The organism is Streptomyces sp. NPDC048496, from assembly GCF_043200055.1.
Taxonomy (GTDB): Bacteria; Actinomycetota; Actinomycetes; order Streptomycetales; family Streptomycetaceae; genus Streptomyces.
The window spans coordinates 223,478-269,067 of record NZ_JBICXB010000004.1; the positions used below are offsets into that span (position 1 = coordinate 223,478).

31 protein-coding genes and 6 pseudogenes (1 of these 37 cut by a window edge) are annotated in these 45,590 nt (G+C 70.2%); 17 read left to right on the forward strand and 20 right to left on the reverse strand.

Translation table 11 applies throughout. The features are described 5' to 3' along the window. Positions 1-763, reverse strand: partial view of a Zn-dependent alcohol dehydrogenase gene (locus ACGFSA_RS07145; protein WP_393300813.1) — the 5' portion only. The gene continues 317 nt to the left of window position 1, outside the view; only the first 763 of its 1,080 coding nucleotides appear in the window; it begins with the start codon at positions 761-763; the stop codon falls past the left edge of the window. A gap of 40 nt (positions 764-803) precedes the next feature. Next, positions 804-2,198, reverse strand: a complete 1,395-nt coding sequence (locus ACGFSA_RS07150; RefSeq protein ID WP_393300816.1) for an aldehyde dehydrogenase family protein — start codon at positions 2,196-2,198, stop codon at positions 804-806. 320 nt (positions 2,199-2,518) lie between these two features. Here ACGFSA_RS07150 and ACGFSA_RS07155 point away from each other — a divergent pair, with 320 nt between their 5' ends. The 3 genes from ACGFSA_RS07155 (at position 2,519) to ACGFSA_RS07165 (ending at position 11,423) form a co-directional block, all read left to right on the forward strand. Continuing rightward, positions 2,519-5,074 carry a S8 family serine peptidase gene (locus tag ACGFSA_RS07155; RefSeq protein WP_393300819.1) on the forward strand — a complete coding sequence of 852 codons (2,556 nt, stop codon included), beginning with the start codon at positions 2,519-2,521 and terminating at the stop codon, positions 5,072-5,074. Then, on the forward strand, positions 5,071-7,953 hold the full coding sequence (locus ACGFSA_RS07160; RefSeq protein WP_393300821.1) for a VCBS repeat-containing protein: 2,883 nt from the start codon (positions 5,071-5,073) through the stop codon (positions 7,951-7,953). Before ACGFSA_RS07155 ends, ACGFSA_RS07160 begins: the two co-directional genes overlap by 4 nt. A gap of 98 nt (positions 7,954-8,051) precedes the next feature. Then, positions 8,052-11,423 carry an ATP-binding protein gene (locus ACGFSA_RS07165; protein ID WP_393300824.1) on the forward strand — a complete coding sequence of 1,124 codons (3,372 nt, stop codon included), beginning with the start codon at positions 8,052-8,054 and terminating at the stop codon, positions 11,421-11,423. A 27-nt stretch (positions 11,424-11,450) separates the two neighbouring features. Here ACGFSA_RS07165 and ACGFSA_RS07170 read toward each other — a convergent pair whose 3' ends face one another. From ACGFSA_RS07170 to ACGFSA_RS07195, 6 genes and pseudogenes are all read right to left on the reverse strand, one after another. Further along, on the reverse strand, positions 11,451-13,337 hold the full coding sequence (locus tag ACGFSA_RS07170; protein ID WP_393300827.1) for an ABC transporter ATP-binding protein: 1,887 nt from the start codon (positions 13,335-13,337) through the stop codon (positions 11,451-11,453). Between the two features lie 176 nt (positions 13,338-13,513). Beyond that, a pseudogene (locus tag ACGFSA_RS07175) lies at positions 13,514-13,713 on the reverse strand (MFS transporter); the annotation flags it as partial. Positions 13,714-13,834: 121 nt separating this feature from the next. Then, positions 13,835-14,455, reverse strand: coding sequence for a TetR family transcriptional regulator (locus ACGFSA_RS07180; RefSeq protein ID WP_393300830.1), 621 nt, complete (start codon positions 14,453-14,455; stop codon positions 13,835-13,837). 46 nt (positions 14,456-14,501) lie between these two features. Continuing rightward, entirely contained in the window at positions 14,502-15,785 is a 1,284-nt protein-coding gene (locus ACGFSA_RS07185; protein ID WP_393300833.1) for a hypothetical protein, read from the reverse strand. Continuing rightward, a complete protein-coding gene (locus ACGFSA_RS07190) occupies positions 15,782-16,648 on the reverse strand; it encodes a hypothetical protein (protein WP_393300836.1) in 867 nt (288 codons plus the stop codon). Before ACGFSA_RS07190 ends, ACGFSA_RS07185 begins: the two co-directional genes overlap by 4 nt. A gap of 2 nt (positions 16,649-16,650) precedes the next feature. After that, on the reverse strand, positions 16,651-18,873 hold the full coding sequence (locus ACGFSA_RS07195; RefSeq protein ID WP_393300839.1) for a right-handed parallel beta-helix repeat-containing protein: 2,223 nt from the start codon (positions 18,871-18,873) through the stop codon (positions 16,651-16,653). Positions 18,874-19,050: 177 nt separating this feature from the next. On the opposite strand from ACGFSA_RS07195, the gene hmgA reads away from it, so the two are divergent. From hmgA to ACGFSA_RS07210, 3 genes are all read left to right on the forward strand, one after another. Then, positions 19,051-20,388 (forward strand): homogentisate 1,2-dioxygenase, encoded by a 1,338-nt coding sequence (gene hmgA, locus ACGFSA_RS07200; protein ID WP_393300842.1) that lies wholly within the window; start codon positions 19,051-19,053, stop codon positions 20,386-20,388. 64 nt (positions 20,389-20,452) lie between these two features. Then, the gene (locus ACGFSA_RS07205) at positions 20,453-21,238 is read left to right on the forward strand and encodes a GntR family transcriptional regulator (RefSeq protein WP_393300845.1); all 786 of its coding nucleotides are present in this window, start codon (positions 20,453-20,455) and stop codon (positions 21,236-21,238) included. A 63-nt stretch (positions 21,239-21,301) separates the two neighbouring features. Next, positions 21,302-22,528: a type ISP restriction/modification enzyme gene (locus ACGFSA_RS07210; RefSeq protein ID WP_393300848.1), complete on the forward strand. Its 1,227-nt coding sequence runs from the start codon at positions 21,302-21,304 to the stop codon at positions 22,526-22,528. 81 nt (positions 22,529-22,609) lie between these two features. Here the strand turns inward: ACGFSA_RS07210 and ACGFSA_RS07215 are convergent, their stop codons facing one another. Continuing rightward, entirely contained in the window at positions 22,610-23,317 is a 708-nt protein-coding gene (locus ACGFSA_RS07215; protein ID WP_393300851.1) for a TetR/AcrR family transcriptional regulator, read from the reverse strand. 63 nt (positions 23,318-23,380) lie between these two features. Between ACGFSA_RS07215 and ACGFSA_RS07220 the strand changes: the two are divergent. The 3 genes and pseudogenes from ACGFSA_RS07220 to ACGFSA_RS07230 all read left to right on the forward strand — a co-directional run. Further along, positions 23,381-23,953 (forward strand): annotated as a pseudogene (locus ACGFSA_RS07220) (ABC transporter ATP-binding protein); the annotation flags it as partial. A gap of 1 nt (position 23,954) precedes the next feature. Then, positions 23,955-24,527, forward strand: a pseudogene (locus tag ACGFSA_RS07225) (ABC transporter permease); the annotation flags it as partial. A 207-nt stretch (positions 24,528-24,734) separates the two neighbouring features. Then, a complete protein-coding gene (locus ACGFSA_RS07230; RefSeq protein ID WP_393300854.1) occupies positions 24,735-25,931 on the forward strand; it encodes a CaiB/BaiF CoA transferase family protein in 1,197 nt (398 codons plus the stop codon). A gap of 83 nt (positions 25,932-26,014) precedes the next feature. Here the strand turns inward: ACGFSA_RS07230 and ACGFSA_RS07235 are convergent, their stop codons facing one another. Further along, on the reverse strand, positions 26,015-26,278 hold the full coding sequence (locus tag ACGFSA_RS07235) for a hypothetical protein (protein ID WP_393300857.1): 264 nt from the start codon (positions 26,276-26,278) through the stop codon (positions 26,015-26,017). 278 nt (positions 26,279-26,556) lie between these two features. Between ACGFSA_RS07235 and ACGFSA_RS07240 the strand changes: the two genes are divergently transcribed. Further along, positions 26,557-28,230 carry a serine/threonine-protein kinase gene (locus ACGFSA_RS07240; protein ID WP_393300860.1) on the forward strand — a complete coding sequence of 558 codons (1,674 nt, stop codon included), beginning with the start codon at positions 26,557-26,559 and terminating at the stop codon, positions 28,228-28,230. A 32-nt stretch (positions 28,231-28,262) separates the two neighbouring features. Here the strand turns inward: ACGFSA_RS07240 and ACGFSA_RS07245 are convergent, their stop codons facing one another. Continuing rightward, positions 28,263-29,045: an SGNH/GDSL hydrolase family protein gene (locus ACGFSA_RS07245; protein WP_393300939.1), complete on the reverse strand. Its 783-nt coding sequence runs from the start codon at positions 29,043-29,045 to the stop codon at positions 28,263-28,265. Between the two features lie 518 nt (positions 29,046-29,563). Here ACGFSA_RS07245 and ACGFSA_RS07250 point away from each other — a divergent pair. Next, positions 29,564-30,653, forward strand: a pseudogene (locus ACGFSA_RS07250) (DUF5925 domain-containing protein). Between the two features lie 146 nt (positions 30,654-30,799). On the opposite strand, the gene ACGFSA_RS07255 reads toward ACGFSA_RS07250, so the two are convergent. Continuing rightward, the gene (locus ACGFSA_RS07255) at positions 30,800-31,174 is read right to left on the reverse strand and encodes a GntR family transcriptional regulator (protein ID WP_393300862.1); all 375 of its coding nucleotides are present in this window, start codon (positions 31,172-31,174) and stop codon (positions 30,800-30,802) included. Between the two features lie 69 nt (positions 31,175-31,243). Between ACGFSA_RS07255 and ACGFSA_RS07260 the strand changes: the two genes are divergently transcribed. Next, positions 31,244-32,164: a GNAT family N-acetyltransferase gene (locus ACGFSA_RS07260; RefSeq protein WP_393300865.1), complete on the forward strand. Its 921-nt coding sequence runs from the start codon at positions 31,244-31,246 to the stop codon at positions 32,162-32,164. Beyond that, the gene (locus ACGFSA_RS07265; protein ID WP_393300868.1) at positions 32,145-32,654 is read left to right on the forward strand and encodes a DUF402 domain-containing protein; all 510 of its coding nucleotides are present in this window, start codon (positions 32,145-32,147) and stop codon (positions 32,652-32,654) included. The genes ACGFSA_RS07260 and ACGFSA_RS07265 overlap by 20 nt, the downstream gene beginning before the upstream one ends. On the opposite strand, the gene ACGFSA_RS07270 is transcribed toward ACGFSA_RS07265, so the two are convergent. From ACGFSA_RS07270 to ACGFSA_RS07285, 4 genes and pseudogenes are all read right to left on the reverse strand, one after another. Next, positions 32,651-34,129, reverse strand: coding sequence for a trifunctional class I SAM-dependent methyltransferase/NUDIX hydrolase/VOC family protein (locus tag ACGFSA_RS07270; RefSeq protein ID WP_393300871.1), 1,479 nt, complete (start codon positions 34,127-34,129; stop codon positions 32,651-32,653). The genes ACGFSA_RS07265 and ACGFSA_RS07270 overlap by 4 nt on opposite strands. Before the next feature lie 51 nt (positions 34,130-34,180). Beyond that, entirely contained in the window at positions 34,181-34,645 is a 465-nt protein-coding gene (locus ACGFSA_RS07275) for a GNAT family N-acetyltransferase (protein ID WP_393300874.1), read from the reverse strand. Positions 34,646-34,757: 112 nt separating this feature from the next. Next, positions 34,758-35,741, reverse strand: a complete 984-nt coding sequence (locus tag ACGFSA_RS07280; protein WP_393300877.1) for an ImpB/MucB/SamB family protein — start codon at positions 35,739-35,741, stop codon at positions 34,758-34,760. Beyond that, positions 35,738-36,142: pseudogene (locus ACGFSA_RS07285) on the reverse strand (DNA polymerase III subunit alpha); the annotation flags it as partial. The pseudogene ACGFSA_RS07285 and the gene ACGFSA_RS07280, both read right to left, overlap by 4 nt. Before the next feature lie 412 nt (positions 36,143-36,554). On the opposite strand from ACGFSA_RS07285, the gene ACGFSA_RS07290 reads away from it, so the two are divergent. Continuing rightward, entirely contained in the window at positions 36,555-37,403 is an 849-nt protein-coding gene (locus tag ACGFSA_RS07290; RefSeq protein WP_393300880.1) for a tyrosine-type recombinase/integrase, read from the forward strand. Then, positions 37,396-39,834 carry a tyrosine-type recombinase/integrase gene (locus ACGFSA_RS07295; protein WP_393300883.1) on the forward strand — a complete coding sequence of 813 codons (2,439 nt, stop codon included), beginning with the start codon at positions 37,396-37,398 and terminating at the stop codon, positions 39,832-39,834. Before ACGFSA_RS07290 ends, ACGFSA_RS07295 begins: the two co-directional genes overlap by 8 nt. On the opposite strand, the gene ACGFSA_RS07300 is transcribed toward ACGFSA_RS07295, so the two are convergent. From ACGFSA_RS07300 to ACGFSA_RS07310, 3 genes and pseudogenes are all read right to left on the reverse strand, one after another. Beyond that, entirely contained in the window at positions 39,835-40,020 is a 186-nt protein-coding gene (locus tag ACGFSA_RS07300) for a hypothetical protein (RefSeq protein ID WP_393300948.1), read from the reverse strand. It abuts the gene before it with no gap. A gap of 62 nt (positions 40,021-40,082) precedes the next feature. Further along, positions 40,083-40,265, reverse strand: a pseudogene (locus tag ACGFSA_RS07305) (nuclear transport factor 2 family protein); the annotation flags it as partial. A 118-nt stretch (positions 40,266-40,383) separates the two neighbouring features. Continuing rightward, complete coding sequence (locus ACGFSA_RS07310; protein ID WP_393300886.1) at positions 40,384-41,808, reverse strand: MFS transporter; 1,425 nt, start codon at positions 41,806-41,808, stop codon at positions 40,384-40,386. Positions 41,809-42,012: 204 nt separating this feature from the next. On the opposite strand from ACGFSA_RS07310, the gene ACGFSA_RS07315 reads away from it, so the two are divergent. Continuing rightward, positions 42,013-42,912 (forward strand): helix-turn-helix transcriptional regulator, encoded by a 900-nt coding sequence (locus ACGFSA_RS07315; RefSeq protein WP_393300889.1) that lies wholly within the window; start codon positions 42,013-42,015, stop codon positions 42,910-42,912. A gap of 67 nt (positions 42,913-42,979) precedes the next feature. Here ACGFSA_RS07315 and ACGFSA_RS07320 read toward each other — a convergent pair whose 3' ends face one another. Then, on the reverse strand, positions 42,980-43,591 hold the full coding sequence (locus ACGFSA_RS07320; protein ID WP_393300892.1) for a hypothetical protein: 612 nt from the start codon (positions 43,589-43,591) through the stop codon (positions 42,980-42,982). Between the two features lie 154 nt (positions 43,592-43,745). On the opposite strand from ACGFSA_RS07320, the gene ACGFSA_RS07325 reads away from it, so the two are divergent. Next, positions 43,746-45,134, forward strand: coding sequence for an IS1380 family transposase (locus tag ACGFSA_RS07325; RefSeq protein ID WP_393300895.1), 1,389 nt, complete (start codon positions 43,746-43,748; stop codon positions 45,132-45,134). The last annotated feature ends 456 nt before the right edge of the window (positions 45,135-45,590 follow it).

Sequence of the window (45,590 nt, forward strand, 5' to 3'; positions counted from 1 at the left end):
CGACGCACTCGACGGCGACGTCCGCGCCCTGTCCGCCGGTGAGTTTACGGATCTCGCGCGGAGTGGTGTCGGAGGCGATGACGTAGTCGGTGGCGCCCGCCGCGCGGGCGAGCTCCTCCTTCTCCGGGGAGACATCCACGGCGATGATCTTCGAGGCTCCGGCGATCCGGGCGGACTGGAGCACGGCGAGACCGACGCCGCCGATTCCGAACACGACGACCGTCTCGCCGGCCCGGACCCGGGCGGAGTGGTGGACGGCGCCGTATCCGGTGAGGACCGCGCAGCCGAGCAGGGCGGCGTCGGTCAGCGGGATGCCGTCCGGGGCGGGAAGCACACAGTTCGCGGCGACGACCGTCTCCTGGGCGAACGCCGCGACGTTCAGGCCGGGGTGGAGCTCGGTGCCGTCGGCGGTACGGGCGTGGATGTTGCCCGCACCCGTCAGGGCGCTGGCGCAGAGCCAGACCTCACCGATTCCGCAGTGGTGGCAGCTGCCGCAGGACGGAGCCCAGTTGAGCACGACGCCGTCGCCGGGCGCGACATGTGTGACGCCCTCGCCGACGGAGAGAACGGTGCCCGCTCCCTCATGGCCGAGGACGGCCGGGACGGGCACCCGCATGGTGCCGTTGGACAGGGACAGATCGGAGTGGCAGACCCCGGCCGCGGCGAGACGGATCCTCACCTGACCGGGGCCGGGCTCCGGGAGTTCGATGCCGGTGACCTCCAGGGGAGCTCCGACGGCGGGCAGTACGGCGGCGCGGACCACGGACCGGCTCCTTGCTGATCGGGGGTGCTTCGGGGGGTGTTCAGAACTGGAGGGACTTGGTCTGGAGGTACTCGGCGAGGCCGTGCGAACCGAGCTCACGGCCGACGCCGGACTGCTTGTAGCCGCCGAACGGCGCGAGCGGGTTGAACCGGCCGCCGTTGATGTCGACCTGCCCGGTGTCCATCCGGCGGGCGAAGGCAACGGCCTCCGCGTCGTCGGCGGCCCAGACGGCGCCCGCGAGCCCGTACACCGTGCCGTTGGCGATCCGGAGGGCGTCGTCCTCGTCCTCGTACTTCAGGATCGAGATGACCGGGCCGAAGATTTCCTCCTGGGCGATGGTCATCTCCGGGGTGACATCGGCGAACACGGTGGGGCTGACGTAGTACCCCGTCGCGAGCGGCGCCTCCGGGCCGCCGGCGACGACGCGGGCGCCCTCCTCGATGCCCTTCTCGATGTAACCGCGCACCCGGGCCTGCTGCTTCGCGTTGACGACGGGACCGACCCGCTCCCCCGGCACGTACTTGGCGACGGCCGCGGCGGCGAGGGCGACGGCCTCCTCGTACCGCTCGCCGTCGACAAGCATCCGGGTCCAGGCGCTGCACGTCTGGCCGGAGTTGGACATCACGTTGGCGACGCCGACATTGACGGCCTTGGCAAGATCGGCGGAGGGCAGGATGACATTGGCGGACTTGCCGCCGAGCTCCAGTGCGACCCGCTTGACCGCGCCGCCCGCTGTGGCGCCGATCCGCTTGCCCACGGCGGTGGAGCCGGTGAAGGAGACCAGGTCGACGTCCTCGTGCGCGGCGAGGGCCTGTCCGGCGACCGGGCCGAGACCGGTGACCAGGTTGAAGACACCGGCGGGCAGGCCGGCCTCTTCGGTGGCCTCGGCGAAGAGCTGCGCGGTCAGCGGGGTGTCCTCGGCGGGCTTGAGGACGATCGTGCAGCCTGCGGCGAGTGCGGGAGCCACCTTGGCAACGATCTGGTGCAGCGGGTAGTTCCACGGGGTGATCGCCCCGACGACACCGACGGGCTCCAGCAGCACGGTGGAATTGCCGTGCTGCTCCTCGAAGGCGTACGAGGCGGCCAGTTCGGCGTAGGACCCGGCGACCAGGATCGGCACGCCCACGTGCACCCTCTGCGACAGCTGGAGGGGCGCGCCCAGTTCCGCGGTGACCGTGGCCGCGATCTCGTCCTGACGGGCCACCAGGACGTCGCGCAGGGCGGCGATCCGTGCGGCACGCTCGGTCGGCGGGGTGGCGGCCCAGCCGGGGAACGCGGCGCGGGCGGCCCGTACCGCGGCGTCGACGTCCTCGGCCGTCCCGGCCGGGACATGGGCGATGACCTGCTCGTCCGCCGGGTTCACGACTGCGATCGTGTCCGCGCCCGCTGCGGGGCGCCACTCCCCGCCGATGTACATACCGTCGTGGGCCTTCATGGCATTTCCTCCCGGGCAGGGGTACGGGCGAGTCGTCCGCACCACAAACTGGCGGCGTTAGTTTTTTGGCGCCAGAGACGCCCGTCACGTGCGGCCCGGCAATTCACCCGGGGCTACTGCCTCCCCCACTCCCTATCACGGGGGAAGCCGTTAAGAGGTGTCCGGCGGATCGGGGCCGGACACCCCCTCGTCACGCGGTTCAGTAATTCGTCAGTAACGGCCTCCTCCTAGCGTCCCGGATCAGCCCGCCCCTCCCGTACTTCCCCCTGACAGCAGGAGCGCGGCGGGCTCCCCCGTACCAGCCATGGAGGAGCACTCCGATGCATCTGCCCCGATCCCCGCGGCGCAGAACCGCCGCGTGGGCTGCGGCCGCGATGACGGCCGCGGCCGTACTGACTGGCCCCGCTCCCGCGTTCGCGCAATCCGCCACGGACACGAGTCCCGTCACCGCGAAGGTCGACTCCGCCGTCCTCGACACCGTCGAGCACGGCAAGGAGTCGACCTTCTTCGTCGTGCTGAAGCCCCGGGCCGACCTGTCGGCCGCCGAGGGCATCCGCACCCACGCGGACAAGGCCAGGTCCGCCTTCACCGCGCTGCGCAAGAAGGCCGCGTCCAGCCAGGCACCCCTGCAGGCGTTCCTCGACAAGAGGCGGGTCGGGTACCAGTCGTACTGGATCGCCAACGCGCTCAAGGTGACCGGCGACGAGAAGCTCGTCACGGCGCTGGCCGAGCGCTCCGATGTGAAGAGCATCCGCAAGGAGCGCACCTACCACCTCGACAGGATCGAGCAGAACCCGGTGACGGACGCCGCGGCCGACGCGGACCCCGCCGCCGCCGAATGGGGCGTCAAGGACATCAAGGCGGACCAGGTCTGGTCCCAGTACGACGACCGGGGCGAGGGCATCGTCATCGCCAACGTCGACTCGGGTGTGCAGTACGACCACCCGGCACTGGTCGGCAACTACCGGGGCAATCTGGGCGACGGCACGTTCAGCCACGACTACAACTGGTACGACCCGACCGGCCAGTGCGCCGGCGGTGTCCCCTGCGACAACAACGGCCACGGCACCCACACCATGGGCACGATGGTCGGCGCCGGTGGTGTCGGCGTCGCACCCGGCGCCAAGTGGATCGCCGCCAAGGGGTGCGAGTCCAGCAGCTGCTCGGACTCCTCGCTGCTCGCCGCCGGTCAGTGGATCCTGGCGCCGACCGACCACAACGGGCAGAACCCGAAGCCCGAGATGGCACCGGACATCGTCAACAACTCCTGGGGCGGCGGTGACACGACCTTCTACCAGGACATCGTCGAGGCGTGGAACGCGGCCGGGATCTTCGAGGCGTTCGCCGCGGGCAACGACGGTGACGGTACGACCTGTTCGACCAGCCACGCGCCGGGGTCGCAGGCCCCCTCGTACGGCGTCGGCGCGTACGACGTGAACGGGAAGATCGCGGACTTCTCCGGCTTCGGCCCGTCGCTGGTCGACGGCTCCGCCAAGCCGAACATCTCGGCGCCCGGCGTGAACATCCGGTCCACCTGGCCGGGGAACACATACAGAGCCCTCAACGGTACGTCGATGGCGACACCCCACGTCGCGGGCGCCGCGGCCCTGCTGTGGTCCGCCGCTCCCGCGCTGATCGGGAAGATCGACGAGACCCGGGCGATCCTGAACGACAGCGCGGTCGATGTCGACGACACGCACTGCGGTGGCACGGCCGACATGAACAACGTCTGGGGCGAGGGCAAGCTCGACATCCTCGCCTCGGTGGCTGCGGCCCCGCGCAGCGCGGCCACCGTGACCGGAACGGTCACCGACCGGGCGACCGGCAGGCCGGTCGCCGGTGCGGCGGTCGAGGCCACGACGGGAACCGCTCGCCGATCGGTGACAACAGCCGCCGACGGCACGTACAAGCTGAACCTCAACGCGGACACGTACACGGTCCGGGTGAGCGGATACGGCTACCGGACCGCCACCGAGGAGAACCTCACCGTGACCACCGGTGAGCACGTCACCAAGAACCTCGCGCTGGACGCCGTACCGGTGCATGCCGTCTCCGGCACGGTCCTGGATGTCACCGGCAAGCCGCTGAAGGGGGCCACGGTGCGGTTCACGGACGCTCCGCTCGCAGCCGTCACCAGTGACTCCGACGGCGCCTTCCGCTTCCCGTCGGTCGCCGAGGGCTCGTTCTCGCTGACCGCGACGCCAGCCGCTCCGGTGCTCTGCAACGGCGTCTTCACCGCCAAGGTCACGGTCGACGACGACGAGACCGTGAAGGCCGCGCTGCCCAACCGTACGGACGCGGCGGGCAACAGCTGCGCCCCTGCGACGTACAACTGGGTCAGCGGCAGGACCAAGATCGCGCTGTCCGGTGACGAGAACGCCAAGACGGTGTCACTGCCCTTCCCCGTCACCTTCTACGGCGTGAAGTACACCGACGCCAGTGTCACCACCAACGGCCTGGTCAACTTCCTGGAGCCGCGCCTCGGCGACTACGCCAACACGGCGCTGCCCGCGGCCGCCAAGCCGAACGGCATCGTCGCCGCCTTCTGGGACGACCTGACGGTCGACGCCAAGGCGAGCGTGAAGACGGCGACGAACGGTACGGCCGGCGCGCGAACATTCGCCATCGTCTGGGAGAACGTCGCGTTCGCCTCCGACACCTCGCAGCGCGTCACCTTCGAGGCTGTCTTCGACGAGGCGACCGGTGCGGTCACCCTGCAGTACCAGTCCATCGGCACCGCCTCCCCCGAGACGGGAGCGAAGGCGACAATCGGCATCGAGAACCAGGCCGGTACGGACGCCCTGCAGTACTCCTTCAACGAGTCGGTCCTCACCGACAAGTCCGCCGTCCGAATCTCCTCGAAGGCGACGTCATGACCTCCACTTCACGGCGCGCCGTCCGGCTCGCCTCCGCCCTGATCGCGGCCGGGCTGGCGCTGACCGCCACGCCCGCTGCACACGCCGACAGCGACGGCGGCGCCGGACCGCGCGTCCTCACCGACGCACAGGCCGACCGGCTGGAGAAGCGGCTCCAGGGCGACTCGTTCGCCGGCGAGCAGCAGATCACGCCGCAGTCCACATCCAACTCCTCTCCGTCGTCGCAGAGTCCGCAGGGCACGGACGACACGTCGGCCGACGGGGCTCTGTCCCTCGAAGCGAGCTCCGACCTGGAGACCTACCGGGGCCAGGCCGACACCACGCAGCTGGCGGGCGGCCACGGCGACTACCTCGCCGTGCACAGTGCCGGCACCGTCACCCGCCTGACGGACGACGGCACGACGGTGTGGAAGCGGGACAATGCCTCGCTGTACGCCGACTGGCAGGTCCGGCCCGCACGCCCCTGGCAGGTGGAGCCCTACCCTGCCCGGATCACCATGGGCTACAACGCCGTCGCCCCAGCCGCCGACTTCTCCGACCGCGGCTACACGACGGGCGACCTCACCGGCGACGGCGTGGCGGACGTCGTCTTCACCGCGGACGTGGGCAATTCGCCGTACCGGCCGTTCACCGCGCCCGGATCGACGCTCTCCACGGGCACGTTCGTGACCATCCTCGACGGAAAGACCGGCAAGACGGTCTGGACCAGGATCTTCGCGGACGCGCAGCAGGTCACCCTGGTCGGCGACACACTCGTCGTCGGCGACCAGCCGTCCACCAACCTCAACGCCCCCAAGGACGCCAGGGCGACCCTGCAGGGCTTCCGCTTCTCGTACGCCGACGGAAAGCTGACGCCGACCGGCACATGGACCTACGAGACCGGGCAGCGCGACGGGCGCTGGGGCTCGACCAGAGCGCTCGGCGGCGGGCTGCTCGCCGTCTCCTGGAACAGGCGCAAGACCGCGACGGCGGCCGCCGAGGGCCACACCCTGGTCCTGGACACCGCCGACGGCACGGTGAAGTGGCAGAGCGACGGGGCGCTCTACTCACGACAGCTGGCGTACGACTCCGCGCGGAAGCGGCTCGTCGCCGTCGAGCAGGCGGACTACCGCGACGGTGTGCAGTACCAGCTCGCCGCGTACGACCCGGCGACGGGGGCTCGCACCACCCTCGACACCCGGGTCAACGCTCTCGCGCTCGGCCTGCAGGTGGGCAACCTGAAGGGCGACTCCAAGCCGGAGTACGCGGTCAGCGAGGACACGCTCGACGAGTACCTCTATGTCAACGCCTCGACCGTGCGCGCGCTGGACGGCGCGGACGCGTCCGAGCTGTGGTCGCGGACCGTCAAGCGGGACGAGTCCAACTCCCAGGACGGCGACTCCGCACTCGGTCTGAAGATCGTCGACGGGAAGTTGCTCGCCTCGTACATCACGATGCAGGACAAGGATGCGGCCGCCAACCCGGGTGGTACGCGTTACGGCAGGCTCGCGGCCATCGACGGGCGTGATGGCGAGGTCGGCTGGGAGAAGCAGGGCGGCCCCGTCGCTTCTCCGATCTACGCCCAGCCGTACCGCGTGGACAACGAGTGGCGGGTACGGACGGTCGACAACGAGCAGAACATCCGCAGCTACCGGCTGAACGGCGGCCGCCAGGCCTCGCTCACCCCGCTCCAGGGCGATCTGACCTCCGCGGTTGCCGTGGACGTGAACGGCGACAGGAAGAAAGACGTCGTGACGGGCGGCCAGTCGCACGGCCTGTGGGCGTACGACGGTCCGTCGATGGCGGCGGGCAAGCCTGAGGTGCTGTGGAAGACCACCCTGCCCGGGGCGGTGCACGGCGAGATCGTGCAGGCCGACACGGACGGCGACGGCAAGCGGGACGAGCTGGTTGTCGCGGCGGACTCCGCGACCGTGATCGTCGACTCGCACACGGGCCGGGTCCTGCGGACCATAGACGGCAAGGGACAGTTCGTCCGCTCGGTGGCCGTCACCGATGTGAACCACGACGGCGCCGACGAGGTGCTCGTACCGACGGACGCGGTCCGCGCGTACCAGGGCAACGGGAAGCAGCTCTGGTCGTACGCCCCCGAGGGCGCGGGAGTGGCATTCTCCGACCTGGCAGTGGCCGAGGGCCGGGTCTTCGCCTCGTACAGCACGGTCGGGGCCCTCGACGCCGCCACGTCGGTCGTCAACGGCATGGCGCTGGACGGGAAGTCCGGCAAGGTGCTCTGGACCGCCGATCCGAAGTGGACCGGCGACCCCGACACCAGGATCTACGCCGCGGAACTGCACCACGGTGTCTTCGCCGACCTGGGGATCCCCTACGCGGACGGGCACGCGGTCGTGCACTCCTGGATCGTCAAGGAGGGCAACCTCTGGACCACACTGATCGAGTTCCGTGATGCGCGGACCGGGAAGGTCGTGCACACCGCGACCGGCGGCGGGGCCTGGACCACCGGCAACTGGTTCACGGGCGAGGAGGGAGCAGTCCTGGCGAGCACGGCCACGCTGCGCACCTACGCGGGCGGCGACAAGGAGTACAGCATGTACACCCTGCCGACGCTGCACCAGGCCGGGTTCGGAACGGGCCCCGGCGGCAGACGGCTGATCGTGGGCGGCACGGAGGGCGCGATCTACCTCTGGGACCCGGCGGTCCTCACCGCGGGCCACAACTACCCGGACCACCTGGCCAAGATCAACAAATACGCGGTCCAGAACACCGTGGTGGCGGACCTCGACGGTGACGGCGTCGACGAGATCATCGGCCTCGGCCTGGATCAGACCGGGTACGACCGTACGATCGAACTCGCCGGCGGGCGCTACCTCCTGCAGAGCAATCAGTTGCACGGGCTGACGGTGGACTCGATCAGCCGGTCCTGACCCGGGGACCACCGGAGATTCCGGCCTTGGAGACCCCCGCGCATGGTGGCGCGGGGGTCTTCGGGCTGCCCGGGAACGGCGGTTACAGTGACTGCCTGATGAACGCAGCGCGCACCGCCGACCACGGCGAGCACTCCCCGCACATAACTCCGTTGCTGCGTGTGCACCTTTTCGGCGGCTTCCGGATAGAACGCGACGGAGGCGCGCCACTTGCCGAGCGCTGGCCACGGCCGAGCGCGCGCGCCCTCGTGAAACTCCTCGCCGTTTCCCCGGGACACCGCCTCCACCGCGAGCAGGCGATGGAGATCTGCTGGCCGGATGCCGACCCGCAGTCCGCGCTCGGCAGCCTGCGGGTCGCACTGCACGCGGCGCGCCGCGCCATCGAGCCCGAGCTCGTGCCGCGCGCCGCGTCGTCGTATCTGACCGGCGAGGGGGCTCTCCTCTCGCTGGACCCCCGAACGGTGTGGATCGACGCGGACCACGCCGAGACCCTGGCCGAGCGCGCGCTCGTCGGGGGCGGTACGGCTGAACTGGCCGCGGCAGTCGCGGCATTCACGGGTGAGCTGCTGCCCGAAGACCGCTACGCACCCTGGGCCGGGACCCGGCGCGAGCGCCTCTCGGATCTGTGCGAGCGGGTGCAGCTGGCCCTTGCGGAGGCGTATCTCGCGGACGGCGAGACGGAACCGGCCACGGATGCCGCGCAGCGGGTCCTGGCGTCGGCGCCCGCCCAGGAGCGGGCTCATCGCGTACTCATCGACGCGTATCTGCGGCAGGGGCTGCGCCGGCAGGCGGTGCGCCAGTACCACGTGTGCCGCGAGGCGCTGGACGCTGAGCTGGGAGTGCGCCCGAGCCCGGCAACGGAGCAACTCCACCTCCTGGCCCTCGACTCGGCAGCCACGGTGGTGGGCGCGGCGGCGGCCCCGGTCCTGCCCGCAGCTCTCCGCACACCGCCCGCGGCCCCGCTGCGTGGCCGGGAGGCCGACCTGGAGCCGCTGCTCGCCACGGACGGCCCGCCGGTACATCTGGTCGGCGGCGAGGCGGGCGTCGGCAAGACCCATCTCACGGCGGAGGCGGCCCGGAGGGCGGCCGAGGCCGGGACCACCGTGCTGTGGGGTGCGGGCCACGACGCGGAGGGCCACACGCCCTACGGTGCCTTCGTTGAGGCACTGGATGCCTGGCTCGCCGACCGGCCACCCGCCGACCGGGCCAGAATCGGCGGCGAGTACCCCGAACTCGCTTCACTGCTGCCCTCGTTGGGTCAGATCGGGATGGGAACGGAACGCAGCCCCGAGGAGGAGCGCGACCGGTTGTTCCGGGCGGCGGCCGGACTGCTGGGCGATCTGGCGGCGACCACGCCCGTGCTGCTCGTGCTGGACGACCTGCACGCCGCCGACACGGGGACGTACCAGTTGCTCAGCCATCTGGCCCGTCGCGCGGTGGCCACCCGCACCGACTGGCGGTTCGCCGTGACGTACCGGGCGGAGGAGCTGACCGCGGCAGATCCCCGGCGCACCGTGCTGGACACCCTGGTACGTCAAGGTCTGGCCCGTTCCACGGAGTTGGGGCGACTGGGCCGTGACGCGTGTCTGGCGGTCGCCCGGGACGCGGGGGCCAGGGCCGATGTGGACCGGGTCTGGGAGCTCTCACTCGGCAACCCGCTCTTCGCCCTGGAGCTGGCCCGTACGGTCCACGAGGGCGCCGACCCGGCGCGACTCAGCGCCCCGGAGGGCGTACGGCAGCTGGTGGCGGCGCGGTTGGCGCGGCTGGGGCCCGCGGCGCGGCGGGTCGTGGAGGCGGTCTCTGTGGCGGGCGGCGGCGCAGCACTGTCCGAGGTCCTCGACGTCGCCGAGCACGGGCTGCATCCACCGCTGTCGTCCGCCGAGGCGACGGATGCCGTGGACGCGGCGGTCGCGGCTTCGGTGATGGCGGAGCGGACCGTGGTGGTCGGCGGGCGGCCGCTGCCCGGTCTCGCCTTCCGGCACCCACTGGTCCGGTTGACCTGCTACGACGGGCTGTCCGCGGCCCGCCGCCGACAGCTGCACTCGGCCTACGCGGAGGCGGTGCTGCGTCGCAGGCCGGACGCTGTCGACACCCTCGCCTCACACCTCACCCGCGCCGACGACCCCCGGGCCAGCCACTATCTGCGGCAGGCGGCCGAGCGGGCGGCAGCCCTGTGTGCCAACGATACCGCGGACCGCTACTACGCCGAACTCACCGCCCGGCTCGACGCGCTGGCCGCCGACGCGGCGCAGGCCAGGATCGACCGGGGCGCTGTGCTGCGCCGGATGGCCCGCTACCAGGAGGCGGCGACGGTGCTGCGCGAGGCGCTGGACGACATGGTCCGCCGCGGTGACGCGGACGGCCAGGTGCTGGCCGCCGCCCGGCTGACCGAGGTGCTGGTGAAGTGCCGCGGCACAGCAGAGGGCGAGGAGCTGCTGCAAACGTATCCGCCCGGTCCGCACACCCCGCCGCTGACCACGGCGACCCACCACCTGGCGGCGGCGGTCCTGCGGTTCGTGACCGGCCGGTACGAGTCCGCGCACGTAGCCGCCCGGACCGCGCAGGACGCCGCGGACGCGATACCGGGAAGCGAGCGGCGGGGTCTGCTGGCCCGCTCCCTAGGGATGCAGGCGACGTCGCTCAGCCTCGCGGGTCGCCTCGCGCAGGCCCGCCCGGCGGCCCATGAGGCGCTGCCGCACGCCGAGGCGTACGGCGACCAGGGTCTGCTGGTGATGATTCTCTCCGTACTGCGTGAACACGCCAGCAGGTCGGGCCGGATCGCCGAGGCGATCGCCTTCGGGGAGCGGGCGCTGGGGCTCGCCGAGCACACGGGCGATCCGACGGCTGTCGCCTTCGAGCGGTCGAACCTGTCCGAACACCACCTGCTGCTACGGGAGTTCACCGAGGCCAGGGAACACGCGGAGGCCGCGGTACGGGAGACGGGCGGCGACCCCTCGTGGTGCACCCCGTATGCCTTGGCCGCGCTGGCACGGGTCCTGATCAGGACGGGTGAGCCGGGCGCGGCGGAGCTGCTGGCCCGCGCCGGGGAGGTGGCCGAGGCGCAGTGCGACCGGCAGGCGGTGCATGACGTGCGGACCGCGCAGGCCGAATTCCTGGTGCGCGGAGACCGGCCGCAAGAGGCCCTGGCGCTGCCGGCCGAGGGAAGCGGCCCCCGCTCGGACGCCCTGCTGGCGTGGGCGGAGCTGCTGTCCGGGCAACCCGAGCGTGCGGTGCGGCGGGCGTCGGCGGAGACCGTGCGCGCCGAGCAGGACGGGGAACGGCTGTCGTTGACCGAGGCGCGTACGGTGCATGCGGCGGCGCTCGCGACGCTGGGCCGGGCACGGGAGGCGGACGAGGAGTTCGACCGGGCGGCAGAGCTGGCGGCCGAACTCCCTTATCCAGCAGGCGCGTTCATGGTGGAGCAGGCCCGAAAGGCGGACTGGACCACCCGTTCCGGAATCCCCGGCTGACCTGCCCCACACCATCGACCCGTCCGGTCAGCCCAGACCGGCGGGCTCGGTTCCGGGGCGCTCGAACTGGGTGCGGTACAGCTCCTCGTACCGGCCGCCGGCCGCCAGCAGCTCCTGGTGGGTCCCGCGTTCCACGATCCGGCCGTCCTCCACGACGAGGATGAGGTCCGCCGCCCGTACGGTGGAGAGCCGGTGGGCGATCACCACCGCGGTGCGTCCTTCGAGCGCCTCCACGAGGGCTTCCTGGACGGCCGCTTCGGAGGTGTTGTCCAGGTGGGCGGTGGCCTCGTCGAGGATGACGACGCGCTGGCGGGCCAGCAGCAGCCGGGCGATGGTCAGCCGTTGGCGTTCGCCGCCGGAGAGCCGGTAGCCGCGTTCACCGACGACGGTGTCGAGTCCGTCGGGCAGCGAGGCGACCAGTCCGTCCAGCCGTGCGCGGCGCAGGGCGTCCCAGAGGTCCTCCTCGGTGGCTTCGGGGCGGGCGAGGAGAAGGTTCGCGCGGACCGACTCGTGGAAGAGGTGGCCGTCCTGGGTGACCATGCCGAGTGTGTCACGGAGGGTGTCGGCCGACAGGTCGCGTACGTCGATGCCGCCGATGCGTACGGCGCCCTCGTCCGTGTCGTACAGCCGGGGCAGCAGCTGCGCGATGGTCGACTTGCCCGCGCCGGACGATCCGACGAGGGCCACCGTCTGGCCCGGTTCGGCGCGGAACGAGACCCCGCGCAGCACCTCGGCGCCGCCGCGGGTGTCCAGGGTGGCGACGTCTTCCAGCGAGGCGAGGGAGACCTTGTCGGCGGACGGGTAGCCGAAGCGCACGGCGTCGAACTCCACGGAGACCGGACCGTCCGGGACCGTCCGCGCATCCGGCTTCTCCTCGATCAGGGGCTTGAGGTCGAGGACCTCGAAGACCCGCTCGAAGCTGACGAGCGCGCTCATCACCTCGACGCGCGCCCCGGCGAGTGCGGTGAGCGGCGCGTACAGCCGGGTCAGCAGCAGGGCCAGGGCGACGACGGCGCCCGCGTCCAGCTGCCCGCGCAGCGCGTAGAACCCGCCGAGCCCGTAGACCAGGGCAAGTGCCAGCGCCGATACGAGGGTGAGAGCCGTGATGAACGCGGACTGGGCCATGGCCGTACGGACACCGATGTCGCGCACTCTGCCCGCCCTGGCGGCGAATTCGGTGGACTCGTCGGCGGGCCGCCCGAAGAGCTTGATGAGCGTGGCGCCGGGTGCGGAGAAGCGCTCGGTCATCCGGGTGCCCATCGCCGCGTTGTGGGCGGCGGCTTCGCGCTGGAGCCTCGCCATCCGCGTACCCATCCGGCGTGCGGGCAGCACGAACACGGGCAGCAGCACCAGCGCGAGTACGGTGATCTGCCAGGAGATGCTGAGCATGACGCCGAGGGTGAGCAGCAGCGTGACGACATTGCTGACGACGCCGGACAGGGTGTTGCTGAAGGCGCGCTGGGCGCCGATGACGTCGTTGTTGAGGCGGCTGACGAGCGCGCCGGTGCGGGTGCGGGTGAAGAACGCGATCGGCATGCGCTGGACGTGGTCGAAGACGGCGGTGCGCAGGTCGAGGATCAGTCCCTCGCCGAGGGTGGCCGAGAGCCAGCGGCTGACCAGCCCGAGTCCCGCCTCCGCGATGGCGATCACGGCGATGAGCACGGCCAGCCGCGTGACGGTCCCCTCCTCCTTGCCGGTCACGATCGCGTTCACGACGCGGCCGGCGAGGATCGGGGTGGCGACCGCGAGCAGTGCCGTGGCGACACTCAGCAACAGGAACAGGGCGACCCGCCGCCGGTGCGGTCGGGCGAACGCGCCGATGCGCCGCAGAGTGGCTCGGTCGAAGGGGCGTCGGTCCTGCTGCGCGTTCATGACGTTGTGGAGCTGCGTCCACGCGGTGGCTTCCATGCTCATGGAAGGAACGTACGACCTCGACCCGGCTTGAGGTCAACTTCCGCTCCATGGCCTTTCCCGAAAGCAAGGCCATGGAGCGGTACGGCTCAGACGTCGAGCCCCGGGATCTCCTTCGGCAGGGGGCAGATCCGGCGGCCGTGGTGGTCGAAGACGTACAGGTGCGCGAGGTCGGTCAGGAGCGGGACGGCGGCGAAGAGCGGGAGGAGCGCGTGCACCCGGCGATCACGCCGATGGCGCGTTCGTCCGCGCCGAGCGAAAGGGCCCGGCAGGAGACGGCGGGCCGCGCCATCGACACCGCCCCCTGCGCGAAGGCGCAGGCGAAAGCGATGACGAGGCGCGGCAGCCGACTCCTGCCGGGCCCTTCCGTGTGGTCCATGGGTCAGATGACTCGCAAGACGTTGACATGCGAGCAATACGAGCAATACCCCAGGTCAGTGACCGGTTGACGTGCTGGGCGCCACCGCGACGGGGATGCCGTTGAGCACGGCGGTGCCGGTTCAGTCCAGGATCCGGGCCAGATACGCCTGGATCAGGACGCGGGTCTCCGCGACGATCGCCGGATCGCCCGACGGGTCGGTGCGGAAGGCGAGTTGGAGGAGCGCGTCGGCGGCTTCGACGCAGACCAGGATCGTCCGGAGCAGATCCTCGTCGGCGGTGCGCCCCAGACGGCCGGAGAGCAGCTGGGCGAGGCGCTCCGCGACGCGGCGATTGGCGTCGGAGGCCGGGTCGTCCACGGGGGCCGGGGCGCCGAAGTCGACGAGGGCGAAACCGGGGACGGAGCGCTTCATCGCCAGGTATTCGTCGAGCACGGCGTCGATGGCGCTGCGCCAGTCTGCGGCCGGGATGGCGGTCAGGCGACCGGTGATGCGCTCCGCGTAACTGTCCAGGTTGCGCCGGGCCAGGGCGTCGGCGAGGGCGCGCTTGTTGGAGAAGAACCGGTAGACGGAGCCGATCGGGACTTCCGCGCGGGCGGCGACGGCCCGGGTGGACAACTGCTCGTAACCGGTCTCGTCGAGGAGTGCGGCGCAGGCGTCGAGTATCCGGGCGAGGCGCTCGGCGCTGCGCTGCTGCACGGGGGCGCGGCGGAGGTTCGTATTCGCATGGGGCACGGGCTCCATGATGCCGTGACTCTCCTCTGCGGGACGGGCAGGTGCGCACCTGCGGTCAGGCAAGAAGCAGGGTCAGCCCGCCGACGGTGTACGCGATCATCAGGGCCAGCAGGGGAAGTTGCCCCGCTACGGCGCGGTCGGGCGGGAAGAGGCGCACGGACCGGTCGTGGGCGGCGACGACACCGAGGATGTGCCCGACGACGATCGCGGCGACCTGGAGCGTGGCGATGCCGCCGGGACCCAGGGGCGGTTCGGGCGGGACCGGATTGTCAGTGCCGAGTGCCACCATGACTGTGCGTGGACCTTCGGTGACGAAGAGTGTGAAGTAGTGGGCGATGAGATAGCCGAGGGCGATCGGGACGAGCGAGTGCGCGAAGACGGTGAGGGGGTGGCGGATTTGACCGGAGATCAGCCGGGTGGCACCGGCGCAGAGGGCATAGAGGGTGGCGACGAGGGCGACGGCGGCGAGCAGCCCGAGCGTGGCCGCGGTGGTGCGGCCCAGGGGTGAGGTCTGGACGGTGGTGATCCAGGAGGGGGCGTCGGAGAAACCGTCGTAGGCGGTGGAGCCGAGCATGACGCAGACGGTGGCGACGAGACCGGAGGTCTGCGGGGTGGCGTCGAGTCCGTTGAACGGGGAGCGCAGGACGAGACGGCGGTCGGCGGGCCGGCGGCCGAGGGGGGAGAGCCGGGCGAGCAGGCCGGAATAGACCTCGAAGGCGTCGGCGTGGTCGAACCAGCGGGCGCCGTGGCGGGCGGCGCCCGCGAGGTGGACAGCGCCGTACAGCACGAGGAAGAGAAGGAGGGCGGTGGACGACGCGGGGTCGGGGGCGACGAGTTCGAGCCAGGTGAAGGCGAGGAGTCCGGCCGCGGCGGGCCACAGACCGAGCTGTGCGGGAAGGGGGCGGCCCGCGGCCGGGTCGCGGGCCAGCGCGCGGCAGACGAGGAGGTGGAGCGTGCGCAGGGGGTTGAGGAATCGCCAGACGGGACCGAGGAGGAGCGAGGCGGGGACGAGCCCGACCCAGAGGAGCACGTAGACGGCGCCCGGGGCCGGGTTGCGCTCCGGACCGTCCGGGCCGAGGAGGAGATGGAGGAGGACGAACAGGGCGGCGGCCAGGCCGAGGGCGCGCGCGGCGACACGGGTGGGGCGGGCGTCGGCGAGGCGCTGAAGAGGGACCGGAAGCGGGTGGCCCGCCCGGTCGCCCCGGAATCGGGAGGCGGGCCAGAGCAGGCCGAGCGCGAGGAAGGAGACGAAGAGCGCGGCAAAGGCACCGGCGAACGCGTAGAAGGGGGACAGCGGCAGGTCGTGCCGGGAGCCGATGCCATGGGCGAGGACGCTCACCGTACGACGAGCTGGGTCAGGAGCAGACCGGACTCGTGGGTCTCGACCTCGAAGAGCCCGGTGCGGTCGGCGGTGAGAGTGAGGGCGGTGGTCCGTCCGGCGGGCAGGCGCGCTTCCTTGTCGTAGCCGTGGACATGGAGGGTGTCGGCGCGGTCGGTGCGGACGCGCAGCTCGATGCGCTGCCCCTTCCTGAGCTGGGTGCGGCCGGGGGCGGGGCTGACCTTGCCGTGAGAGATGACGATCTCCAGAGTCCGGTCGGGGCGGGGCTCGGCTGGGGTGTCGGCGGAAGGAGTGGTGGTGAGAGGCGTGGTGGCCTGGATCGGTGTGGAGTGCACGGCCCAGGCGGTGTGATCGTCGGCGTACAGCCGGGCCGTGAGGGTGTGGCCGCCGCCCGCTTCGCGGACGAGGGAGTCGGGGAGGTGGTACCAGGGGCCGTAGAGCCGCGCCAGGGGGTGGCCGTCGAGGAAGAGCCGGGCGTGGCCGCGCCCGAGGAGCGCCGCGCCGCCGACACTGTCCGGGCTGAATCTGAAGTTCCGGACGGAGAGACGGACGTTCCACCCGTCCTCGGAGTCGGGCCGTACGGCGACGGTCACCGCGGGGGCGCCCTTCGCCTCGACCTGCCGGAGCCGGTGCCCGGATCCGTCGTCCGCGGTGAGGAGCCGGCCGACGCTGCCGTCGGCCTGTTCATGGCTGGTGCCGGGCCTGTGGTGGGTGGTGGGCCGCCCACCACAGGCACTCGCACCGCACACGAGGGCGCCTGCGGTGAGAAGGGCGACGGCGAGCCGGGGGAACGACGTGAGCGACGTGAGCGACGTGAGCGACGTGAGCCTGCTGAGTCGCAGCGGGCGGGGAGATCGCCTCATGATCAGTCCCCGTCCGGTCCGGAGCCCCGGTGGGACCCGGAATCCACGTCCGGCCCGGAATCCGCCGATCGGGACCCTGAATCCGCACCATGTCCGGAACCCGCGCCGTGGCCCGAAATCCTTCCCACGCCCGCACCGGCAGGGGCTCCTGCCGGGTCGTCGCCCTGCGTGTCCGCCGCATCGGCGTTCGCGTCTGCGTCCGGCCCCGGGTCCGCCTTCTTCCGTACCGCCCGTTCCTCGTGCCGCGCGGAGGCCGCCACCGCCCACACCACCCAGATGACGCCGAGGAGACCGCGTACCCAGGCCGGGCCGATCGGGATCCACGGGATCATCAGGACGGCCTTGTCGAAGGCGTCGAGCAGGGTCAGAACACCCAGCACCATCGTGGTCCGGCCCAGTCCGGGCCGCGCGCCGCGCAGGACGAGTCCGATTCCGGTCCACCACGCCCCGGTCAGCAGCAGCGCCACCGCGGGCAGATAGGAGGACGTGAGGCCCGTCGTCGCACCGGCCACATCCAGCCCGAGGCCGACCGCACCGAGCAGGGTGGCCGCTGCGGCGAGCCGGCTGTGTCGCAGGCGGCGCCACCAGAGCACCCCGCCGACCAGCGCGAGCACCAGAGCGACACCCAGCGCGATCTGCACCTCGATGCGCTCGATGCCGCGTGCGCCGTACCAGTCGCAGCCGGCCGGCAGCCGCCGCGCCTGCACGTTGTAGTCGGCACAGACCAGCAGTTGGGCAAGTTTGACCGGTTCGCCCACCAGCCGGTCGGTGCGGACGGAGACCGCGCCGCGCGCCGCCCCGCACGCGGGCAGCGAGCGCGGTGTGGACGGTCCGGTGTCCGACTGCCAGCAGTTGCTGTCGCCCTGGCCGTCCCACCACACATCGGTGCGGTTGGGCCGGGAGCGGCCCGCCTTGTCCGTGCCGAGGTGATTACCCGCGTACCGGTTGTGGTGCGAGGTGTCGGCCTGCTTCGCGAGGGCGTTCTCGCCGCGGATGAAGGCGGGGACGGCGCTCAGGAAGAAGGCGGCGCGCTGCTGTCCGTAGATCCAGTTGTTCTCGTAGATGTTCCAGTTGCCGCCCGCGGTGATGATGCCGGTGCCCGGCGGCATGGAGATCTGCGGGCAGACGACGCCGTCCTCGTAGCCGCGTTCGATGGGCGGTTTGGCGCAGGTTCCGTCGGCGACGTACGGGTAGTAGTCGGCGTTGTTGTCGTGGATCAGGTTGCGTTCGAAGCGTGCGTGGTTCTGCGGGAGTCCGGGGTGGCCGGGGAAGGCGCTGTCCATCGAGGCGCCACCCATGTTGTGGTCGAACTCGTTGTCGTGGACGTGGACCGAGTCGCCCGCGGTGCCGGAGTAGCCGACCATGTTGTGGTGGCTGCGGCAGCCGGTGATCTCGATCGAGTAGCGCGGAACGTCGTAGCCGTACCCGTCATTGATGTCCGACGCGCTGCCGGGGTAGATGCCGGAGTCGCCGTTGCCGTACGACTCGCAGTTCTTGTACAGCCCGTGGTCACTGGCGAAGGTGAGGAAGCCGTACTCGTCGTTCCACCGGGTGAGGACGTCGTCGATGACGAAGCCGTCCTGGGCCAGCACATACAGCGAGTTGAACGTCGTGCGCTGGGCGGTGAAGTTCTTGAAGTAGATGCCGTCGGAGCCGTCCGAGCGGATCGCGTTGAGTTTCCGGTACTTGGCGTCGATGACGACGTCGGTGCGCTCCGCCCCGGTCCCCTCGATCTGGAGCTGCTTCTTGCCGAGGATCGCCACCAGGTTCTGGTTGTGCGGACACTGCTTCTGCTGCGCGTACGACAGGATCTGGTAGCCGAGCTGCGAGTTGGGCGCCTTGAGCCTGGCGCACTCCCCCGTCGGCCTGGGCAGCGAGGGCTCCTCCTCATACAGGCCGGGCAGGATCGCGATGGTCATGCCGGGTCTGCCGACCTCGTCGACGGCCTGTTGCAGATGGCGGTACCCGGACTTCCGGCACCGGTCGAAGAGTTCGAGGTTACGTGTCCGGAGCTTCGCCGGGAAGCGGGATATCCGGCGTTCGAAGTCGGCGCGGTCGCTCTTGCAGACCAGCAGATCGGGTTCGCCGGTGCGGTGGACCGGGACGCTGCCGGAACCGTCGGGCAGGGTGACCGGCCGTTCCTCGTGCGCCTGGGCGGCCGGGGCCGCGAGGAGTGCGGCGGCCAGTGCCACCAGGACCACCAGAAGTCTTCGTGTCCACGACATATGCCGGAGAGTAGAGCATTGTTCAACTTTTGGAACCCCCTTCTGCGCGACGGATCAAAAGATTTCCGTCACGGCCCCGCACCGGATCCGCGACGCGCCACCGCCCTACCCCGTTGACGTGCCCCGTTCTTATTCCTACGGTGTCCCATAGGATTTCTTCGGCACCGGGAGCGCGGCATGGGCGGCACCAGCGGCATCGAGCAGGCGAGGAAGACGGCGGAAGCGCTTGCACACTCCGCCGGTTTCGGCAATGAGCACAGCTCCGAGGCGGTCCCGGGGGCGCTGCCGCACGGCCGCAACTCGCCGCAGCGAGCACCACTCGGCCTCTACGCCGAGCAGCTGAGCGGCTCGGCCTTCACCGAACCGCGCGCCCACAACCGCCGTTCCTGGCTCTACCGGATCCGCCCCTCGGCCGCCCACCCGCCGTTCGTCCGGATCGACAACGGCGCGGTGCGCACCGCCCCCTTCGCCGAGTCCGTCCCCGATCCGAACCGGCTGCGCTGGGACCCGCTCCCCGATCCCGCGCCCGGCACGGACTTCCTGGCAGGGCTGTGGACCCTCGGCGGCAACGGCGACGCCACCCAGCGCACCGGCATGGCGGTGCACCTCTACCACGCCAACACGGCCATGACCGACCGCGTGTTCAGCGACTCCGACGGCGAACTGCTGATCGTCCCCGAGCGGGGCGGCCTGCTGCTCCGTACCGAACTGGGCCTGCTGCGCGCCGAACCCGGCCACATCGCACTGATCCCCCGGGGTGTCCGCTTCCGTGTGGAACTTCTCGACGACACGGCCCGCGGCTATGTCTGCGAGAACTACGGGCAGCCGTTCACACTCCCCGACCTCGGCCCGATCGGCGCGAACGGCCTTGCCAACGCCCGGGACTTCCTCGCTCCCGTCGCCGCGTACGAGGACGCGGACCGCCCGGTCCAGGTGATCAACAAATTCTGCGGCAACCTCTGGTCCGCGATGTACGACCACTCGCCGCTCGACGTCGTCGCCTGGCACGGCAACTACACCCCGTACGTCTACGACCTGCACCGTTTCAATGTGATCGGCTCCATCAGCTACGACCACCCCGACCCGTCGATCTTCACGGTGCTGACCTCGCCGTCGGACACCCCCGGTCTCGCCGGTGTGGATTTCGTCGTCTTCGCGCCGCGCTGGCTGGTCGGCGAGGACACGTTCCGGCCGCCGTACTTCCACCGCAATGTGATGAGCGAGTACATGGGGCTGATCGAGGGGGCGTACGACGCGAAGACGGCCGGCAAGGGCGGCTTCGTACCGGGCGGCGGCTCGCTCCACAACATGATGTCGGCGCACGGCCCGGACCGGGAGACCTTCGACCGGGCGAGCACGGCGGAGCTGAAGCCGCAGAAGATCGACGACGGTCTTGCCTTCATGTTCGAGACCCGCTGGCCGGTCACGGCGACCGGACAGGCGGCGACCGCCGACCACCTGCAGCGCCGGTACGACGACGTGTGGCAGGGCCTCGAACGCAACTTCCGGCCATAGGCGAAGCCGCCGCTTCCCGGCCCCCGCTCGTCCTGTCCGCAGTGTCGCAGTACGGAGAGTCCAGGTGACCCAGGTGCCTCAACTGCCCCAGACGCCCCAGGTGACGGCCTTCGCCCCCGACTCGCTGGTCCTGAACCGCAAACTGCCGCTGTGGTACCAGGTCTCGCAGTCGCTGCGCGCGTCCCTACTCGGCCGGGCCCAGGACGCCTCGCTGCGGCTGCCGACCGAGGAGCAGCTCGCCGCACACTACGGCGTCAGCGTCCTCACGATGCGGCAGGCGCTCAAGGAACTGGAGACGGAGGGGCTGATCAGCAGGCACCGGCGGCGCGGCACCTTCATCGAGCCGCGGGCCCGCCGGGCCTCGCCGGTCCGGCTGCTCGGCTCGATCGATGCGATCGTCGCCCAGCAGTCGGGCGAGCGCACCACGGTCCTCGGCCATGGCCCGCTCGCCCTGCCCGGCGATCTCGCCGAGTACTTCCCGGCCTGTACGGACGTGGTCGGCTACCGGCGGCTGCGCTGCGACGGCGACACCGGCGAGCCCACCAACTGGGCGGAGAACACGGTGCATCCCGAGGTCGCGGCCCGGCTCGATGCCGCCGATCTCGAACGCTGGCCGATGACCAAGGTGTTGCGCGACCGCGTCGGGGTCCGGATTGCGCGGATCACGGACACGGTCGAGGCGCGGCTCGCCGACCCGGCCACCTCCGAGCTCCTCCAGGTCCCGCTGCTCAGCCCGATCCTCTTCTACACGGGGGTGACGTACGACGAGAGCGGCCGGGTGGTGGATGTGGCACAGATCCGGTACCGGGGCGACCGGTTCTCGTTCTCGGTGACGGTCGAAGCGAACTGACCGCACACGACGCGCCGTTACGATGCCTGGGGCGGCGAACGTGGCGACGGGGAGGACGACACGGTGGCAGCACGGGCGGGCGCCGGAGCCGGCGGGGAAGACGACATCCCGCTGCTCGACGACCTCATGCCATGGTCCGTACGGCCCCTGCGCACCGGGCGCCCCTGGGTGACGGCCCCGGACGCCGGTTCCCTCAAGGCCCGTTGGGAACGTCTGGTCAGCGCCGAGGGAGCCGAGCGCGAACACCTTTTCCGGCCTACCCGTTCCCGTGATCCGCAGACTCCGGTCGCGGCGCTGCCCGGCCAGACCACCTCCACCGCCCGGTTCGCGCGGGAGTCCGGTCCGTGCCCCGAGCCGGTGCGGATCCTGCACGGACCGTTCGACGAGCAGTGGCTGATCCCCGACCACCGGCTGATCGACGCCGCCCGCCCGGAGCTGTGGAGGGTCGCCGACGGTCACCAGCTCTTCGCCGTCGAGCACGGGTACGTACCGCAGGACACCGGTTCCGCCCTGTCCGTGACGGCGCTGCTGCCCGACGGCCACTCCCCGGCGGGCCGCCCCGGCCGGATCCGGCCGCTCTATCGAAGGCCGGGCGGACGGGAACCCAATCTGGCGCCCGGTCTGCTCGGGCTGCTGCGCGCCCGGCACGGGGACGCGGTCACCGCGGAGTCCGTGCTGGCGTGGATCGTCACGGCGGCCCGTCATTCCCCGGCGGGGTCCGTCGTACCGCTGCCCGCCGACAGCGCACGCTGGTGGGCCGGGGTGGAACTGGGCCGGGAGCTGGTGCGGCTGCAGCTGCGCGGCGCGCGCGGCGGGGAGCGTCCGCGGCTGCCCGGCGGGCGGCGCCCCTACGTGCGGGCCGCGGTACCGGCCGCGCCCGGCACGCTGGAGTACGACCCCGGCGACGAGGCGCTGCTGCTGGGGACGGGACGCATCTCGCCCGTGCCGGCGGGAGCCTGGGAGTTCCGAGTGGGCGGGGTCCGGATGCTGGAGCTGTGGTTCGAGCGACGGGCGGCGGCGGCCGGAGCTGAGGAGCCGGACGGCCTGGAAGCGGTCAGGCCCCGGGCCTGGCCCCAGGAGTGGACCTCGGAGCTGCTGGAACTGATCACTCTGCTCGCCCTGCTCGCCGAACTCCGGCCCCGGCAGGAGGGCCTGACCGACGGTCGGCGGATCACGGCCGACGACCTCCGCGCGGCAGGCGTGCTGCCGGTCCCGGCCACGGCCCGTCGGCCCGCATCGGTGCTCGACCATCAGGAAGAGGGACCGGACGGGCAGTTCGCACTGCTGTGACGGCCAGGGGCCGGTCTCCCGTTCGGATCCGGCCGGCCCGCACGCCCGGCGCCGATCCGACGCCACGGCCCGGCCCGGCCGTTACCGGTCGAAGGAGTCCAGTACCCGGTGCAGCGCCCGGTCGAAGACCCCGTCCAGGTCGATCGGCCCGGGGTCCTCGGCGAATCCCGCCGCCATCCGCGGATACTTCCCGGTCGCGATCTGGCTGATCAGATAGCCGGTGCGCGCGGCGTGCTCCTGTTCCTCGGACCAGGGCAGCGACCGACTGCGCTCCGCCGTGGCGATCTCGTTGGCCGCGTAGGTGGTGACCACACCGTTGACCATGGCGATGAGTTCCATCTTCTCGCCGAACCGTGCGTCGACCCCGTCCAGACAGCTGAGCGTGTACTCCAGGTACCGCAACGTATTCGGGCTGAAGCCGTAGACGGGTGACATGAGCCGGGGCACCCAGGTGTGGCGGTGCATCATCGCACGGGCCTGATGGGCCAGCGCGATGAGATCGGCACGCCAGTCACCGGACGGCTCAGGGAATTCGTAACCGCCGCTGACCGCGTCGAGCATCAGCTCGTACAGGTCCTCCTTGCGCGGCACGTAGTTGTAGAGCGACATCGTGCCGCAGCCGAGCTCCGCCGCGACCTTCCGCATGGACACCGCGTCGAAACCCTCCGCATCGGCGATGCGGACGGCGGCTGCCGCGATGTCGGCGCGGCTGAAAGCTGGCTTGGGGCCGCGGCCCGCACGCTCGGGGCGCGCCCAGATCACTTCGGGTACAGCGGGTCGCCCCACCATTGATCATCACCTCTCCCCCCATCGTAGTTACGTACACCGTACGTAGTGCGGTACGGTCGCCGCATGACAACTACGTACGCTGTACTTAGTGAAGGTCTGGAGAAGCACTACGGCGACGTCCATGCGCTGCGGGGACTCGATCTCGCGGTCGCCGAAGGCACCGTCTGCGGAGTGCTGGGGCCGAACGGCGCGGGCAAGACCACCGCCGTCCGGGTCCTCACCACGCTGACCGCCCCGGACGGCGGAAGCGCCCGGGTGGCGGGCCACGACGTGGTGCGCGAGGCGGGCGCGGTGCGCGCGGCGATCGGCGTCACCGGGCAGAACGCCTCGGTCGACGGCGAACTGTCCGGCCGGCAGAATCTGCGGCTCTTCGCCAAGCTGCTCCGGTTCCGCGGCGAGGCCGCGCGCGCCCGCGCCGACGAACTCCTGGAACGCTTCGAGCTGACGGAGGCCGCCGGCCGCCCGGCCCGCACCTACTCGGGCGGCATGCGCCGCCGCCTCGACCTCGCCGCCAGTCTGCTGACCCGCCCACGGGTGCTCTTCCTGGACGAGCCGACCACCGGACTCGACCCGCACAGCCGCAACCAGATCTGGGCGGCGGTACGGGAACTGGCCGGCCGGGGCACGACCGTCCTGCGGCATCATGGTCGGGATGTTCCAGGCCTCGCAGGACTGCCACCGCGGGGTGATGGACCGGCTCCGTACGCTGCCGATGAGCCGGGCCGCCGTACCCTTCGGCCAGACCGCCGCCGATCTGCTGACCACGGCCATCGGCATGATTCCGCTGATCCTGGTCGGGCTCGCAGTCGGCTGGCGGATCGAGGGCGGTCCGCTCGCCGCCCTGGGCGCCTTCGGGCTGCTGCTGCTCCTCCGGTTCGCCACGTCCTGGCTGGGCTGCTGGCTGGGCCTGCTGATCCGCAACGAGGAGATCGCCGGTCAGCTGGGCAGCGCCACCTTCATCCTGCCGCTGCTGTCGAGTGCGTACATCCCGACCGACAATCTCCCGGGCTGGCTGCGGACGGTCGCGGAGTGGAACCCGATCAGCGCCATGGCCTCGGCCACCCGCGAACTGTTCGGCAACGCGTCCCCGGCCGCCGACGCGGCCTGGCCGGTCGTCCACCCGGTGGCGGGCACACTCGCCTGGTCGGCGGTGCTGCTCGCGGTCTTCGTGCCACTGGCCGTACGGCGCCATGCGCGCGGCGGCGAGTGACACGGACTCATTGAGGGGTCACCCCACCGGTACACGACGGATGCCCCGCACACATCGAGGGGACGTCGCGTCGGCGCGGCACGCACGCCGGACTCACCGCGGTATCAATGCGTCGGCGCGGTCGGCCGGTCCAGGGTGCCGAGCAGGCTGATGAAGCTCGACTCTCGGGATGACAAAGTTGTTACGTACACGATAGGTACGGTTCCCATGAGTACTCACCCTCTCCCCCTGGACGGCATCACTGTCGTCGCCGTCGAACAGGCCGTCGCCGCCCCGTTCGCCACCAGGCAGCTCGCCGACCTCGGCGCCCGGGTCATCAAGATCGAGCGCCCGGACGGCGGTGACTTCGCCCGCGGTTACGACACCGCTGCCCGCGGCCTGGCCTCGCATTTCGTCTGGTGCAACCGCGGCAAGGAGTCCCTCGCGATCGACCTCAAGGACCCGCGCGGCCTCGCCGTGGTGCGCCGACTGGTCGCCGACGCCGATGTGTTCGTACAGAACCTCGCCCAGGGCGCGGCCGCCCGGCTGGGTCTGGACGCCGCGACGCTCTGCGCCGCACACCCGCGGCTGGTCGCCGTCGACATCTCGGGGTACGGCGCCGACGGGCCGTATGCACACAAGCGGGCCTACGACATGCTCGTGCAGTGCGAGGCGGGACTGGTCTCCGTCACCGGCACGCCCGGGCAGCCGGTGAAGGCGGGTGTGCCCGCCGCCGACATCGCGGCGGCGATGTACGCCTTTTCGGGGGTGCTCGCGGTGCTCCTGCGGCGCGCGACCACCGGACTCGGCGGGCCGGTGGAAATCTCGATGCTGGAGGCGCTGACCGAGTGGATGGGGCATCCGCTGCATCATCGGATGCATGGAGGCGAAACCCCGGCGCGCACGGGGCTCGCACACCCCGTCATCGCCCCCTACGACGTATTCGAGACGGCGGACGGGGAACAACTGCTGCTCTCCGTGCAGAACGACCGGGAGTGGCGCCGGCTCACGGAGCAGGTTCTGGGACGGCCGGAACTGGCGGACGATCCGGACTTCGCGACGAACACCGCACGGACCGCTCACCGGGAGCGGACCGATGCGGTGGTGGCCGAGGCGCTCGCCACGCTGACCGCGAAGGCGGCGCTGGCCGGGCTGGACGCCGCGGGCATCGCCTGCGCCCGGCTGAACACCGTGGCGGATGTGGCGGCACACCCTCAGCTGGCGGCGCGGGACCGGTGGCGGGAAGTGGAATCACCGGTCGGGGCGTTGCGGGCCATGCTGCCGCCGATCACGCTGCCGGGCGGGGCGGAGCCTCGGATGGGAGCCGTACCGGCGCTCGGTGAGCACACCGAAGCCCTGCTGCGGGCCGTGGGGATGACGGACGAGCAGACAGCGGAGCTGCGCCGGGACGGTGTGATCGCCTGAGCACGGCCCGAGCGGTGGGCCGGTTCGGTCAGGGACGGGCGATCGGTCGGGTGCCGGATCGATGGTGACAGCAGGCCGTCGGGTCAGTAGCGGCTGCCGAAGAGCGAGCGTCGCAGTCGCCGCAGCGGCGCGAAGAGCGAGACACGCGCGCTCCTGCTCCGGCGGCTGTGCGCGGCGTCGCGCGAGGTGAGCTCCAGCATCAGCAACGTCGCCTCCGCGGTCTCGCGCTGCGGGACGGCGGGGCCGCCGAGCACTGCGAGATGGCGGTCGAGGCGCGAACTGGTCGCACTGCTCCCACATGTGATGGCAGGCACACGCGGCCTGCTGCGCATCGCTATCTGTTCCATGTCACTCCCCACCCGTACGAGGGCACCCGGCCCGGGCAGGTTAACCCTATCCCCCCGCGATGACACGCGTGTATCCCGGTCGCCGGATTGAGCACACACATACGGAGGTTGACGGCCGTACTCATAATTCGCTCGATTACAGGGCGAGTTGGACAGAACGGGAGCGGTTCGCCCGCAGCGGCGGATTGTTGCGCAAGGGGGGCGGGAACGGTCCGGTCTGAGCTAGCGTGGAGAGGTTTCCGCCGTGCTGCCGCCACTCCTGCGGATGGGGGATCACCGTGAGCGAAGTGCCGGGCGAGGACCGACTGATCGCGGGCCGATACCGCCTGCTGGGCCCCTTGGGCCAGGGCGGGATGGGGACCGTGTGGCGGGCGCGCGACGAGGTGCTGGGGCGCGAGGTCGCCGTCAAGGAGGTCCGCGCCCCGTCGGGGCTGCCCGCCTCCGACGTACAGCGGCTCTACGCGCGCCTGGAGCGGGAGGCATGGGCGGCCGCGAGGGTCTCCCACCGCAACGTGGTCACCGTCTACGACGTGGCGACCGAGGACTCCCGCCCGTGGATCGTGATGGAGCTGATCCGCGGGCTCTCGCTCTCCGACGTACTGGACGCCGAGGGCCCCATGCCCCCGCAGCGGGCGGCGCACATCGGCGCGGAGGTGCTGGCCGCACTGCGCAGCGCCCATGGGTCCGGGGTGCTGCACCGCGATGTGAAACCCGGCAATGTGCTGCTCGCCAACGACGGGCGGGTGGTGCTGACGGACTTCGGTATCGCCACGGTCGAGGGGACGTCCGCACTCACCATGACAGGTGAACTGATCGGCTCGCCGGAGTTCCTGGCACCGGAGCGCGCACTGGGGCGCACGCCGGGGCCCGAATCGGATCTGTGGTCGCTCGGTGTGCTTCTGTACGCCGCGACCGAGGGCAATTCGCCGTTCCGTCAGAGCACCCCGTTGAACACGCTCCGGGCGGTGGTGGACGAGGAGCTGCCGCCGCCCCGGCGGGCCGGCCCGCTCGCCCCGGTCGTCGAGGCGCTGCTGCGCAAGGACCCGGCCGAGCGGCTCTCGGCTGCGGAGGCCGAGCACCGGCTGCGGATCGTCGCCGCCGGAGGTACGCTGCGGACCGCGGTGGCCGGTGCGGCGGATCCGTACGGTGCCACAGTGACGGCCCGCACGACGGCGCCCGCAACGCAGTTTCCCGCGGCCCCCTCCCCCTCCCCCGCTTCTTCTCCGACGTCCGCGTACGTCCCCGAGGAGCGGTCGCGTCGCGCGGTCGCCCTTCTCGCCGTAGGGCTGGCGGTCTTGCTGCTGGCCGTCGGCGGGATCGTCTGGACACTGGCACACAAGGGCGACGACAAGAACGCGGGCGGCACCACCGGTGCCCCCGGCCCGGGCCCGGGCCCGACCAGCAGCGCCCCGCGCTCGACGCCCGCCACCCGGGGAACGTCCGGCGCCGACGGATCAACGGGCGGAGGCGGCGCCGGGAGCACCGGCGACACCGGCGACACCGGCGACAGCAGTACGAGCAAGCCGCCACCCCAGACCGTGACGGTGTATCTCGCCCCTGTACGCGACAGCTACGAGGGCAGTTGCCCACCGCCGCACACCGGGGCACCGGCGGTCGAGGCGACGATCACAGTGGGGCGTACGCCGGTGCAGGTCGAGTACCGGTGGGCTCTGAAGGACGGTACGAGCTCGGATCCCGGCTGGAAGTCGCTGTCCTTCGGCGCCGGCGACGGGCGGTCGAAGCAGGTGTCGCACGCGGAGCTGACGCACCGGCAGGACACCACATACCACGGAACGATCACCCTGGAGGTGAGGAGTCCGGTCGCGGTCACCTCGAACGGAGTGGCGTTCTCGGTGACCTGCCGGGCGGAGACCCCGACGGACGGGACCTCCGCCCCGACGGACGGGACCTCCACCCCGGCGGAAGGGGCCTCCGCCCCGGCGGGCGACTGACCGGGGTGACCCGTGACCCTTCCGCCGCCCTGTCAGACCGCCGAGTTGAAGGCGGGCAGGTAGCCGCCCGACTGTCCGGCGGCGGTGGGGTGGTAGGACTCACCGATGTTGAGCCAGTTGACACTGTGCAGCCAGACACTGCCGGAGCAGATCTCGTGCCCGGTGAACCTGGATGCGACATCGCTGAAGGTGAAGCCGTGGTCGGCCGCACGCTTGGCGGTTGCCGCGTTGAGGTAGTCCGAGGCGCTGTTGATGGCGGAGCGTTCGGTATCGCTCAGGCCGGCGAGACAGCTGCCGCCGATCTTGTAGAAGCGGGGGTAACCGAGGACGACGACGTGGGCGGACGGCGCCTTGGACCTGATCGCCGTGTACACCGAGTCGAGCTTGCCGGGCAGGGTGGAGTCGACATAGCTGCGGGCGGCGGCGATCCGGCTGAGGCAGGTGGATTCCGACTGGAGGACACAGGTGGTCATGACATCGGCGAAGCCCGCGTCATTGCCGCCGATGGAGATCGAGACGAGGTCGGTCGAGGCGGAGAGCGGGCCGAGCTGTCCGGCCGTCACATCACCGGTGACGGCGCCCGAACAGGCTTTGAAGGCGAACGACGCGGGCGAGTTGGCGGCGGCCCAAAGCGCGGGATAGGCCTTGGTGCTGCGCTTGCAGTCGCCGCTGGCGCTGTCGTAGCTGCCGGAGCCGACCCCCGAGGAGTACGAGTCGCCGAGTGCGACGTAATCGACGGACGTCGCGGCGTTCGCGGTGGCCGCCCCGGTCAATGCGAGTACGGCACCGAGCAGAAGCGAGGACGACAGCGCCACAAGTCTGGCTATTTTCACGGAATCTCCCTTGGACCGGCCGGCAGGATCTCTGCCCTACTCAGTGGTAGCAGCGCAGGCGCCCGACTGGAAGTGTTCATGCCAAGTACATCCCATGAGGTTCTCCTGAACGCCTCCTGAGCGTGCGTCACGTCGGCATCCGGCATCCGGCGCGCAGCGGGGCAAAGTCGCGCACGCAGAACATCCGGAGCGAGGCAGGACGGTATGGACTCCCTATCGCGGGAGAGCCGTTGTGCACCGCGGATCGCTTCCGCATGCACCGCCGATCATTCGGCCGGCGACCGGAATACCGGAGCCCATCCGGTCAAGGATGCCGGCGCGGCGGCGCCAGGGACCGTACGCCCCGGAGCGGGTGACGGTCCGGCGTCCGCCGACGCTGCGGCAGGTACGAAGCGGATTCACCGGCTCGGGAAGGTGAGCGATGCAGACCGTTCGAACAGGTGGCAGAAGGTGGCGAAACCTGGGTGCGCCGGGTGCCCCGGTGCCGGATCATGGGCGCCATGTCTGCCAACCCCGAGTCCGCTCTGCCGATCCGGCTCACCGTCGACGACAGCGATTCCCCGGCCGATGTCGTCGACGCGCTGTTCCTCGGCCGCTTCGCGACGGGCGAGCAGCCGTACTCCCACAGTTCCTCCCTCGACCGGGTGAAGTCCGGGGCGACGCTGCTGCCGCCTGCCGCCAAGGTGCTGCGCGCCGCCCGCGACGAAGACCGCAGCGCGACCCTGGCCGAGGGAGAGGGCTGGACGCTGCTCATCTCGCGGTGGAACCGCGGCGCCGACGTCACCGTCACCGCGACCACCGCCGAGTTGGCGCAGAAGATCCTCGACCAGGCGACGGACGGCGCCCAGGACGAACCGGAGCCACAGCCCGAGAACGTGACGATGGGCTTCTGGTACGTCTCGCCGCGGCCCGCACCGCACCACCCGGCAGATCGCCGCCGGTACATGGGACGAGGTGCGCAGCAACTACACGGCGCCGGTGGCCGAAGCCATGGACCGGCTGATGAAGGTGACACCGGACGACATCGCGGGCCGGCTGCTCCTGCTGCACGGCCCGCCCGGCACCGGCAAGACGTCCGCGCTGCGCACGCTGGCCCGGTCCTGGCGGGACTGGTGCCAGGTCGACTGCGTACTCGACCCGGAGCGGCTCTTCAACGATGTCGGCTATCTGATGGACATCGCGATCGGCGAGGACGACGGCACGGCGAAGGGCAGGTGGCGGCTGCTGCTCCTGGAGGACTGCGACGAACTGATCCGCGGCGAGGCCAAGCACACCGCGGGCCAGGCGCTGTCCCGGCTGCTGAACCTCACTGACGGTCTGCTGGGCCAGGGTCGCAATGTGCTGGTGGGCGTGACGACCAATGAGGACCTGGAGCGGCTCCACCCGGCAGTCGTCAGGCCCGGCCGCTGCCTGGCCCGCATCGAGGTGGGCTCACTGACACGCCAGGAGGCGGTGACCTGGCTGGGCACGGAGGAAGGGCTCCGCCGGGAGGGCGCGACACTGGCCGAGCTGTACGCGCTGCGCCGCGGCACCGGTCCTGCCTCGGTGCCGAAGCAGGACGCGGGGGCGGACGCGGGGCTGTATCTCTGAGGGTTTCGCCCGTGACGGCCTCCCCCGCGACAGGTAGTGGGCTCCCTGTCGTGGGGGAGGCCGTAAGCCTGTCCGCCCTCGATCGCCGGACGGGCTTGGTTCTCGCACCCTTGAGGACACAACGGCCACCGACCGGACGGCCGCGGTCATTCCTCGTACGCCGCCCGCACCGCATCCTGTGCCAGCGACGCCGCCGCCGCGCGCGACAACCCGAGCCGCCTCACCTGGTCCGCGTACTCCCGCGCCGCCTCCGCGGCCTTCCGATCCGCCGCATCCCCCGCGGCGGCGACGAACGTACCGTTCCGTCCGCGCGTCTCGATCACCCCGTCCGCCTCCAGGGCCCGGTACGCCTTGGCCACCGTGTTCGCGGCGAGGCCGAGCTCCTCGGCGAAGCCGCGTACGGTCGGGAGTCTGTAGCCGACGGGCAGCGCCCCGGACCGCGCCAGTTCGGAGATCTGCGTGCGCAGTTGCTCGTAGGGGGCGGTGCCGGAGTCGGGATCGAGAGCGATCTTCAAAGTCACGGCCCGATTCTCCCCCACCGCCGGAAATTCGGAGGCGGCCGGGCCGGTCCTCCCCGTAACGTCCACCGCATGACTGTGATCGTTCGCGACTTCGTGCCCACCGACGCCGAGGCGTGGGTACGGGTGCGGCGCGCCGCACTTCCGTACATGGTGACGACTCCTGAGCAGGTTGCCTTCGAACAGGCCAACGCCCATCCCGACAAGCGGTACAGGCTGCTGGTCGCCGAGGAGGACGGGGAGATCATCGGCACCGCTCAGGTCGGCTTCGCCCATGACAGCCCGGAGCCCGGCCAGGGCTTCTGCAATCCGTACACGCACCCCCACCGGGTGGGTCGCGGGGCGGGCTCGCTCCTGGTGCGCACCGCCGAGGAGTATCTGGCCGGGGCGGGGGCTGTCGCCGTCTACACCTGGGTGCTCGACGAGCCGGCGAACCGGGTCTTCGCCGAGAAGCGCGGGTACACGCCGAGCCGTCCGGCGCACTTCCTCCACCTCGACCTCGCACACGGCATGCTGCCGCCCCGTCAGGATCCTCCGTCCGGTGTGGAGCTGCGGACCGCCGCGGAATTCGCGGACGACCCGCGGCCCCTGTTCGAGGCGGACGCGGAGACCACGGCGGACGAACCGAGCGACACCCCGGCCGAACTCTCGGACTACGAGGACTGGCTGCGGAACACCTGGAACAACCCCGGTCTGGACCGGGAGCTCACCTCGGTCGCTGTGGTGGACGGCGAGGTGGCGGCCTTCAGCGCGGCGAACACCGACGGTCTGACCCGCTACTGGTCGGGGATGACCGGCACCCGCAGGGCGTATCGCAACCGGGGTCTGGCGAAGCTCGCCAAGACCGACTCGCTGCACCGCGCACGCGCGGCCGGCTACACGGACGCGTACACCGGCAATGACGCGGACAACGGGCCGATGCTGGCCATCAACGCATGGTTCGGCTACCGGATCTGCGCCACGGAGGTGCGGCATGTCCACAACATCGGTTGAGGTCGTCCTGGTCAAGGCGGGGCGGACGAAGATCCGTTACCCGGCGGAGCTCGTGGGCGACGACGGCACCCGGGTGACGGTGACCGCACCGTGGGCCGCGCCGGGCGTGCGCGACTTCGGCTTCGTACGGTTCGAGCCGGGCGATGTCTTCACCGAGCACTACTGGCGCGACCGGTGGTTCGCGGTGAAGGAGGTCCGCACCGGCGAGGGGACGTTGAAGGGCTGGTACTGCGACATCACCCGGCCCGCGGTGCTGGGCGACGGGGAGCTGCTGGTCGAGGACCTGGATCTCGATCTGTGGGTGTCCGCGGACGGCTCCTCCGTACTGCGGCTGGACGAGGACGAGTTCGAGGAGAGCGGGCTGGCCGCACACGATCCCGACGCGGCGGATGCCGCCCGCCGGGCGCTGGACGAGCTGGAGGGCCTCGCCCTCGCGGGCGGGCTCACGGGTCTGCTGGCACCGTCGCGGCCGTCCGGCGACGGGCGCTAACGCACCACGAGCTCCACCTCGTACCCCGCCGCGTCCTCCAGATAGGCGGCGCAGTGCCCGTCGCCGCCCGCGTACGGATGGCGGTCCGCGAACAGCAGCCGCCAGCCGTGCTCCGGGGCCCGCGCCACCAGCGCGTCCAGCGTGGCCCGGTCCCGGACGTGGAACGCCAGGTGGTTGAGGCCGGGGAGGAGCCGGTCGTGCGGTCCCGGGGCCAGGGCGGGTGACTGCTCGATCACCAGATAGGTGTCACCGCGCCGCCAGCTGCGGCCGTGCTCCCAACTCTGGTACGGGACATGGCCCAGCTCACCGAGGAGCCAGCCCCACCCCGCCTCGGCCACCGCCAGGTCGGGCACCCACAGCTCGATGTGGTGCACCCCGCCGGTGCCGGACCCGCCGGCCTGCAGCGGGACCGCGCGGCGGACGCCGTGCGGCTGGTACGCCACGGTGTCGCCGTCCTCGTGCCAGTGGATCAGGAAGTGCTCCCCCGCCCGGTAGCCGTCCAGCCCCGCACGGCAGTACGCGACCATGTCGTCGGGCAGGGCGTCCAGCGGGAACCAGGCGAGCTCCGAGCACTTCTCCGGTTCACGGTTGTACGGCGGACGGGCGGGGTCGTACTCCGCCTCGAAGAACCAGCCGGTCCGGGGACTGCCGCCGGGACCGCGGTGCTGCATGACCAGGGCGACCCGCAGCTCGTCCGGGTCCAGTGCGAGACCGATCTCCTCCGCGGCCTCGCGGATCATCGCCTCGCGGACGTCCTCGCCGTCCTCCACATGTCCGGACGGACCGTTGAACAGCCCGTCCGCGTATCCCGTGCCGGCGCGGCGGGCGAGCAGGACGTCGGGGCCGCGGCGCAGGATCAGATGCACATCGACGATCTCGGTGTGCCGGTGCGGCGGCTCGGCGCGCACCACCAGCGCGTACCGGTCGTCGTCGACCTGTTTGCCCCACAGGTTCGGGTCGCCGGAGAGCCGCTCGTGGTGGATGCGCTCGGTGAACGGGGTGAGCAGCGCCGTCAATCGCTCGGCGGAGAGGCCCACCCCACCCCACACCCCCTCGATCAGCAGCAGCCGTCCGCCGGGCCGCAGCAGACCGAACCAGTGGCGCAGAGCGGCCTCGGGATCGGGCAGCAGCCACACCACATGGCGGGCCATGATCACGTCGAACTGCTGTTTCCCGACCGGTGGCCGGGCGGCGTCCCCGACGAGCACCTCGGTGCCCGTCCCGGCGAGCTTGGCCCGCGCCTGCTCGACCATGCGCGGCGACCGGTCGACCGCGGTGACCCGGTGGCCCTGCCCGGCGACGACCAGCGCCAGGCTTCCGGTGCCGCACCCCAGGTCGAGCACCTCGGAGCGGCCCCCGGGCAGCCAGTTCTCCAGGCGCTGCGCCCATGCGTCCCGGACCACCGGATCGAGCAGCCCGTGGTCGGGCTCCTCGTCGAAGGAGTCGGCGGCGGAGTCCCAGTCGATCATCGTCATGCGTCGATCGTCTCAGCCACCACTGACACAGTCGATCAGCCGGCCGTCCGGTCAGCGGGTCAGCCGCTTGCGGTAGTGGAACCTGTCGTAGACGCCGTCCACGCGCCGCTCCACCAGTTCGTACCCGTAGCGCGGGTAGATCTTCTGGTTCTCCCACATCAGCGCGTTGGTGTAGAGGCGGATCTCGGGAAGGCCGAGGCCGCGGGCGTGCGCGTCCACGAAGGCGAGCAGCCGCCGGCCGACTCCCCGGCCGGCCGCGTCCGGGTGGACGGCGACGGACTCCAGGAAGAGGTGGTCCTCATGCGGGACGAGGACCAGGAGGCCGATGACGTCCGGGGCCCCCGTCACGTACACCTGGCCCGCCGCCACATCTGCCGCATGGTCCGCACGCATGGGTGCGGGGACGACGCCGATGCGCGCGATGTAGTGCTGGTACGCGGCATCGGTGACGGCCCGTACGGCGGGCACGTCGGCCGGGGCGGCGAGGCGGATCTCGTCGGACATGTCGGTGGTCATGGAAGCACGGTACGAGGACCCCGCCCATGCCATACGGGTGGGTCCCTCGTGCACGTACGGAGAGGGCCGCATCCCGATCGGCCCGGGGATCGGCTCATCGCCGAGGTCCGGGTCACTCGTCGGCCAGAGCGGCGGGACGTACGGCCTCGGACCCGAAGCGCCGTCTGGCCCGGTCCGCGGCGGCTTCGGCGGCACGGGCGCGGTCATCGCCGGGGTCCAGGGAGAGTTGGCGGTGAGCCCCGTCGGCCGGCCGCAGGCCGTCGGCGCGGAGCACGAAGGCACGAACTCGTGCGCGCTGCAGCCCGAGAGCGGTCAGCAGGCCCAGAGCAGCCGTGACGAGGGCGGGCGAGTGGTCGGTGGGTTCCGCCAGCGTGCACGTACGCGTGGTGGAGCTGCGGTCGGCGTACCGCACCGTGAGCGTGAGGCGGCCGGTGGCCTGGCTTTCACCGCGCAGGCGTTGGCCGATCCGGTCGGCGAGTCCCAGGACGGCACGGTGATGCCGCACCGGGTCGAGACAGTCCTGGTCGAGCACGAGATCGGCCATCAGATGTGCCGCCGGTTCCAGCGGGACGACCGGGCGGGGATCATGGCCGCGGGCCCGCTCGGTCAGCAACCGGGCCTGGCCGACGCCGAGAATGCGTTGCAGGGTCGCCGGGGATACGTCGGCGACCTGGCCGATGGTGTGCAGGCCGTATCGGCCGAGCGTGGCCGCGGTGGCGCGGCCGATTCCGGGCAGCGCGGTGACCGGTCGGGGGCGCAGCCAGGCGGCGGCCTGTTCGGCGGGAACCCAGGTGGTGTGTCCCGGCGCGGACGCGTCGGCCGCCATGGTGGCCAGCATGCGGTTACCGGCGAGCCCCGCACTGCTCTCGATGCCGTACAAGGCCAACAGTCTGATTTTCGCCAGCTGAACCACGTCGTACGGGGTGAGGTCGAAGTACCTGAGCGCGGACGTCAGGTCGAGCTGGACGGCATCGGGCGACACCGCCTGCACATGGGGGGTGATGCCGGTCAGCAGGTCGATCGCGTCCGCGTACCGTCCTTCGTACGGCAGGACGTGCAGGTGCAGGTGGGCGATGTGCCGTCGGCGTGCGGTCATCCTGCGCTCCCTGGGCTGGTGTAGCCGAGCTTTCTCAGATCGGCTGAACCACTGCCGGCGGGCTGCAGGTCGGCATAGGGATGCAGTCGGGCGCCTGTCGTGCCGTTGACCAGGGTGCGCCGCGGCTGCGCGGGGGTCGGTTGCGGATGGCTGACTCCGAGCAGGGAGAGAGCCGCTTCGGGGCCGTGATCGCGACGGGCCACGGCGATCCGGTCCAGGTCCCAGGCCATGGTGCCGACGACGGTGCGGCGGGTGCCGCGCACCTGGACCGTGCCGCGGACCAGCAGCAGCCCGCTGTGGAAGACGGTGTACGCGCAGGCGGGGTGGGAGTCCTCGAAGAAGGCCAGGTCGACCAGGCCGGAGCCGTCCTCCAGGGTGACGAAGATGACGCGCTTGCCGCTGGGTCCTGTTGACTGCACCTACTCGTGAGGGCCAGGAGGCCCCGGGGCTGAGAGGTGTGGTGTGCAGAGCGTGCGGATGGAGCTTCGCGAGGGGCGTGTCGACCTGCAACGAGTGGGCAGCGTCGTGGCTACTGACCAGGCTTTTCCTCCATGGACGGTGCTGGACTCAAGTGACATGCCAATCGGGGTGGTTGTCGACTATTTGAGGAGCCTGGCCCTGGGTTCATCAAGCCCGTCAACCTGTCGCAGCTATGCCTATGACCTGTTGAGGTGGTTTCGGGTCCTCTGGCAACTCGGGATCGCCTGGGACCGGGCGACGGTCAGCGAGGTGGAGTGCATGGTGGGGTGGATGAGGACCGCGGCCAACCCACAGCGTGAAAGGCGCAGCCCGGATTCGCCTCCGCCTGGATCCGTGAACCTGCGAACCGGAAAGCAGATGCTCGGACGGGGGTACGCAGCTCGGACCATCAACCACGCGCTGACCGTGATCTCCGGTTTCTACGAATTCCATGCCGGGAGCGGCGCCGGTCCTGTGGTGAATCCGGTGCCGGCGTCCAAGGACCGCCGTGCAGAACTGTCTCATCGGAGCCCGATGGAAGCGCCAATCCATGTCCGGCGGGCACGACTCCGGCAACGCGTGCCCAAGCAGCTCCCCCGCTCACTTCCGGACCTCATGTGGGACGAGTTGTTCGAGGCGATGAAGAACGACCGGGACAAGGCACTCCTCTCCTGCTACGTCTCAAGCGGTGCGCGTGCCGAAGAACTACTGGGTATCGAGATCGGGGACGTCGACTGGGCCGGTCAGCAGATCTACGTCGTCTCCAAAGGGACGAGGACCCGGGAGCCGGTCCCCGCGTCGCCCGACGCCTTTCGGTACCTGGCCGCATACCTTTCCCAGGCCGGAGTGCCCAAAGCGGGCGAGAAGCTCTGGAGGGCTTTGCGTGGCGATCCGAGGCCGCTCACATATTCGGCCATGCGACGGGTCCTGCAACGAGCGAACGCAAAACTTCAGACCAACTGGACTCTGCATGATCTCCGACATACCGCCGCGGCTCGGATGGCGAACGACCCGAAGATGACTCTCCCCGAGGTACAACGGGTGATGCGCCACGCAAAGCTCGACACAACCGGCATCTACCTGACGGTCCGCCTGGAGGAGATGACCGAGAAGCTTCAGGACTTCTATACGCGTCCACGCCAGGTACCGAAGTTCGCGCCCGGCTACGACCCGGAGGACGTCCGGGCGGTATTCGGTGGCTGACAGCACTCTGCGACATCGCCGGATCGACCATGTTCCGGCGCAGTCCGGAAAGCGTCTCAAGCACGACGTCAGCAAGCTCGTGGCCGCACCATCCATCGCTCGTTCCGCGCCGCGCCCTTACGGCGACCTGAGCGAGGCCGATGTGGAGGACATCGCCGACTGTGCGGCTGTCGCCTGGGAGACCGTCACCCACAGCAGCGGAAGGAAAACACGCAGGATCGCAACTCGACGGGTCCTTACGTATCTGGCTCAGTTTCCGGGGAAGACTTGGCAGGATCGCTGGGTTGCCAGCGGTCTCGACGAACCGGGCAACCCGTTGCGAGAGCGGTTCGACTACGGCCCCCACAAGACTCAGGCAGCACTCGGCTTGCGTTGTCTGATCTGTCTCCGGGTCATCCAGCCGTCACTCCGCGCCGTACGCTCGAACGACTTCGTCGGGCTTGCGGAACAGTTCAGACATGTTCAGCGGGATAAGCGTCTGGACGAGTTCTTCACGGCGGAGTCGGCCAGCGCGCACAGCCTCGGCCAGCAGCGGACCTCGTTGTTCGACGTGACCCTCGCTCTGATCACTCAGGACATCGCCTTGGAAGATCTGACTCCCGAGGGGCTACTGTACTATTCGCTTGAGTGCCACAGGTACGGACTGACCCGGGGCGCGTCGCCTGGAAGCAGCCGTTTCGCCGGCCACTCTGCCTGGGAGACACTGCACGGCATGGGGTCCTTCCCCGCGGGGACGCCCCAACAACTCCGCGCTGTGCTGGTCTCCGGACAGAAGTCCGTGACCGAGCTGGTGGACAGCTACCCCATCCGGTGCGGTGGGGTACGGCAGCTGTTCATCGACTATCTCGAGCGACGTCGAACCGAGCTCGACTACAGCGCGCTGACCGGCTTGGCGCAGCTTCTGGTCTCGGTGTTCTGGCAGAAAATCGAGGAGATCGCGCCCGCGCAAGCGGACCTCAGTCTGCCACCCGACGTCTACCAGAAATGGAGGGAAGAGGTCAGCTTCGTCGGAAAGGAGCGGGATCAACCGCGCCGGACCCTGGACTCCCTCCTCCTCCAGGTCCGGGGGTTCTACCTTGATCTGCAAAGCTGGGCTCTTGAAGAGCCGGAACGGTGGGGCGTCTGGGCAGTACCGTGCCCTGTCCCCCGGCACGAGGTGCGCTCCGCGCGAAGCGGCCGCCGCAGGGCGAAGGAGCGGACCGACAACCGAATTCGCGAACGGCAGCCGCTTCTGCCCACCCTGGTTGAGCATGTGGAGGAGAAGCACAGGAAGTCGCGCGCCCTGCTTCAGGCCGCGGCGGGTATCCCGCTCGGCGAGGAGTTCACTCATGCCGGCCGCTCCTACCGCCGGACGAACAGCCGAGCTGACCAGGCGAAGGCTCGCCACTCCAAAGCGCCGGTGCGTGTGGAGGATCTCGCCACCGGCGAAGCAATCCACGTTGAAGGAGCAGAGGAGGACGCCTTCTGGGATTGGGCCTACGTGGAGACACTGAGGCTGAGCGGGGTCCGGATCGAGGAGCTTGTCGAGCTGACGCAGCTCAGCATCCGGCAGTACCAAAGGCCGAACGGGGAGGTGGTCGCCCTCCTGGTCATCGCGCCGTCGAAAACAGACCGAGAGCGCGTCATCCCCATGTCGGCAGAGCTCTTCCACGTGATCGCATCTGTGATTCGTCGCCATATCACCGGAGAGCAGAGGTCTGTTCCCCTTCTTCAACGCTATGATGCACACGAGAGACAGTGGTCTGCATCCATGCCTTTCCTGTTCCAACGTGGCTCACGAGGCGGCCGAGGCGTGATCAGCCCTAACACCATCGCCAATCGGATCAGGACGCTCTGCCACGAACTCGCCGAGTCGAACCCGGCCTTCGTCGGCCTGACGTTCGCCCCCCATGATTTCCGCAGGTTGTTCGCTACCGAGATTGTCAACAACGGACTCCCCATCCATATCGGTGCGGCACTGCTGGGCCACTTGAACATCGAAACCACCGGCGGCTATGTAGCCGTCTTCAACGAGGATGTCGTTCGTCACTATCAGGAATACCTGGCTCGCCGTCGGGCTGTGCGCCCTGTCGAAGAGTACCGATCGGCGACGTCCGATGAGTGGGACGAGTTCCAAGAGCACTTCGACCGCCGCAAGGTTGAACTGGGAAATTGCGCCCGCCCCTACGGCACCCCTTGCCAGCATGAGCACGCTTGTCTGCGTTGCCCAATGCTTCAGGTGAATCCCAAGATGCTGTCACGTCTCAACGAATTGGAAGAGGATCTGGAAGCCCGCAGGAAGCAAGCAGAGACCGAGGGCTGGCTGGGTGAGATCGAAGGCATCGACCTCACCCTGCAGTTCCTGCGCGAGAAACGGAAGCAGGCCCAGAGGTCTGAGCAACCGGGCCGCTCAGTCGACCTCGGGATCCCTTCCTTCGTACCTCGTCCCTGATCAGGGAGCGAGGCGGTCGGGCAGCGCCGCGAGGCTGAAGTTGGCCCAGATGAAGCTGTCCATCTGGTGCTGGTCGGCGCTGGGGTTCACCACGCTGTCGACCTTGCCGTCGGCTCCGAAGTGCCACACCAGCGCCCAGATGGTGTCGACCTTGCCCACTCCCTCGGTCGACCAGCCACGGTGCACATCGACGACGTACTCCTCATTGGCCTCCAGGAAGAGCGGTCCGCCCTGAATCCGGTTTTGCCGAGTTGCTCGAAGAACGAGCGCACCTCCACGATGCCGTGCTTGGTGCCAACAAGCGGGTGATGCCCCGGAATCGTCCACTCGATGTCTCCGGACAGCACCTGTGCGACGCCGTCCACGTCGTTGGCCGCGTACGCGGTGAAGAAGCGCTCGATGGCCCCGATTTTTGGATCTTTGGTACTCACAGTTCCTCCACGGTGCAATAAGGGAATTGGTGTGGGTGAAGCGGTGCGGGCAGCCGGGTGAGCCGTGCAGGCTCGCGAGAGGCCTGGCGCCGCCTCGCTCTCCCGGGCCGTACGGCTGTCAACTCGTCTGCGCCGTCGGACGGCGCAGGAACAGCACGGCGAGGAGCACGCCGACGAGGCAGGTGGCCCCCGCCGTGAGCGTCGCCACGTGCAGCCCGCTCAGCGTGGCGAGGGTGGGACTCGTTGTGGCCGAGAGCGCCTCGGCGCGTGCGGTGACGATGGCCGCCATGCCTGCGGTTCCGATGGCGCCGAGGAATTGCGGCAGCTGGGACAGACCGCCCGCGATGCCTTGTTCGTCGTCCCGCAGCCCTGACGTCATCGTGGTGATGAACGAGACCACGGTCAGCACGTGTCCGAAGCCCATGGCACCGGATGTCAGCAGCAGGAGTGCCAGACCGCCGTCTTGGGGCAGCAGGAACATCGCGCCGGTGCCGACTCCCTGCACGGCCAGGCCGGTGGCCATGGACCCCACCTTGCCGAGCGCGCCCATCAGCCGGGCGGCGAGCATGCCGCCGATGAGCGCGGTGATGCCCTCCGCGAGGAAGCCCGCGCCGGTGGCCAGCGCCGAGTAGCCCAGCACGTCCTGCATGTACAGGCTCAGCAGGACCGTCGTACCACCGCACATGCCGAACGTGATGAGCCCGATCAACCCGCTCCACTTCACCGTCGGCTTGTTCAACAGGCCCAGTGGGATCAGCGGAGCCGCATGCCGCAGCTCCACCTGGAGGAATGCGCCGAGAGCCACCACGGCCAGGGCGAGGGAGCCCAAAGTGGACACACTGCCCCAGTCGGCCTCCGGTCCTGTCGAGATCCCGTAGACCAAGGCGAAAAGGCCCATGCTCGCCAGGACAGCCCCCGGGATGTCGAGCCGGGCTGCCGCGCGCGTGTCTGCTGTCCGGGGCAACAGGATGGTCGCGCCGAGCAGCACCAGCGCACCGATGATGACCAGGATCAGCATCGTCCAGCGCCAGCTCAGACCGCTGGTGATCACACCACCGCCCAGGGTGCCCAGGACGAACCCCAGCGACAGCACCGCGCCGTTGATGCCGAGCGCCTTCGTCCGCTGAGGCCCTTCGGGAAACGCCGTCGTCATCAGAGCGATGGCGGTCGGGGCAATCATGGCTGCCGACGCGCCCTGGCCGACGCGGGCTGCGATCAGCATCGCCGGGCCCGCCGCCAACCCCGCGATCAGAGAGAACCCGCTGAACAGAGCGACACCCATGGTGAACAAGCGGCGTCGGCCAACGAGGTCGCAGACCCGACTGAACAGCGGCAGGAGACCCGCCGTCGGCAGCAGACAGGCTGTCGCCACCCACTGCAGCGAACCGGTGCTCGCGAAGCCCAGACTGCGTCCGATCTCCGGCAGGGCAACGGTCACGACCGAGAAGTCCAGACCCGTCATAAACGTGGCGCCGCACAGCGTGGCCACGATCAGCCAGCCCTTGGCACCAAGTCTGTCGGCCGCGTCCTCTCCAGAGTGCACGGATGATGTACGAGTCGCCGCCATGGGCCGCCTCTCGTAGGAGTCGAAGGGTAGACACAAGAGGTGCGGCGCCGATCACGTCGCCGCGCTCTAAGCCTGTTCCGCGCGGCGCGCGCTACCCACCCCTCCGCCAGAGGTACCCCTGAGATGCCTATACCTGACGGGTGCAGGCAAGACGCGGCACAAACCGGCATCCTGAAGGTCATGGAGCGGCGATCTGAACTCGGCGAATTCCTGCGCACCCGACGGGCCCGGCTACGACCCGAAGACGTCGGCCTGCCCGACTACGGCGGCCGACGTCGCGTCCCCGGCCTGCGCCGCGAGGAACTGGCGCACCTCGCAGGCGTCAGCGCCGGCTACTACACACGCCTGGAACAAGGCCAGAGCCCCAACGCCTCTGACGCCGTACTCAACGCGATCGCCCGAGTCCTCCAACTCGACGATGCCGAACGGACCCACCTGCACAGCCTGGCTCGCCACAAGCCGAAGGCCCGCCGACGCCCCCGCCCCGAGCAACTGCGCCCGAACATCAAGCTGATGATCGACTCGTTCGGCGACGTCCCCGCGCTGATCATCGGCCGATGCAACGACGTACTGGCCTGGAACCACACCGCGCACGCCCTGCTCGCCGGACACCTGCCCTATCAAGCGCCTGCGCAGCCCCGGCAACGACCCAACATCGCACGCCTGGTCTTCCTGGACCCGCACACCCGCGAGCTGTACGCCGACTGGCCGGGCAAGGCCCGCGACACGGTCGCCGACCTACGAATGACCGCCGCCCGCTACCCGGACGACCCGGAGCTGACCGAGCTCATCGGCGAACTCACCCTGAACAGCACCGAGTTTGCTTCGCAGTGGGCAGCTCACCCCGTCCGCAGGTGCATCACGCCCACCCGCGTCTTCCAGCACCCACTGGTGGGCTCCATGACACTGAACAACGAGCTCATGGAACTGTCCCAGGACCCGGGCCAGCGCATGGCGGTATTCACCGCCGAGTCGGACTCCCCCTCCGCGGCGGCGCTGCAGCTTTTAGCAGACCTCAGCGTTGCATCCCGGGAGCAGGCCCATACCGCGGCCCCGGACGCCAACAGCTCTTCTCTCTGATCTCCGGGGCACGGAGCCTCAGTTCAGCATTCGCGTCGGTTACTGTCCCCAGGCAGCTGTGGCGCTGTCACGATCGGACAAGGGTCGCCGGCCCCACCGAGCCAGGCCATCTGGCGGCAATACGATCGAGGACGGGTTCAAGTCGACGGGCGCTTTCCGTCTGACGATCGAAGGTGAGCTGCTGGCTGGAGTGCCGAACGGCCGTCAGATCCTCGGCTCTCAGGGAAAGGGCTGTTACCCGTGCCCGCTGAAGTCCCAAGGCGTCGTGCAGTGCTTGTGCGGTGCCCGCCAGTACTGGAGTGTGAGCCGTGGGTTCTGGAAGCACTCGCGTCCGGGTGGTCGTAGAACGATCCGCGTAATGAACTGTGAGTGTAAGCGCGCGGGCCACCTGGCCGTCCGTTCTCAAATGCCTACCGATATCAGCGGCAAGTCCAAGTAGTGCGCCGCGACGTACGGATCCATCGACCTCGTGCCTATCGAATCGCAATTCAGCACTGGTCGACCTAGGCGGAGCGTGCGGTACCACACGTGTCCGGTCGATGCCACGGGCCCGCTCGTGCACAAGACGCCCCGTCTTCGCACCCAGGATCCTCTGCAGGGTGGCCTCAGAAGTTCCTGCCACCTTGCCGATACAGTCCAACCCGTACTCGCAGAGCACGCGAGCCGTCTTCGGCCCCACTCCATACAGGGCCGCTACTGGCTTTGGACTCAGCCCGGATCCACCGGCTGATGCCTGTGGATAGTTCTTGCGGAAACGAAGAAGTGCCTTGTGACCTGCGATGATGGGGTTTCTCTAGGACCACATCAGGCACGATCAGCAAGGCACTTCCGAGATGCAATCTTCCCATGCCGCGGCGGCGGTCTCATCCGCGTTCGATGATCCGAACCTGATCGCGTACGGCGGGCTGGAGCCGGTGGTGCGGCTGGCCGAGCGGTGCGGTCTGCCCGCGCTGGTCGGGGAGTACATTCGTCTGCCGGCCTCGAAGGACGGCACCGGCGCCTTCCCTGCGGCGAAGCTGATGTCGCTGGTGGGCGGCATGGCCGCGGGCGCCGACAGCATCGACGACATGGACCGGCTGCGGCACGGCGCGATGGGCCGCCTGTTCTCCGGGGTCCGAGCCCCGTCCACGTTGGGGTCGTTCCTGCGCTCCTTCACGCACGGGCATGTGAAGCAACTGCACGCCGTTGCCCGCCGGTTCCTGCCCGCACTGGCCCGTCACACCCCGCTGCTGCCCGGCGCGGACCAGGCCGCCTACGTGGACATCGACGACACCATCCGCCGCACCTACGGCTACGCCAAACAGGGCGCCGGCTACGGATACAGCAAGGTCAAGGGCCTGAACGCGCTGCTCGGCATCGTCTCCACCCCACTGTCCGCCCCAGTGATCGCCGCCACCAGGCTGCGCAAAGGGCCCTCGAACTCCGCACGCGGGGCGGCCGCGTTCGTGGCCGAGACCATCCGCACCGCCCGCGCCTGCGGCGCCAGTGGCCTGCTGGTGATGCGGGCGGACTCCGCGTTCTACGGCGCCGACGTCGTCAACTCCTGCCGGGCACTGGGGGCCCGCTTCTCCATCACCGTGCGGATGAACGCCTCCGTCAAAGCCGCCATCGCCCGCATCGACGAGGACGCCTGGACGCCGATCAAATACCCCAAGGCGGTCTGGGACGAGGAAGGCCAGTGCTGGATCTCCGACGCCGAGATCGCCGAGACCGGCTACACCGCCTTTACTTCCAAGCCGAAGAAACAGCAGGTCTCCGCCCGTCTGATCGTGCGCCGCGTCAAGCGCCTGAGCGCCGACGGCGTCCCTGCCGGGCAGGGCACGCTCTTCGACACCTGGCGCTACCACGCCGCATTCACCGACTCCCCACTCGCCTTGAGGGATGCCGAGCGTGATCACCGTCGGCACGCTGTCGTCGAGCAGGTGATCGCGGATGTCAAGAACAGCGCCTTCGCCCACGCGCCGTCCGGTCATTTCCAGGCCAATGCCGCGTGGCTCGCCCTGGCGGCCCTGGCACACAACCTGACCCGCGCCGCAGGCGCCCTGGCCTCCGCGTTCCATGCCAGAGCGACCACCGCCACCATCCGTGACCACCTGATCAGCGTGCCCGCCCGCCTGGCCCGCTCCGCCCGCCGCCTCACCCTCCACCTGCCCGAACGCTGGCCCTGGAGCGAGGACTTCAACCAGCTCTTCAGCACAGTGCACGCACCACCGGCCCTCTGACATTCCCTTCCCGACCTGCCCGAAAGGGCCCGAGACCTGCGGACAAGTGGAAGAGCTGGACAGACCAGCGGCCACCCCACGCCCGAATCCGCAACTCAGCCCCGACACGGCCCGCGCAACCCCGAAACGATCAACCCGGAATCAAGCCGGTGGATCCGGGCTCAGGAAGCCGGAGATTCCCTGTGGGGTATCCGTGATACAGCGAACGGCACCTGGCGGTCCGTGATGCCCGGCCATCCTGGCAAGCATGGGATTGGGGGCCACACCGACAGCACAGTCAAGGCCGTACAACGCCAACACTCGCACACGCACAAGTCGCGCAATCTCAACGGCGTCGCAATCGAAATAGCGAACGCTCCCACGAGCAATACTCAAGACCTGTGGATCGGCCTCGGGTTGGCACGTGAAGGGCGTACCTTCCCGAATGATCCTGTGATGGTCATCGAGTAGGCCGAC

Coding starts and splice junctions, on each gene's coding strand:
- ACGFSA_RS07150 (WP_393300816.1), bottom strand. CDS start 2,198: ATGAAGGCCCACGACGGTATGTACATCGGCGGGGAGTGGCGCCCCGCA.
- ACGFSA_RS07215 (WP_393300851.1), bottom strand. CDS start 23,317: ATGGTGGGGCGACCCGCTGTACCCGAAGTGATCTGGGCGCGCCCCGAG.
- ACGFSA_RS07325 (WP_393300895.1), top strand. CDS start 43,746: ATGCAATCTTCCCATGCCGCGGCGGCGGTCTCATCCGCGTTCGATGAT.
- ACGFSA_RS07270 (WP_393300871.1), bottom strand. CDS start 34,129: ATGACGATGATCGACTGGGACTCCGCCGCCGACTCCTTCGACGAGGAG.
- ACGFSA_RS07160 (WP_393300821.1), top strand. CDS start 5,071: ATGACCTCCACTTCACGGCGCGCCGTCCGGCTCGCCTCCGCCCTGATC.
- ACGFSA_RS07315 (WP_393300889.1), top strand. CDS start 42,013: ATGGAGCGGCGATCTGAACTCGGCGAATTCCTGCGCACCCGACGGGCC.
- ACGFSA_RS07235 (WP_393300857.1), bottom strand. CDS start 26,278: ATGGAACAGATAGCGATGCGCAGCAGGCCGCGTGTGCCTGCCATCACA.
- hmgA (WP_393300842.1), top strand. CDS start 19,051: ATGGGCGGCACCAGCGGCATCGAGCAGGCGAGGAAGACGGCGGAAGCG.
- ACGFSA_RS07155 (WP_393300819.1), top strand. CDS start 2,519: ATGCATCTGCCCCGATCCCCGCGGCGCAGAACCGCCGCGTGGGCTGCG.
- ACGFSA_RS07230 (WP_393300854.1), top strand. CDS start 24,735: ATGAGTACTCACCCTCTCCCCCTGGACGGCATCACTGTCGTCGCCGTC.
- ACGFSA_RS07260 (WP_393300865.1), top strand. CDS start 31,244: ATGACTGTGATCGTTCGCGACTTCGTGCCCACCGACGCCGAGGCGTGG.
- ACGFSA_RS07165 (WP_393300824.1), top strand. CDS start 8,052: ATGAACGCAGCGCGCACCGCCGACCACGGCGAGCACTCCCCGCACATA.
- ACGFSA_RS07265 (WP_393300868.1), top strand. CDS start 32,145: ATGTCCACAACATCGGTTGAGGTCGTCCTGGTCAAGGCGGGGCGGACG.
- ACGFSA_RS07190 (WP_393300836.1), bottom strand. CDS start 16,648: ATGAGGCGATCTCCCCGCCCGCTGCGACTCAGCAGGCTCACGTCGCTC.
- ACGFSA_RS07195 (WP_393300839.1), bottom strand. CDS start 18,873: ATGTCGTGGACACGAAGACTTCTGGTGGTCCTGGTGGCACTGGCCGCC.
- ACGFSA_RS07170 (WP_393300827.1), bottom strand. CDS start 13,337: ATGAGCATGGAAGCCACCGCGTGGACGCAGCTCCACAACGTCATGAAC.
- ACGFSA_RS07180 (WP_393300830.1), bottom strand. CDS start 14,455: ATGGAGCCCGTGCCCCATGCGAATACGAACCTCCGCCGCGCCCCCGTG.
- ACGFSA_RS07275 (WP_393300874.1), bottom strand. CDS start 34,645: ATGACCACCGACATGTCCGACGAGATCCGCCTCGCCGCCCCGGCCGAC.
- ACGFSA_RS07280 (WP_393300877.1), bottom strand. CDS start 35,741: ATGACCGCACGCCGACGGCACATCGCCCACCTGCACCTGCACGTCCTG.